Here is a 57671-nt window from a genome sequence, read left to right as displayed (position 1 = left end):
GCAACGCTCGGCCGCGGCCTCGGGGTAGAACACGTGGGCGGTGCCGTGGGAGGTGGAGAACGCCTGCGCCTTCCCGGGATGCTTGTGCAGGAGGAAGCCCAGGTCGGTGGCGGGTCGTTCGGGGGAGCCGGTGGTGGAGATCGTCAGGAACACACGGCCGATTGTTGCTGGTCACGCGCCCTGGATGCGCCCTATTTTCCGGCGGCCAGATCCGCGATCCGGTCGGGGCCGATGCGGCAGCAGCCGCCGATGAGGCGGGCGCCCGCGCGGTACCAGGCGCCGGTGGGCCAGGGGACGGGAGTCCGGGGGGACTGCCAGGTGCGGGTGGCTGCGTCCCAGACCGAGCCGTCGTTGGGGTAGGCCAGGAGCGGCTTGCCGGTGGTGGCGGCCGCCGCTTCGAGGGCGGGCAGGACCTCCGCCGGGTCGCAGCAGTTGACGCCGACCGCGATGACCTGCGGCGCCGCGGCCGCGAGGGCGAAGGCCTCGCGGAGGGAATCCCCGGAGCGGGTCCGGCCGCCGGCGACGGTGTAGCTCAGCCAGGCCTCGGCGTCCGTCTCCGCGAGGACCGTGATCAGGGCTTCGGCCTCGGCCGGGTCGGGGAGGGTTTCCAGGGCGAGGACGTCGGGGCCCGCGGCGAGCAGGGCCTCGACGCGGGGGCGGTGGAAGGCGGCGAGCTCGCGCACGCTCAGGCCGTACCGGCCGCGGTATTCGGAGCCGTCCGCGAGGACCGCTCCGTACGGGCCGACGGAGGCGGCCACCCACACCTCGTGGTCGGCGGCTCCGGCGGCTCGGGCGGCGAGGTCCACGCTGCGGCGGAGCAGGTCGGTGGCCCGGGGGTGGCCGGGGCCGATCTGGTAGCTCGCGGTGATCAGCACCTCGGCACCGGCCCGCGCGTACGCCGTGTGGGCGGCCTCGACCTGGTCGGGCCGCTCGGCGAGCACCCGGCCCGTCCAGAGGCCGCCGGACAGGTCGCAGCCCTGGGCGGCGAGCTGGTTGCTCAGCCCGCCGTCCAGAAACACGGTCCGGCGGGCCAGGACTTCGGCGAGCGGGCCGGACGCACGTGGCATGGCCTTGCCTTTCCTTGCCCTACGCGACCTCTCAGGGGGCCTTGGGCGTATTCGAGCATCCGCTCGATGTCGGGGCGGAAGACTTCAGGGTCGTCACCGGAGCGGCCTGCGTCCCCGTAGTGGCCCGTGTGTCCCCACCCGGTCCACGCCTCCATCCTGCCCTTCTTCCCACCCGCACCGCCCCTGCAAGGTGAATCGCGTCAACCGGTCGTGTCCGCCCCCTGCCCGGTCAGTGACCGGCCCGGACGGGGATCGTTTGCCCGGACGGAGCCGGACCGCCCGGCCCGCGCGCCGACGGCCTTTCGCCGGTGCGTCCACCGCCCCCTTCCGCTGCGGAAGGGCGAGGGCCGAGGAGGCCGCCATGTCCCACGAGGCCGTACCGGAGACCCGCCGACAGAACGGACGGACCGGGCAGGCTGCACACGACGATGCACGCCAGGACCCCACCGCGCCCGCCCAGGACGGCGCGCCGAACGGCCCGCTGCAGCAGATGGAAGAGCTGATGGCGGCCCTGAACGCCGACCTCTCGCAGCTCGACGCCGACCTCCAGTCCTCCACGGACCGCACCCCCGGCAGCCGCGCCCCCGAGAGCGAGCGCCCCTCCGACCGGTCGCACTGACCGTGCGGGTCCCGTCACGCACGGCGGGACCCCACTCGTTTCTCCCCGCTCAGGCCACTCCCGACGCGGACCCCCGCTCGCGAACCGCCATGCGGCGCAGGAGCGCCCGCACCCGGTCGCTCGACTCGTCAGCCGCGTCGATCGACTCTATGCACTGCCAGTACAGGGCCTCGTCATCCGTCGCGCAGGCGACGCCGACCAGCGCTATGCCCACTTCGCCCAGCAGCGCCTGGAGTCCGAGCAGCGCTTGGCGGACATCCGACACCTGCGTCAACTGCGCGGCCCGCGGCGGATGGTCGGGTGTGCTGACCTCGCCGCGCAGGGCCGCCCGGTCGATCACCCCGCAGCCTCTGCTTCCCGCTTCCCCCAGTCCCCGTGCCTCCGCTCTCATCTCCGGCGGCCCGGTGACCGCCAGATATCCTCCTACGCCCTGCGTGAGCGCCTGGGCCTGCCAGGCCTCGCCCACGATGTCCCACGCAGCCCCACTCTGTGCCAGCGCGTGCCGGCCGGCCGCGATGAGCCGTACCGCATCCATATGCCGTCCCCCGTCCGCACGACATCCCACCATTCCTCACCACTACCCAGAGTGAGGGCAATGGGCCAGTAAAGCCAGGGGTATTCGGAAAATGTGGACACAAATGTGATTGTGATGGAGTCCATCACTCCGAAGAGTGACGATGTGGGGTCGTACCGCCCGGCACCGGGAAGCGGAGCTCGTTCCTCTCGATCTTCGCGGCGAGCGCATCCAGCACATCCACCCCGAGGACCTCACAGAACTGCAGCAGGTACGCGAGCACGTCAGCCACCTCGTCGGCCACGCGGTGGGCGGTTTCCGGCTTCTCCATGACCTTCGCCGACTGTTCCGGCGTCAGCCACTGGAAGATCTCGACCAGTTCCGAGGCCTCCACGCTCAACGCCACCGCCAGGTTCTTGGGCGTGTGGTAGGGCTCCCAGCCGCGCGCCGCCGCGAAGTCGACGAGCCTGCGCCGGAGTCGGTCCAGCCTGTCACCGGGAGCATCCGGGGTCTCGGCCCCGCCGCGACCGCCGCCCGTGTCATCCGTGTCGTTCATGGGGTCAGGTCTACCACCGTGACCCCGGGAAGGCGGCGGGCGGCCGCCGCGGTCTCCTCCCCCACCGCCGCCGCCAGCCGGATGTGGCCGCGCCCGCAGGCCAGCAGGGCCAGCCGCAGCAGTTCGGCGCTCTGGGCCCGGTCCAGGCCCCGGTCGAAACCGTCGGCCAGCACCGTCAGCGCCTGCCGCGCGGACAGCAGTTCGGCGGCCGGGTCCATCGCGAGCACCCCGGGCCCGGTCAGCAGGACCAGCGCCAGTGCGAGGAATCGCAATTCCCCCGCGCCCAGCCGGGCCAGCTCGGTGGCGGGCCGGGCGGGGCCGCGGTCGAGCACCGCCGTGACGGGGCCGTCCGCGGGGGCCCGTACGTCGAGCCCGGCGACCTCTCCCGCGCAACCGGTGCGGGCCGCCTCGGCGAGCAGCGCGTGCCGGGTGCCGCATTCGTGGCGGGTCCGGCGCAGTACGTCGGCCAGGTTGGCGCAGTCGCCCAGCAGCCTGCCCTCCCCCGGCGGGACGGGGGCGCGCATCCGCTCGGGGCGGGGGTCGCAGGGGAACACCGAGCGCAGGGCCACCACGACCTGCTCGGCGGAGGCCAGGACCTGGCGCTGGCCGGCCGTGGCACCGGCCACGCGGAGCGGGAGCAGGGCGGTGCCGAGCCGGTCGTCGGGCAGCGGGGCCCGGGTGACACCGACGGCGCCGCCGGTCAGCCAGGCGGCCTGTACGGAGCGCCGGCCGGGGTCGCGCAGGGCGGTGGCCAGCAGGATCCGCCCGTCCTGCGAAAGCCGTTCGCCGACGATGCGCACGGTGGGCTCGGCCTGCACGGCGAGGTCGAGCCGGACCGGACCGACGGGGCCGTCGACCGTGCACCCGAGGCGGAAGCCGCGCCGCCGCTCGGCGTCGGGGACGGCCAGATCGGGGATCCGGGCACCGGGATCGGGGAAGGCCTCCTCCAGGGTGGCCCCGGAACCCAGCGCGGCGAGGGCCTCGTACGCGGCCAGCGCCTGGGACTTGCCACTGCCGCTCGGCCCGGCGAAGAGGGTGACGGGCCCGAGCCGGAAGGCCGCGCCGCGGTGCGGCCCGAAGGCGGAGAGCCGCAGTGCGGTCACGACGGGCCGCGGCTGGGCGCGGCCCGCCTGCGCGGGAACGGCGGGAGTGGCCGCAACGGCGGGAGTGGCGGGGACCCCGGCAACATCGGGGTCGTTGGCGGCGTCGGCTAACGCGACTGCGGCGGGGGCGAGGCCCGTCGGCGCGTCCAGGGAGGCGTCCATGCGCGGGACGGTACGGGCCGCCGGACCCCCCGGGGTCCCGGCGAACCGTTCCGTCGCGGCGACCTTCCTACGATCGGGGGACGGCGGCGGCCGCGATCCCCTCGACCTCGGTCCCGACGGGTGCCAGCAGGAAGACGTTCCGGTCGACCCGGTGCATCCCGCTGCCGAGCCCGAAGACGACACCACTGCTGAAGTCCAGGATCCGCTTGGCCACTTCGCTGTCCGCGCCGGTGAGGTCGAGCAGTACCGGGATCTGCGCGATCAGATACTCCGCCACCTCCCGCGCGTCCGCGAAGATCTGAACCCGGATCACCACGAAGCGCCGCTGCTCCGCCGCCGACGCCCCGGGCGTCGTGGGGATGGTGCGGTGGTCCACCCGGGAGGGCCATTCGTTGCGACTGCGCAGGGGGACCACCTGCGCGAGCCCCTCCCACTGTTCGTCGGTGACGTCGTACCTGCTCACCGGGCCGCCTCGGCCGCGCGCTTCTTGTGCATCCCCCCATCCTCTCGTGTTTCACCCGTTCAGCCCAACACCGACACGAACCACCCCGGCCACTCCCCGCGAACGCAGTAGGTTAGGTTAGGCATACCTAACTACCTCGCGACGATGGAGAGGAACCAGATGCGCATGTCCGGTGCCCCCGCCCGCCCGGCCGACCGTCCCACCGATGCCGAGCGGGTCCGGTCGATCCTGGCCGCAGCCCACTCCATGACCGTGGTCACCGACGGACTGCGCACCGAGGTCCGCCACCTCGACGGCACGGACCCGATGGGCCGGCTGCACCTGCACCCCGCCGAGCCCGGCGGCGACGCCGGACTCCGGCCCGCGGTCCGGCTGGAGTTCACCGACGTCGCCCCCACCCCCGTACGCGACCGGGTGCGTGCCCGGGTGACCGTCCTGGGCCGCCTGCTCACCCCTTACTCCGACGAGCGGGACGGCCCGGGCGGCCCGGGCGGCCCGGGCGGCCCGGGCGGCCCGGGCGGCCCGGGCGCGAGCGCCGGTTCCACCTGCGTGAAGTTCGGCCAGGCCGTCCTGGAAACGGCGGACGGCTTCTCGTACATCGGACTCCACGAGCTGGACGCCGCCCGCCCCGACCCGCTGGCCCCGTACGAGGCGGGCATGCTCACGCACCTCTTCGACGACCACTCCGACCTGGTCACCCTGCTGCTGCGCCTGGTCCAGCCGCTGCCCACCGCCGCCCTGGTCCGCGTGCTGCCGGCCGCGATGGACCGGTACGGGATCACCCTGCGGCTGGAGGAACGGCGCGGCCACCGCGACGTACGGCTGCCCTTCCCCTCGCCGCTCGACGACGTGGACCAGTCGGGCGCCCAGATCCGGGCCCTCTTCAGCGCCGCCAAGCGGCGCTCGCACCGCAGCACCCTGCCCGCCTGAGCCCGGCCGCCGGGAACAGCGGGCCGCCGTGCCCGCTCACGAGGTGGCGGGTCGCGTACGGGCGTACCGGTTGGCGGGGCGCGGCAGGCCGTAGTTCTCGCGCAGCGTGCGGCCGCTGTACTCGGTGCGGAAGAGCCCGCGCCGCTGGAGGACCGGCACGACGTGGTCGACGAAGTCGGTCAGGCCGGTGGGCAGGACGGGCGCCATGATGTTGAAGCCGTCGGCCGCTCCTCGGGTGAACCACTCCTCCAGCTGGTCGGCGATCTGCTCGGGGGTGCCGGCGAAGACCCGGTGGCCGCGGCCGGCGCCGAGGCGGGCGATCAGCTCGCGCAGGGTGAGGGCTTCGCGGCGCGCCAGTTCGGCGACGAGGGTGAACCGGCTCTTGTTGCCGTTGATGTCCCGCTCCTCCGGGAGATCGGGCAGTGTGCCGTCGAGGGGGTGGCCGGTGAGGTCGACGCCGAGCATGTGGGAGAGCTGGGCGAGGCCGTACTCCGGCACCTGGAGGTCGGTGAGCTGCTGCTCCAGGGCCTTGGCCTCGGCCTCGGTGGAGCCGATGACGGGTGCGATGCCGGGCAGGACGAGCAGGTCGCTCTCGGCACGGCCGTACTTCGCCAGACGGGACTTGAGGTCCTTGTAGAAGGTCTGGCCGTCGGCGAGGGTCTGCTGGGCGGTGAAGACGGCCTCCGCGTACTGGGCGGCGAACTCCTTGCCGTCCTCGGAGGATCCGGCCTGCACCAGGAGCGGGTGGCCCTGCGGGGAGCGCGGCACGTTGAGCGGTCCGGCCACGCCGAAGTGCTCGCCGCGGTGCGCGGCCGGGTGGAGCTTGTCGGTGTCGGCGTAGATGCCGCGCTCCTTGTCGAGGACGATCGCGTCGTCCTCCCAGCTGTCCCAGAGCTTCGTGGCGACGTCGAGGAACTCCCGGGCCCGGTCGTAGCGCAGGCCGTGCTCCAGGTGCTCGTCCCGGTTGAAGTTGCGGGCCTCGTCGACGCTGCCGGAGGTGACGATGTTCCAGCCGGCGCGGCCGCCGCTGATGTGGTCGAGGGAGGCGAACTTCCGGGCCGTGTGGAAGGGCTCGTTGAAGGTGGTGGAGACGGTGGCGATCAGCCCGATGTGCTCGGTGACGGCGGCGATCGCGGAGAGCAGGGTGAGCGGCTCGAACCCGCCGACGGCGTTGTAGCGGGCCTTGCCCCAGAGGGCGACCCCGTCGGCGAAGAAGATGGAGTCGAGCCGTCCGCGCTCGGCGGTGCGGGCCAGTTCCTGGAAGTACCGCAGGTCGGTGACGCGTTCGGGGGTGCTGTCCGGATGGCGCCAGGCGGCGTCGTGGTGTCCGGCGTTCATGAGGAAGGCGTTGAGGTGCAGGGTCCGGGGTGCGGTCATGGCTGTTCCTTGTGTTCGGAGTCGGGGGCCGGGGACGGGCCGGGGCCTGGCCGGAGCCGGGGCCTGAGCGGGAACCGCACCGGTCAGGCGGGGACGCGCCAGACGCTGAGGCGGCGTTCGACCGCGACGAGCAGCTGGTTGAAGGCCACGCCGATGGCGGAGATGGTGACGATGCCCGCGTACATCTGCGGGATCGCGAAGTTGAACTGCGAGGCGTTGATCAGGTAGCCGAGGCCCGCCTTCGCGCCGATCATCTCGGCGGCCACGAGGACGAGGATGGAGACGGCTCCGGCGAGGCGGATGCCGGTGAAGACGGCCGGGACCGAGGACGGCAGGATCACCTTCTGGAAGAGCCTGAGCGTCGACAGGTCCATCGAGCGGGCGAGCCTGACGAGGGTGGGGTCGGCGTTCCCGACCGCGCTGATGGTGTTCAGCAGGATCGGCCACACGCAGGCGTAGACGACGATCGAGACCTTCGACGTCTCCCCGATGCCGAGCAGGAGCACGAAGACCGGCAACAGGGCGAGCGCGGCGGTGTTGCGGAACACCTCCAGCAGCGGACCGAGCAGCGCGGCGAGCGGCCGGTACCAGCCGATGAGCAGACCGAGCGGGACGGCGACGGCGACGGCGATCCCGAAGCCGCCGAAGGAACGGACGAGGCTGGCCGAGGCGTGCGTGCCGAGCTGGCCGTTGCCCAGGAGTTCCCACCAGGCCACGGCGACCTGGCTGACCGGTGGCAGGAAGGTGGCGTCGACCAGGCCGAGCCTGGGCGCCGTCTCCCAGACGGCGAGCAGGGCGAGGACGGCCGCCGACCGCAGTGCGGCGGCGCGCAGCCACCGCACCAGTGCCCTGGCGGGCTGCCGGGCGGGGGCCGGGGCCTTGGCCGGAGCCGGGGCCAGGGCCGGAGCCAGGGCCGGGGCCTTCGCCAGGGCCGGAGCCGGGGCCGGAGCCTTCGCCTGGGCAGGGGCCTCGGGCAGGGTCGGAACCTTGGTCGATGGCGGGGTCGGGCCTTGGCCGGTGCTGGTGGGGGCGGGTGGCGCGGAGTCCCGTACCGCGGCTGCGGAGGCGGGAGCCGCCGGGCGTGCGGACGCCCTTGCCGCTGCGGCGGCGGGGAAGACCCCTACCGCCTCCGGAGCGGCCGGGCCGCGGGCGTCCTCCTCCTGGCCGGCCAGGGCGGTCGCGGCGGCGGCGGCGGCGGCGGGGGTGGTGTCGGTGGTCATACGGTGGCCTCCTCCTTCTCCAGTTGCTGAGCGCGGGCCACTTCGTCGTGGAGCAGGGTCCAGATCTCGTGGCGGTAGCGGGCGAACTCCGGGCTGGAGCGCAGGTCCTCGCCCTGCAGGCCGGGGCCGCGCTCGCCGAGGGTGACGGGGACGACCTCCTTGATCCGTCCCGGACGGGAGGTCATGACGGCCACCTTCTGGCCGAGGTAGACGGCTTCCTCGATGCCGTGGGTGATGAAGACGACGGTCTTGCCCGTGCGCTGCCAGATGCGGCGCAGCTCGTCCTGCAGGGACTCGCGGGTCTGCGCGTCGAGCGCGGCGAACGGCTCGTCCATCAGCAGCACGTCCGGGTCGTAGGCCAGCGCGCGGGCGATCGCCACGCGCTGGCGCATGCCGCCGGAGAGTTCGTGGGGGTGCCGGTCCTCGAAACCGGCGAGCCCGACGATGTCCAGGAACTCCCTGGCCCGGTCCGTTCGTTGACGCCTCGGTACGCCGGTGGCCTCCAGGCCGAATGCGACATTGCCCAGCGCCGTGCGCCACGGGAGCAGCGCGTACTGCTGGAAGACGGTGCCCCGGTCCAGGCCGGGGCCGGTGACGGGCTCGCCGTCGAGCAGGATCCGCCCCGCCGTCGGCCGGGACAGTCCGCCGAGCAGGTCCAGGAGGGTCGATTTGCCGCAGCCGCTGGGGCCGACGACGACCACGAACTCCCCTGCCCCGATCTCCAGGTCGATTCCGTCGAGGGCGGTGAACTCCCCCTTGTCCGGGCCCTTGTCCCGGCCCTTGTTCTTGGCCGGGAAGGTCTTGCCCACTCCCTCGAACACGATCTTCGCCATGTCCGGTCAGTCCTTTCCGTAGCCGTTGAACTCGTTGGTGTAGAGGTCGGACGGCTTGACCTGGCCCTTCTTGATCTCGCCGCGCTCGCCGAGCCAGTCGATCCAGAGCTGGAAGGACTGGTCCGGTATCCGGCCGCCCGTCTCGGCGATCCCGAACGAGCGCCAGTACTGCAGGGCGGCGGTGTCCTCGCCCCGCCCGCGCTTCCTGACGATCTCCGTCATGCGCGCGACGGCCTCCTCGCGCGGGGTGGCACGGGACCATTCGATGGCCTTGGCCACACCGGTCGTGAAGGTCCGTACGGTGTCCGGGTTCTGCTTGATGAAGCGCTCGGTCATGATGTAGGTGCCGGCGCTGAAGGGCCCGAGCAGCTCGACATCGGTGAACAGCGGACGGATGCCGCCGTTCGCGAGGGCCTTGTCGCGGAGGATCCCGGTGAGCACGCCGACCTCGATCTGCTTCTGGCGCAGCGCCTGCTCGGTGTTGACGGGCGGCACCACCAGGGCCTCGACCCCGGCCGCGTCCGCCTTGGACAGGCCGTTGCGGCTCAGGTAGAGGTCGAGAAGGGCCTGGTAGTGGGCGCCCAGGGTGTTCATACCGACCTTCTTTCCGATCAGGTCCCGGGCGGAGCGGATCGGGCTGTCCTCCAGGACGAAGTAGCCGCCGTAGGAGTACTGGTCGGAGCCGTAGGAGGAGATGACGGCCTTGATCGGGGCGTTGCCGGCGGCGAGCTTGATGACCGCGCCGTTGAAAGCGCTGCCGAAGTGGGTCTGGCCGGTGGCCGCGGACTGGATGTCCTGCGGGCCGCTGATGGTGTTGCCGACCCATTCGAGCGTCACGTCCTCGAAGTAGCCGAGATCGGCGGCGAGTTCGGGGAGGGTGACCGCGCCGACCGCTCCCTGGTACTTCAGGGTCTTGATCTGCGAGCCGGAGCCGGAGCCGCCGGCGGTGGCCGTGCCACAGCTCACCGCGGCCGCCGAGATGCCGAGCAGGGTCAGGAACTGGCGCCGGGAGGTGGAGGTCGAGGTGAAGGCTGCGGGCATGGCGGGTCCTTGTCGGTGCGGAGGTCGCGTGGTGGCGGGGCGTTACGGGGCGGCGGTGAGCGCGGTGCGGTGTGCGGCGCGCAGGGCGTCGGCGAACTCGTCGACGGCCTGGAAGAGATCGAGTTCCGCCTCGGGCCGCAGCCGGTCGGGGCCGGAACCGCGCTCGACGGAGGAGTCGAGGACGAACCGGCCGGCGGTGACGTGCCGGGCGCCGAGGGCGGCGAGCACGGGGCGCAGGGCGTAGTCGATGGTCAGGACGTGGGCGAGGCTGCCGCCGGTGACCAGCGGCAGAACCGTTTTGCCGGCCAGGCCGTCCTGCGGCAGCAGATCGAGGAAGGCCTTGAGCAGACCGGTGTACGAGGCCTTGTAGACCGGGGTCGCGATGACGATCCCGTCCGCCTCGGCGACGGCTTCGAGTGCCCGGCGGATCTCCGGCTCGCCGCGCCGGGCGGAGAGCAGGTCGGCGGCGGGGAGGTCGCGGACGGCGAGGTGCGCGGTCTCGAACCCCGAGTGGGCGAGGCGGCGCAGCACGTGGTCGGCGACGACCTCGGTACGGGAGTGGAGGGACGGACTGCCGGTGAGGGCGAGCAGCTGGGGCACGGGGGCTCCTTGGATGCCGTACGGGAGCGGGACGGTCAGGTGGTGGAGGCGCCGGAGGCGATGCCGAAGGCGGGGTCCGGGACGGCCTCGGGGCTGATCAGCCGGGAGGGCTCGCCGTCGGGGCCGACCGGGATGTCGCCGTCGACGGTGACGCGGCGCAGGGTGCGCTCGTGGTCGTCGGAGTCGTCCACGCCGTAGTGCTGGGTGGCGCGGTTGTCCCAGATGGCGACGTCACCGGCCCGCCACTGCCAGCGGACGGTGTTCTCGGGGCTCTCGATGTGGGACTGGAACAGGTCCTGCAGGACACGGGAGTCGCGGCCGGTGAGGCCGCTGATGCGCTGGACGAAGTTGCCGAGGAGCAGGGTGCGTTCCCCGGTCTCGGGGTGGACGCGGACCACCGGGTGCTCGGTGAGGAACGTGGTGGAGGTGAAGACCTCGCGGTACTGGGCCAGCGCCTCGGGCAGGGCGTCGGGCCGGAGGGCGGCGTAGTCGTACTCGTTGGAGTGGACGGCGCGGAGGCTGTCGGCGAGCGCGCGGAGCGGTGCGGGAAGGGTGCTGTAGGCGGTGGCGGTGTTGGCCCACAGGGTGTTGCCGCCGTACGGGGGGATGGTGACGGCCCGGAGGACGGAGAAGGCCGGGTAGGCGGGGGCGAAGGTGACGTCGGTGTGCCACTGGTTGGCGCGGGCGCCGTGGTGGGAGTCGACGCCGAGGGCGTAACGGCCGTCGGCCGAGGGGACGGTGGGGTGCGCGACGGGCGCGCCGAGCAGCTGGGCGAAGGCCTCGTGGCCGGCCTCGTCGAGGTGGTCCTGGCCGCGGAAGAAGACGACCTTGTGGGCGAGGAGCGTGGCGCGGATCTCGGCGACGGTGGCGGCGGGCAGGTCGCCGCCGAGCCGTACGCCGCCGATCTCGGCGCCGATGCGGCCGCCGACCTTCGTGACGGTGGCGGAGGTGAGCGCAGTGGACATGGGAACTCCCTGGGGTTGTTTCCGCAACGGAAGGAACAGGGGTACGGGCAGCCCGGCGGGCAGGAGGCCGTGCGGGGACGCGGGTGAGGCGGAATTGCCTACCGCACGGGCCGACCGCCCGGGCGGTGGGCGGCTACGGACTTACCGGGGGGCCTGACCGCCGGGGCGTGCCGTGGACCGACGGGGCGGTCCATGTCGCCGGTGCGGTGGACCGCCGGGGCCGTGGACCGCCGGGGCCGGGTGTTTCGGAGCGGCCGGGCTCAGGCGCGGCGCGGGGCCGGACAGCGGCCCGGACACTCACCCGGCGCGGTACACGGGCCGGTGGTGTGGAGCCGCGGGACGAGGAGTTCGTTCGCGGACATGGCCCGGAGCGTGTCAGCGGGCCCGTCGCCGGTCAACCCTGGTGCCGACCGCCACCGGGCCCGTCGCACAGGGCCCGTACACCGCCTGCGAGCTGGCTTTTCGTGGTTCCGTGAGGGGTACGCCGCCCGGTCCCCGACGGCCGAAAACCGTGGCCGGATTTCATGGCCCCGCAACGCGCCCGCCACGCGCCCACCCGGATCGGATCGCGGCGGTCCTCGAAGACCCGGGGCTCCGCCCCGGACCCGGTGCCGACCGGCAACCACGCCCGAGCCGTCGCGCGGGCCCGAAAGACCCGGGCCGTCGCCCGGGCCGTGATCCTGTTCGGCTGCCCGGAGGCCCGCCGCAACCCGGTGCACCCGTTCATCGACAACGTCGTCGACGCCGCCTTCGGCACCGGTGGAACCGTGCGCAGGGCCCGGGCCCGGCCGCCGGCGACGTGACCCGCCTGCCGCCGCCCCGGCCGCGGGCCCGCCGCGCGTGCCGCGCGTGCCGTGCGTGCCGTGCGGACGTGCCGGCTGCCTGCGGGCGACCGTCTCCGACACCGCGCCGGGCGCCGAGGCGGTCCGCCGCGGCATCGTGCCGGACCCGTTCGCCACCGGCGACAGCTGCGAGGGCGAGCGGCGCACCGCGGTCGCCGCCCGGCTGCGCGCGGCCGACCAGGCGATGCCGGTACTTCGCGCCGGCGGCGGCCTTCGCACCTACCTGCCCGGCGCCTCGCGATCCGCCCACCGGGCCGCCGGGTTCCGTGGCCGTCGGGACCTCGCGTACGGCCACCGGCGGGGCGTACGCCGGCGCCGCACCCAGCGGCCCCCGCCCCAGGTGGCCGTCGGTGAGCAGGGAATCCCCGGTGGCCCGGCAGCGAACGTACCGGTGACTGCGCCCGACGGGTCGACCGTGCCGCTGCGCGACCTGCTGGGACAGGGACGGCTGCGCGGGTCGGCCGGCTGCTGCGCGAGCGCGCCCGCGCCGTGGGCCGCGCGGCGGCCCTTCTGTCGGATGTCTTCAATCCCGCGATCATGGTCGTGACGGAGCTGTCGAGCGTTCCGCACGAGGGGCGTCCGGAGGAGATCCGGGGCGCCGCGGAGGAGATGCCGCACGTCCGCAGCGAACCCGCGCGGATCGTGGTACCGCACACGGGCCCGGCCCTACTCCCTCAGGCGGCGACAACGGTGCTGCTCAGCCGGGCTGTCCAGGATCCGCTCGGCACGCTGTGAGAGTGCGAGATCACACCCGTCGGTATGGTGCCACCTGAGCGCCCTCCCCTACATTCGAGCCATGACGGTCCTGCCTGACGACGGGCTCTCCCTGGCCGCCGAGTTCCCTGACGCGACGCATGAGCAGTGGCAGCGCCTTGTAGAGGGCGTACTGCGCAAGTCGGGCAAGGAAGCCTCCGGCGAGGCCGCTGAAGAAGCGTTGTCCACCCCACTCGAGGACGGGCTCACCACCCGCCCGCTGTACACCGCGCCGCCCGACGGGACGGCTCCCGACACCGGTTTCCCCGGCTTCGCCCCCTTTGTACGGGGCGGCAGGCCGGAAGGCACCACCGCGAACGGCTGGGACGTGCGCCAGCGCCTCGCGGGCACCGACCCGGCACGCCTGAACGAGGCGGTCCTCGCCGACCTGGAGAACGGGGTCACCTCGCTCTGGCTGACCGTCGGCCGCAGCGGCATCCCCGTCGACGGCCTCGCCCGGGCACTGGACGGGGTCTACCTGGATCTCGCCCCGGTGTCCCTGGACGCCGGAGCCGATTACGCTCAGGCCGCGCGGGCGTTCCTCGCCCTGTGCGCCGATCGCGGGACCGGCCCGACGGAGGTTCGGGCGAGCCTCGGCGCCGACCCCCTGGGCCACGAGGCCCGCACGGGCGAAGCGCTGGACATGGCCGACGCCGTGTCCCTGGCCCGGGAGGCCTCCTCCGGTTACCCCGGGGTGCGCGCCCTGACCGTGGACGCCCTGCCGTACCACGAGGCCGGCGGCAGCGCCGCCGAGGAGCTGGGCCTGTCCCTGGCCACCGGCGTCGCCTACCTGCGCGCCCTCACCGGGGCCGGCCTGAGCACCGCGGCGGCCCTCGGCCAGCTGGAGTTCCGCTACGCGGCCACCGCCGACCAGTTCCTCACGATCGCCAAGCTGCGCGCCGCGCGCCGCCTGTGGGCCCGTGTCGCCGGGGCCTCGGGGGCCCCGGAGGCGGGTGCCCAGCTCCAGCACGCGGTGACCTCGCCGGTGATGATGACGCGCCGCGACCCGTGGGTGAACATGCTGCGCACCACCGTGGCCTGCATGGCCGCGGGTGTGGGCGGCGCGGACTCGGTCACCGTGCTCCCCTTCGACAACGAGCTCGGCCTGCCGGACGCCTTCGCGCGCCGGATCGCCCGCAACACCTCCACGATCCTGCTGGAGGAGTCACACCTGGCCCGCGTCATCGACCCGGCCGGCGGCTCGTACTACGTCGAGCGGCTCACCGACGAACTCGCCCACGCGGCCTGGGCGTTCTTCCAGACCCTGGAGAAGGCCGGCGGCCAGGCCGCCGCCCTGCGCTCCGGTCTGGTCGCCGAACGGCTCGCCGCCACCTGGGCCGAGCGCTCGAAGAAGCTGGCCAAGCGCCGCGAACCGATCACCGGCGTCAGCGAGTTCCCGCTGCTGTCGGAGAAGCCGGTCGTACGGGAGAGCGCGCCGCCCGCGCCCACCGGGGGGCTCCCCCGCGTACGGCGCGACGAGGCGTACGAGGTACTGCGCGCCCGCAGCGACGCCCACCTGGCGGCGACCGGCGCCCGGCCCAGGATCTTCCTGGCCGCGCTGGGCCCGGCGGCCGCGCACACCGCGCGGGCCACCTTCGCCTCCAACCTGTTCCAGGCGGGCGGCATCGAACCGGTGCACGACCCGGTGTCCGTGGACCCGGAGACGGCCGCCGAGGCGTACGCGGCGAGCGGCGCCGACGGCATGGCCGTGCTGTGCTCCAGCGACGCGCTGTACGAGGAGCAGGCCGGGGCGGTGGCCGGGGCGCTGCGCGCCGCGGGCGCCACGACCGTGTTCCTCGCGGGCAAGCCGGGTACCGCAGGGGCTTCCGTGGACGAGTACGTCTTCGCCGGCTGTGACGCCGTCGCCGTGCTGTCCTCCGTACTCGACCGGATGGGAGTGCCGTCTTGAGCATCCCCGATTTCTCCGAGCTGGCGCTCGGCTCCTCCTCCGCCGGAGCATCCGAGGACCAGTGGCGCTCCGCGGTGAAGGAGTCCGCCGGCACCGCGGCCTCCGACCTGCTGTGGGAGACCCCCGAGGGCATCGGCGTCAAGCCGCTGTACACGGGACGGGACCTGGAGGGCCTGGACTTCCTTCAGACGTACCCGGGCGTGGCCCCGTACCTGCGCGGCCCGTACCCGACGATGTACGTCAACCAGCCCTGGACGATCCGCCAGTACGCCGGCTTCTCCACGGCCGAGGAGTCGAACGCCTTCTACCGGCGCAACCTGGCCGCCGGCCAGAAGGGCCTGTCGGTCGCCTTCGACCTGCCGACGCACCGCGGCTACGACAGCGACCACCCGCGCGTGACCGGCGACGTCGGCATGGCCGGCGTGGCCATCGACTCGATCTACGACATGCGGCAGCTGTTCGACGGGATCCCGCTGGACAAGATGTCGGTGTCGATGACGATGAACGGCGCGGTGCTGCCCGTCCTCGCCCTGTACATCGTGGCGGCGGAGGAGCAGGGCGTCTCCGCCGACAAGCTCGCCGGGACCATCCAGAACGACATCCTCAAGGAGTTCATGGTCCGCAACACCTACATCTATCCGCCGAAACCCTCGATGCGGATCATCTCCGACATCTTCTCCTTCACCTCGCAGAAGATGCCGCGGTACAACTCGATCTCCATCTCCGGCTACCACATCCAGGAAGCGGGGGCGACGGCCGACCTGGAGCTGGCCTACACCCTCGCCGACGGCGTGGAGTACCTGCGCGCCGGCCAGGCCGTCGGGCTGAACGTGGACGCGTTCGCGCCGCGACTGTCCTTCTTCTGGGCGATCGGCATGAACTTCTTCATGGAGGTCGCGAAGCTGCGCGCCGCGCGCCTGCTGTGGGCGCGCCTGGTCAAGCAGTTCGACCCGCAGAACGCCAAGTCGCTGTCGCTGCGCACCCATTCGCAGACCTCGGGCTGGTCGCTGACCGCGCAGGACGTCTTCAACAACGTCACGCGTACGTGCATCGAGGCGATGGCGGCGACCCAGGGACACACCCAGTCGCTGCACACCAACGCCCTCGACGAGGCGCTCGCGCTGCCGACGGACTTCTCGGCGCGCATCGCCCGCAACACCCAGCTGCTGCTCCAGCAGGAGTCGGGGACCTGCCGGTCGATCGACCCCTGGGGCGGCAGCGCGTACGTCGAGAAGCTCACGTACGACCTGGCCCGGCGCGCCTGGCAGCACATCGAGGAGGTCGAGGCGGCCGGCGGCATGGCGCAGGCCATCGACGCGGGCATCCCGAAGCTGCGCGTGGAGGAGGCCGCGGCGCGTACGCAGGCACGGATCGACTCGGGCCGGCAGCCGGTGATCGGCGTCAACAAGTACCGCGTGGAGAACGACGAGGCGATCGACGTCCTGAAGGTCGACAACTCCTCGGTGCGCTCCCAGCAGATCGCCAAGCTGCGGCGGCTGCGCGAAGAGCGCGACGAGGCGGTCACGCAGGACACCCTGCGGGCGCTGACGAACGCCGCGGAGCGCGGCGACGGCAACCTGCTGGCCCTGGCGGTGGACGCGGCGCGCGCCAAGGCGACGGTGGGTGAGATCTCGGACGCACTGGAGAAGGTGTACGGGCGGCACGCGAGCCAGATCCGTACGATCTCGGGTGTGTACCGCACCGAAGCAGGCGAGTCCCCCTCCGTGGAGCGCACCCGCGCCCTGGTCGACCGGTTCGAGGAGGCCGAGGGCCGCCGTCCTCGCATCCTCGTCGCCAAGATGGGCCAGGACGGCCACGACCGCGGCCAGAAGGTGATCGCGACCGCCTTCGCCGACCTGGGCTTCGACGTGGACGTCGGCCCGCTGTTCCAGACCCCGGCGGAGGTGGCCCGCCAGGCCGTCGAGGCGGACGTCCACGTGGTGGGCGTCTCGTCGCTGGCGGCCGGCCACCTGACCCTCGTACCGGCGCTGCGCGAGCAGTTGGCGGAGGAGGGCCGCGAGGACATCATGATCGTCGTGGGCGGGGTCATCCCGCCGGCCGATGTCCCCACGCTGCTGGAGATGGGCGCCACGGCGGTGTTCCCGCCCGGAACGGTGATCCCGGACGCCGCCCACGACCTGGTGACGCGGCTCGCCGCGGACCTGGGCCACGAGCTGTAGGCGGGCGCCGGTGCCGAAGATCGACATCGAGGCCTACGCGAAGGGGGTGCTCGACGGGAAGCGCGCGTTCATCGCGCGCGCGATCACGCTCGTCGAGTCCACCCTGCCCGCTCACCGGGTGCTGGCGCAGGGGCTGTTGACGGAACTGCTGCCGCACTCGGGCCGGGCCCGGCGGATCGGCATCAGCGGGGTGCCGGGGGTGGGCAAGTCCACCTTCATCGACGCGTTCGGCACGATGCTGACCGGCCTGGGCCACAAGGTCGCGGTCCTCGCGGTCGACCCGTCGTCGAAGCGCACGGGCGGCTCCATCCTCGGCGACAAGACGCGGATGGAGCGGCTGTCGGTCGACCCGGCGGCCTTCGTGCGGCCTTCACCCTCGGCGGGGACGCTGGGCGGGGTCGCCAAGGCCACCCGCGAGTCGATGATCGTGATGGAGGCGGCGGGCTACGGCGTCGTCCTCGTCGAGACGGTCGGCGTGGGCCAGTCGGAGACCACGGTGGCGGGGATGGTCGACTCCTTCCTGCTGCTCTCCCTGGCCCGGACGGGCGACCAGCTGCAGGGCATCAAGAAGGGCGTCCTGGAGCTGGCGGACGTCCTGGCGGTCAACAAGGCGGACGGCCCGCACGAGCGGGACGCGAAGGCGGCCGCCCGCGAACTGTCGGGCGCGCTGCGGCTGATGCACCCGGCCGACGCGGCGTGGACCCCGCCGGTCCTGACGTGCAGCGCCCGCGAGTCGGCGGGCCTGGACGAGGTGTGGAACCGCCTCGAACAGCACCGCACCCTGCTGGAGGCGGGCGGCCGGCTGACGGCGAAGCGGGCGGCGCAGCAGGTGGAGTGGACCTGGTCGATGGTCCGCGAGGAGCTGCTGGAACGGCTGCGTTCGGATCCGGCGGTACGGGAGCTCGCGCCGGAGCTGGAGGCGGCGGTCCGGGCGGGCTCGGTCACCCCGACCTCGGCGGCGGACCGCATCCTGTCGGCGTTCGGGAACTGACGGCGGGACGGCGCCCGGTGGGCGCCGTCCGGTCATTCACACTGCAGCCGCACCGACGGCGGCAGCAGATCGGCGCCCCGAATGCGGTCGCCGCCGACACGGATGTGCACCGTCCGCAATTGCGGGAGGGCGGCCAGCGGAGCGATGTCGATGTCTCCCTCCGCGGTGAAGTCCCCGATGAACCGGCACTCCATCAGCCCGGTAAAGGCATGCGGCAGTCGCCGGACCGCCGCCTGCACGGCCCTCTCCCCTCCGTTGCCGACGACGGTCAGCGCGACGACTCCCGGCAGCACCGCGTCCGGCGGAAGGGTCTCGAACGCCGAGGCGGACACCCGGAGGCGGGCGAGGGAGGCCAGCTCCTGGACCTCCCGCCAGTCGGCCTCCGAGGCCGGGCTGGACGCGCCGTTGAGCAACAGCTCCCTGAGTGGCAGCGCACCGAGCCCTTCCAGCCCCTGCGCGGGACGCGCGTGGCCGGACACCGCCAGTACGTCCAGCGGGGCGCCGGAGGGCAGGCCCTGCGCGCACCAGGTCGTCCCGGCGGGCCCGCTGATCACCAACAGTTCCAGGTCCCCGAGCTGTGCGACGGCGCGCAGGTCGAGGTCCGGACGGCTGGTGTTGATGCGCAGGTGCCGGATCGGCAGGCCGCCGAGCGCGGAGAGGTCCGTCAGCTCCGGGCAGGAGACGATCTCGAGGAGCTCCAGCGCTGCCTGCCCCCGCAGGAAACCCAGATCGGACACCGTGGGGTGGTCGATCGTCAGTTGCGTGAAGCCGTGCCGGCCCGCGTACGCGACCAGGCCTTCGAGGGACACCCCGCTCCTGATGTCCAGACGCTCGGGCCTCAGTCCGAGACGCTGCAGTTGGTGCAGCTGCTCATCGGAGCGGATGCTGTACTCCAGCGAGGACGGATCCACATGCGCGATCACCTCCTCGGCGTAGTCGGCGCAGTCGAAGCGTGACCAGGCCCAGATGAGCTGGCTTCGGACCGGGAGCCAGGGGTGCGTGGCGAACTGCGCGAGGAAGGGCGTGGCGGCGTCCGACGCGACGTGCGAGGCCGCGATCACCACGTGGTAGGCCTCCTCGTCGTCAAGCTTCGCGGGTCCGGGAAGCAGACCGAGGATCAGCGGGCCGACCTCCGCGAGCGCGCGGGCCTCCTCCGCGTTCGACGGCGGGATGAGGGTGGCGGTCCGTACTTCCACGGCCTCGCGGGTCTCGGGGTCGAGGGTGGTGGCGTGCTCCAGACAGGCCGCCGCGAGCAGGTAGACACGGGCCCGGGTGCGCTCGTCCGCGGCGCCGTCTCCCCGGACCAGGAGTTCTCGGAGGATCGTGACGCGCTCGGCGGGCCGGGCGAGGGCGACCGCCATCCGGATGACGTCCTCCCACTGGTCGTCGGCGGCATGGGAGGTGAGCAGGCCGAAGTCGCCCTCCTCCACCGCGGCCCGCGCGCCGAGGAAGTCCTGGAAGGTGCGGTGGATGAAGTCCGTCGTGTCCGGCGCCGGCTCCCTCAGGAGTCCGCTGCGCTGGAGGAAGTGCTCGAAGACCGCGGGGGCTCCGCCCAGGGCGGCCGCCTCCGGGACCGAGGGCAGGGCCCTCGCGATGATGTCCTCGGCCCGGGAACGGTCCATCACCGTGCGGCCGTTCTTGATCAGCCAGTACGCGAGGCGTTGCAGCAGGTCGAGCTGGGGCTCCTCGCGGAGATCGGGGACCTTCATGTCCCGCTCCCGATCGCGGCGGCTCAGCAGCATGGACAGCGCGGCCTCGTAGAGGTCCTTGCGGCCGTGGGGGAGGTATCCGCGCCGGTCCCGGTGGAGGGCGCAGATCAGTCCGCACATCAAGGGGTTGGTCGCGAGGATCCCGAGGTCGGCCTTGGTCCGCACGGCGGTGAGCAGCTCGTTCTCGTACGTCCGCAGGTCCGCGTCCTCGTCCCCGCCGTCGCGGGCCGCCGCGTGCCACCGCTTGATGAAGGTGGTGATGTCCGCCGGGCCCATGGGAGACAGGGTCAGCTCGGTGAAGTCCTCCTCCCCCAGCCAGTCCGCTCCCACGGCGGAAGGGCGCGAGGTGATGAGCCAGCGGTTGTCACCCCCGTAGGCGTCCATCAGGTCGCGCAGCCAGCCGCGGGTCCGTTCCCGTTCGGCGTCGGGGATCTCGTCGATGCCGTCGATGAGGACCAGGCCCCGGCCCGCGGTCAGGACGCGGTGCGCCCAGCCGTCGGGTTGCGCGGCCCCGAGCGGACAGCTGCCCGCGGCCAGGAAGTCCGCAGGGGCGGGCAGCCGTTCGCCGTGACGGGTCAGGGTGCGCAGGGGCAGGACGAAGGGGATGCGGTCGTAGAGGTGGTCCATCTGCGGGGTCAGGTCCTGGCGGGCGGCCGTGACGGCCAGCCACTGCACGAGCGTGGTCTTGCCGGAGCCGGCTTCGCCCCGGAGCAGGACGCGGGGGCTCTCGGCCAGGGCCCGGTCGGCGGGTTTCCCTGCGAGCGCCTGGAGGAACGGCGTCCAGTTGATGCCCCCGCCTCCGGCTTCCGGGGCGACCCAGGAGCTCGCGTAACGACCCGGGTCGGACGAGGAGGACGGTGAGGCGTCGTCGGGGAAGGCGGCCGCGATCCCCACAGCGGCGGCGGAATCGCGGTCGTGTGCCTGCGACAAGCCGGTCCGGCGCTGGTGTGCGCGCCACAACCGCCCCGGGAGCGAGGTCGCTTCCAGGCTCAGGTACGCCATGTCCAGCGGCCACCGCGTCGGTGAGTTGCTGAGGTCGAGCCCGTAGATCGTCAGCTTGCCGTGCCGCTTGGCCACGTACGGCAGGTACGTCTGCTCGAAGGCGGCGTCCTCGGCGCCCGGCAGCGGTGCGCGGCGGATCAGTTCGTCGACCTTGGCCGTCAGCTCGGCGATCCCGCGGGTCTGCTGTACCAGGGCGTGGGCGACGAAGGTCGAGCGCTGCGTGAAGAAGTGGAGGATGTGGAGGCAGGCGGCTTCGAGCAGCCGCTCGTAGAAGTACGTCGCGTCGGCGCCCAGTTGGGCCTCGGGCCGGCCGCTGACGCGGCGCAGTTCCCGCGCGAGGGCTTCGGAGCCGAGCCGGACCGCGTCCAGATCGGTGTGCGTGAGGTCGCCCAGCGCGTGCAGGGTGGCGGCCAGGGCGTCTGCCACCGCGTGCTGCTCGTCGGCCGGGATCGGGCGCTCGCCCGTACGGAGGGCCTGTTTGACCAACTTGGCCGCCAGGTCGCGGACATCGGATTGCGTGAGCGAGCGTTTCTCGCCCCTGAACGACACGTAACCCGAGATGCGGACCGGTTTGTCGACCAGACCGGCGCCGGGGCCTTCGGTGACGAAGAGTTTCCTGACGAGCGGGGCGATGGCCGCCGAGGCGAGTCGGATGCCGATGGTCCCGGGTTCCATGCGTCCCCCCGTGGCGCGATGACCGATGCCCCGGATCTTACGGCGCATCGGTCACACCGCGCTGAGGAACGCTGCGGGACAGCCCTCAGGCGCCGACCAGGACCGGGTCCTCGCAGGAGAGGGTCTCGCGCAGGACGCGGTTCTGCTCCGCTCCGTCGGCGGAGGCGAGCAGTGCGCTGAGCACCGCGATGCGGGCCTGACCCGCGCGCAGGGTGCCCGTCGGTACGGCACCGGCCGCGACCAGGTCCACGGCGCCGCCGTGGGTGTAGATCTCGGTGACCGGCCCGGCCATCACGCGCGTGGTGAGCGCGACCAGCACGCCGCGCCCGATGGCGGCCTTGACGGCGTCCACGATCTCCGGGGTCGCGTTGCCCGCGCCCGTCCCGACGAGCACGATGCCCCGGGCGCCCGCCGCGACGGCGGCGTTCAGCAGCACCGCGTCGCCGTCGGCGTGGTGCACCACCACGTCGACGCGCGGCGGGAGTTCGGGCATCGCGGGCAGCGGGAGCGGGGCGGGACGCTGGGGCGTGCGCAGGATCGCGACCTTGCCGAAGCCGACCTTGCCGAGGAGTTCCTTCGAGGGGTCGGCGAACGCGTCCAGCGCCACGGCCTGGCTCTTCACCGTGCCGCGCGCGGCGTGCACCCGGCCGGCGAAGGAGATCAGCACGCCCAGTCCGCGCGTGGTGGCGGCGGTGAGCAGCGCGTCGTAGAGGTTCTCCGGTCCGTCGCCGTCGGCGGTGCCCATGGGCAGCTGCGCGCCGGTGAACACCACGGAGCGCGGGTCGTGGTGGTGCAGGTCGACGAGGAACGCCGATTCCTCGAGGGTGTCGGTGCCGTGCGTGACGACGATGCCGTCCACGCCGGGGTCGGCGAGCACCTCGTGCACGGTGCGCAGCAGGGTGAGCTGGTGGGCGGTGGTGAGGCGCGGGCTGTTCACGCTGAACAGGTCCACGAGCTCGACGGTGATGCCCTCGGGCAGCGGCGCGGTGGCCATGACCTCGCTGCCGTCGGCGTCCGCCGCGAAACCCGAGCCCTGCCAGCGGCTGGCTATCGTCCCGCCGGTACTGATGACGACGATCCGTCCCATGGCCGTGGCCGCCCTCTCCTCGTATGCCTCGTCACTCGCACGGGTGAACTCGCACATGCGTACTGAAACGGCAATCATAGAGAGATCTGCGCGCAATGTGATTGCTTCTTTGACCCCTCCTGTAACACAGCGTGGGTGATAATTGCGCCATGGACGCCATCGACCGAGATATCTTGCGCGAGCTCCAGGCGGACGGCCGTCTCAGCAACCAGGAGCTCGCCCAACGCGTGGGACTGACCCCCTCCCCCTGCATGCGCCGGGTGCGACAGCTCGAACAGGACGGGGTGATCCAGGGCTACCGCGCCGTGATCTCCCCCGAGGCGGTGGGCCGCGGTTTCGAGGTGCTCGTCTCCGTGGAGGTGCGCCGCGACCGCGAGGCGGTCGAGGCCTTCGAGGCGGCCCTGCAGGACATCCCCGACGTCATCGAGGCGTACCGCCTGTTCGGCAGTCCCGGCTGCCTGCTGCGGATCGCCGTCGCGGACCTGCGCGCGTACGAGCGCCTGTGGATCGAGAAGCTGACGGCGCTCGTAGGGGTCACCGAGGTCAACTCGCAGATCATCATGAAGCGCATCAAGGAGCCGACCGGCCTGCCCGTCGAACGCTGAACGCGGCCGGGGACGCGCAACGGGGCGGCAGCGACCCCCCGGCCGCTGCCGCCCCGTCCTCACGTCCCGTGGCCGCCGCCGGGCTACCTGCCCAGGCGGCCGCGGTACGCGCGCATCGACAGCGGGAAGAACACCAGGACGAAGCCCGCCATCCAGGCCAGGCCGCCCAGCAGCGGCCCCGTCAGCGAGCCCTCGCCGAGCAGCAGCGAGCGGTTGACGTCGGTCATCAGGGTGACCGGGTTGATGTTCACCCAGGCCTGCAGCCAGCCCGGCATGGTCTCCGTGGGCGCGAAGACGTTGCTGCCGAAGCTGAGCGGCATGACCGCGCCGATCAGGACGCCGGGGACGGCCGCCGGGGTGCGGACCAGGATGCCGGCCAGGATCGACATCCAGCACACGGACAGGCCGAAGGCGATCATGAGGACGACCGCCAGCAGCACGGCGAGCGGGTTGGTCTGGACCCGGAAGCCCATCAGCGTGCCCACGCCGAGGACCACGGCGACCGACAGGAAGTAGCGGGCCACGTCCCCGATCACGATGCCCGCCAGCGGCGCGGAACGGGCGATGGGGAGACTGCGCAGGCGGTCGAAGAAGCCCTTGGAGATGTCCGTGCACAGGGCGACGCCGGTGCCGATGGTGACGAACAGCGGGCTGAACACGAGCAGGCCCGGGACGAGTTGCTGGAGGTAGCCGTCGCGGTCGCCCCCGGCGATGGCACCGCTGAACAGGAACGTGAACATGAACAGCATCAGCAGCGGCTGGAGCGTCACGTCGACCAGGGCGTCAGGGTTCTTCCTGAGCTTGGTGACGTTGCGGGAGGCCAGGGACAGCGCGTTCCCGACGGCTTCCAGCGGGCCGATGCGGCGGCGCGCCGCACGGGTGGGGGTCGTCATCGAAGCTTCTCTTCCGTGAGGGGGGCCCGTACGCCGCCCGGGCTGGTGATCGCGAGGAACGCCTCGTCCATGGTGGGCAGGCGCAGCCCGAGCTCGTCGAAGGCCACGTCGGCCGCGTCGAGCCTGTGGACCAGGGCGGAGAGGATCATCGGGTCCTGTACCGGCACGGTGAGCCGGCCGGTGTCCTCGTCGCGGGCGGGCAGCTGGCCGGTGAGGCCGAGCATGATCTGGGCGACGGTGTCCACCTGGTCGCGCCGGGCGGCCCGGACCTCGAGGGTCTGGCCGCCCGCCATCCGCTTGAGTTCGTCCGGGCGGCCCTCGGCGACGACCGTGCCGTGGTTGAAGACGGTGATGCGGTCGGCGAGCTGGTCGGCCTCTTCGAGGTACTGCGTGGTGAGCAGGACGGTGACCCCGCCCGCGACGAGGTTGCGCACGGTGTCCCAGACCTCGTTGCGGCTGTGCGGGTCGAGACCGGTGGTCGGCTCGTCCAGGTAGAGCACCGACGGCCGGCCGACCAGGCTGGCCGCGAGGTCGGCGCGGCGGCGCATGCCGCCCGAGTACGTCTTCACCGGACGGCCCTGCGCCTCGGTGAGGCCGAAGTCGGCGAGGAGTTCACGGGCGCGGGCCCGGGCGTCGGCGGCCGGCAGCCGCAGCAGCCGGCCGATGAGCGTGAGGTTCTCGACGGCGCTCAGCTCCTCGTCGAGCGCCGCGTACTGGCCGGTCAGACCGATCACGCCGCGCACCCCGACCGGGTCTCGGATCAGGTCGTACCCGCCGACCGTGGCCCGGCCGGCGTCCGGGGTGAGCAGGGTCGCGAGGATGCGTACGGCGGTCGTCTTCCCGGCCCCGTTGGGGCCGAGGACGCCGTGGACGGTGCCGGCCGGCACCGCGAGGTCGACGTCCCGCAGGGCCGTCGTCTCCCGGTACCGTTTGACCAGTCCCTCGGCCTCGATCGCGAGCGGCATGGGAGTTTCCCTTTCGGTAGGCTGGCGTGCGAGATGTTTCCACCCGCCTGATCGGCGTCACAAGGTTCTTAAGGCCTCGCCTAATCGCCCCGCTCAGACGGAATGCTGCGAGCGCAGCAAGTCGCCTACGCGGAAGGCGAGTTCGATGGACTGCACGGCATTGAGCCGCGGGTCGCAGGCCGTCTCGTAACGCGTGCCGAGCTGCCCGTCGAGAATCTCCTCCAGATCACCGCCGAGGCATTCGGTGACGTCGTCACCGGTGAGTTCGAGGTGAATTCCCCCGGGGTGAGTTCCCTCTTCGCGGTGCACGGCGAAGAATTCGGCGACTTCGGCGGTGACATCGGACAGCCGGCGGGTTTTGTAGCCGCTGTCGGAGACGAAGGTGTTGCCGTGCATCGGGTCGCAGGCCCACACCGGGGCGTGTCCGGCGGAGCGTACGGCGCGCAGCAGCGGCGGCAGCAGGTCGCCGGACCTTCCCGCGCCGAGGCGGGTGATCAGGACCAGCCTGCCGGGCTCCCGGGCCGGGTCCAGCCGTTCGCACAGGTCGCGCAGGCCCTGCGGGGTGGTGCCGGGTCCGACCTTGACGCCGACCGGGTTGCCGAGCCCGGACAGCAGCTCCACGTGGGCGCCGTCGGGGTCGCGGGTGCGGTCGCCGATCCAGAGCATGTGGGCGCTGGTGCCGAACCAGGTGCGGCGGCGCTCGTCGTAGCGGGTCAGGGCCTCCTCGTACGGCGGCAGCAGCGCCTCGTGGGAGGTGTAGAGCTGGATCTGCTGCAGGGCGGCCTGGGCACGGGCGTCCACCCCGCAGGCGGTCATGAAGCGCAGGGCCCGGCTGATGTCGTCGGCGGCCGATTCGTAACGCCGCCCGGCGGCGCTGCGCCGGACGAACTCCTGGTTCCACGCGTGCGCCTGACCGAGGTCGGCGTACCCGCCGAGGGTGAGCGCGCGCAGCACGTTGAGGGCCGCCGAGGAGTGCTGGTACGCCCGCAGCAGCCGGTCCGCGTCGGGACGGCGGGCCTCGGCGGTGAACTCGGGCGCGTTGACGATGTCGCCGCGGTAGACGGGCAGTTCGACCCCGTCTACGGTCTCGGTGGGACGGCTGCGCGGTTTGCCGAACTGGCCGGCGATCCGGCCGACCTTCACCACCGGCAGACCGGATCCGTACGTGAGCACGACGGCCACCTGGAGGATCACGCGCAGCTTGCTCCGTATGCCGTCCTCGGTGCAGGAGGCGAACCGCTCCGCGCAGTCCCCGGCCTGGAGCAGGAAGCCCTCGCCCGCCGCCACGCCCGCGAGCGCGCCGCGCAGGCCCATGATCTCGTCGGGCAGGACCAGCGGGGGCTGGAAGGCGAGGGTGCTCTGCACTCTCCGCAGGGCCTCGGGCTCGGGCCATTCGGGCTGCTGGGCGGCGGTCCGCGTACGCCAGGAGCCGGGGCTCCAGGCGCCGGTGGCTCCCGGCCCGGCCGCGGTCGCGGCAGCGGTGGCCGTGGTGGTGGCGGTCATCCGATCAGCTCCTTGATCACGGCACCGGGGTGCGCGGCTCGCATGAGGAGTTCACCGACGAGGACGGCGTCCACCCCGGCCCGTTCGAGTGCGCGGGCGTCCTGCGCGCCACGCACTCCGCTCTCGCCGACCATGACCCGGCCGGGGCCGACCCGCTCGCGCAGCCGGGCGGAGAGCGTGCGGTCGATGGCGAAGTCCCGCAGATCGCGGTGGTTGACCCCGATGACGGTGGCGTCCGCGGCGAGCGCGGCGTCCACCTCGGCCTCGTCGTGCACCTCGACGAGCGGTTCCATGCCGAGCCGACGGGTGGCGGTGACCAGTTCGGCCAGGCGCGGCCCGCTCAGCGCGGCGGCGATGAGCAGCAGCGCGTCGGCGCCCAGTGCCCGGGCCTCCAGGACCTGGTACTCGTCGACGATGAAGTCCTTGCGCAGGAGGGGGAGGTCCACCTCGGGGCGCACCGCGGCCAGGTCCTCCGGGCTGCCGCCGAAGCCGGCCTCGTGGGTGAGGACGGAAAGGGCGGCGGCCCCGCCGGCGGCGTAGGCGCGGGCCAGTTCGACGGGCCGGTAGTCCCGGGTGAGGGGCCCCTTGGAGGGGCTGCGGGGTTTGAGCTCCGCGATGACGCCGAGGCCGGGGGCCCGCAGGGCGGCCGCGAAGTCGCGGGGCTCGGGCGCGGCGGCGGCGCGTACGGCCAGTTCCGCCGCGGGGCAGGCGGCGCGGCGGCGTTCGGTCTGCTGCCGGGCCTCGTCCACCAGGGTTCCCAGGACGCCGGACGGAACCCCGGTCAGGGCCCCGGTCGGCTGTACGGCGCTCACGCGGACACCTCCAGCTCGGCTCCGGCGAGCTGCCGGGAGACCGTGGCCCACCGGTCCAGCAGGGTCGCGGCGGCTCCGGTGTCGAGGGCCGTGCGGGCCGCGGCGAGGGCCTCGTGCCAGGTGCCTGCCGCGTCCGCGACGCGCAGTGCGGCGGCCGCGCCCAGCAGGACGGCCTCGCGGGCGGGGCCGCGCCGCCCGGCCAGGACGCTGCGGATGATGGCCGCGTTGACGGTACGGTCACCGCCGGCCAGGTCGGCGGGGGTGTAGGCGCGCAGGCCGAGCCCCGCCGGGTCGAAGCGGTACGCCGTACGGGTGCCGTCGGGCAGCAGCTCGACGACGCGGGCGGGGGCTCCGGTGCTGAGTTCGTCCATGCCGTCCTCGCTGTGGAAGACCATCGCGCGCCGGGTGCCCAGCCGCGCCAGTACCTCGGCCATCGGCTCGACCAGGTCGGCGCTGGGCACGCCGAGGGTGCGCAGTCCCGCCCCGGAGGGGTGGCAGAGCGGGCCGAGCAGGTTGAACACGGTCCGGGTGCCCAGCTCGCGGCGGGGCGCGGCGGTGTGCCGGAACGCCGGGTGGAACCGGGGGGCGTACAGGAAGGTGATGCCGGTGGCGGCCAGGCAGTCCGCGGCCTCGACGGGGCCCAGGTCGATGCGGACCCCGAGCTCCTCCAGCACGTCGGCGCTGCCGCAGGCCGAGGAGGCGCTGCGGTTGCCGTGCTTGGCGACGCGGACACCGCACGCGGCGGCGACGATCGCGGAGGCGGTGGACACGTTGAAGGTGTTCAGGCCGTCGCCCCCGGTGCCGCAGGTGTCCAGCACGTCCGAGCCGAACGGCACGGGCGTCGCGAACTCCTGGGCGGCGCGGGCCATTCCGACGAGGTCGTCGACGGAGGCCCCGCGCACGGTGACGGCGAGGGCGAAGCCCGCGATCTGGGCGGTCGTGGCCTCGCCGCGCATGATCGTACGCATCGCGGAGGCGGCCTCCGCCTCGGTGAGGGACCGTCGGACGACGGTCTTCAGCAGGTCAATCAAGGCTGCACTCCAGGAAGTTGGCGATCAGCTGTTTGCCGTCGGGGGTGAGTACCGACTCGGGGTGGAACTGCACGCCGAAGGTGGGGTGGTCGCGGTGGCGCAGGCCCATGAGGGTGCCGTCGGCGGTGCGGGCGTTGCCGGCGAGTTCGGCCGGCAGGCTGTCCGGGTCGACAACGAGCGAGTGGTAGCGGGTGGCGGTGAACGGGTCGGGCAGACCGGCCAGGACGCCGCTGCCGTCGTGGTGGACCGGGGAGGTCTTGCCGTGGACCGGGGCGCCGCGGACCACCCTCGCCCCGAAGGCCTCGGCGATGGCCTGGTGGCCGAGGCAGACGCCGAGGATGGGCAGCCGGCCGCTGAGCGCGCGCACGGCCTCGACGCAGATGCCGGCGCCGGCCGGGCTGCCCGGTCCGGGCGACAGCAGCAGCAGGTCGTACGCGGCGAGTTCACCGACGGTGGTGGCGTCGTTGCGGAAGACCTCGGGCGCTCCGCCCATCTCGCCGATGTAGTGCACCAGGTTGTAGGTGAAGGAGTCGTAGTTGTCGAGGACCGCGACGCGGGGTGCGGCGGGCGGGATCGTCACGCGTGGGCCTCCGCCCGTCGTACGGCGGTGATCATGGCGCCCGCCTTGTGCAGGGTCTCCTGGTACTCGGCGCCGGGGTCGGAGTCGGCGACGATGCCCGCCCCGGCCTGTACGTGGACCTGGCCGTCGGCGACGACCATGGTGCGCAGCGCGATGGCGAAGTCGGCCTGGCCGTCGTGGCCGGCGAAGCCGAGCGCGCCGCCGTAGACGCCGCGGCGCTGCGGCTCCAGCTCGGAGATGATCTCCATCGCCCGGATCTTGGGCGCGCCGGAGAGGGTTCCGGCGGGGAACGCGGCGCGCAGGGCGTCCAGCGGGGTGCGGCCGGGCGCCAGCCGCCCGGAGACCGTGGACGACAGGTGCATCACGTGGGAGAACCGCTCGACGCGCATGACCTCGTCGACGGTGACGCTGCCGACCTCGGTGACCCGGCCGAGGTCGTTGCGGCCGAGGTCGACGAGCATGACGTGCTCGGCGCGTTCCTTCTCGTCGGCGAGCAGTTCACGCTCCAGCGCGAGGTCGATGACCGGGTCGGGGTGCCGGGGCCGGGTGCCGGCCAGCGGGCGCGTCCGCACCCGGCGGCCCTCGCTCTTGACGAGCAGTTCGGGCGAGGCCCCGATGACGTGCCGGCCCGCGCCCAGACTCACGTGGTACATGTACGGCGAGGGGTTGGTGGACCGCAGGTGCCGGTACAGGTCGAGGGGTTCGGCCTCCAGCGGCTTGCTCAGGCGCCGTGAGAGCACGATCTGGAAGGCGTCCCCGGCCGCGATGTGGGCCTGGGCCCTGCGCACCCGGTCGCGGAACTCGCCCTCGGTGAGGTTGGCGGTCCAGCCCGCCGTGGGGTCGGCGACCGGGACGGAGGGCAGCAGCGGGCGGCCGGAGATCCGGCCTGCGGGGACGGCCGTGCGCAGCCGCCGGGCCATCGCATCGATCCGGGCGACCGCTTCCTCGTACCGTTCGGCGGCCGGCCGGTGCAGGGTGATGAGCAGGACGCGCTGGGTGGCGTGGTCGAAGACGACCAGGTCGTCGGCGATCAGGAAGGCGGATTCCGGCAGCCCGGGGCCCGGGCCCGCGGCGAGCGGCAGTTCCTCGAAGTGGCGTACGGATTCGTACCCGAGGTAGCCGACGACCCCGCCGTGGAAGGGCGGGAGCCCCGGTACGGGCGCCTCGGACGCCGCGAGCCGGTCCTGGAGGGCGGCCAGTGGGTCGCCGTCGGGGAGCGCGAGCGGTACGGGGCGGTGGCCGACGTACGAGTAGCGGGCGACGCCGCCGGAGACGGGCACGCTCTCCAGCAGGAAACCGGGCTCCTCGGACCCGCAGAGCAGCGCGAAGGCCGCGACCGGGGTGAGGGTGTCGGTCAGGAACTCCTGCCGGACGGGAATCACGTCGTGGGTGCGGGCCAGGGCGGCGGTGGCGGCCCGGTCGGGCACGGTCGCGGGGTCGTCCGCGAGGGCCGTCCCGGTGGCGGCTTCGGTGGGAGCCGGCACAGGTGTCCTCCAAGTGTTTTCCGGTCGATTTCGGTGCTGCGTCGGGGAGGGGGTCCGGCCGGACCGTAACCCCCGGTGACCGGATCGCACCATGACTTTCAATTTCCGCTGAAGTGCCCCTCAAGTGCCCCTCAAGGACCCAGGACACCATCCCTGACCTGCGGAAACGCCACTTCGCCCAGCATGCTTCCGGCCGGTGACTATGAAGAATTCACATTCAACACGAAGAAGAATTCATACCTCGGCATGCGAATTACTCACGTTGCCAAGAAACAAGCCGATGTCTAAAGTGGACGACGCTGCATGGGGGAGGAGGTGCATGCATTTGTACACGATGCACATCGCGGCAAGGGGGAACTATGGAAAATCCGGTTCACAGGCATCTGGCGGACTGGATCATGGGCGACGACTTCTCGTGCCTGGCGGCCAAGGCGGCCGTACGGAGAGGGACCCTGACGCCCGTTCAACTCGGCGACATCGGCAACGCGGACACGACGTCCGACCTGCACACCGCAATTTTCGAATTCACGAAAATGGAATTGTCGCCCACCGAGAACTTCGCCACACTCGTGGCGGTATTCGAGGGGCCGACGGCCCTCACCGAGCCGGAATTCGACGCGCTGATGTGGCAGCAGCTCACCGATCTGCACGCCGTGGACGTGGAGCGGGGGTTCTCCTGGGCCCCGGACGTCTCCCCGGACCCGGCGTCGCCGGACTTCGCGTTCAGCCTGGCCGGCCACCCGTTCTTCGTGGTGGGCATGCACGAGAACGCGTCCCGGATCTCCCGGCGGTACCCGCGCCCCGCCCTCGCCTTCAACTCCAACCACCAGTTCCGGCGGCTGAAGCAGTCCGGCGTCTACTACGGCCTCCAGCGCCGTATCCGGCAGCGCGAGGAACGCCTGCAGCGGTCGATCAACCCCAACCTCGCCGAGTTCGGCGAGGCTTCGGACGCCCGCCAGTACTCCGGAGCTGCCACCGACGAGCAGTGGCGCTGCCCCTTCCACCCCGAGGACGGCACGGCCTCCGGCTCTTGAGCCGCCGACCGGCCCGGTCCCCCTTCTTCGATCACGGAGTGTGCATTCCGTCATGCAACGCGTGCATTTTTCCGGCCAGGACCTGGCGCGCACGGTCGTCAGGGTCGCCGAGCGGCCCCTCGTGGAAACGCTGTTCGCCCTGGACCTGCTGGCCCGCCAGGGGGGCGGCGACGGCTACGCGTCCTGGCGTCAGCGGACCACCAGCCGGCTGGGCCGGCGCTCCTGGTCCCTGATGACGCTGGCCCGTACCCTGCGGCCGATCCCCGACCTGCTGCACATGGCCGAGGACTCGGCGAACCAGGAGCCCGGGGCCGAGCGGCAGAACCTGGCCGGGATGCTGGAGGAGTTCCACAAGACGGCCCTCGCACCGTACTGGGACCGGGTCTCGGCCGCTCTGGAGGCCGACTGCGCCGCCCGGGGGCGGACGGTCCTGGCGGGCGGCATCGAGCAGTTGCTGTCGACGGTGCACCCCTCGGTGCGGTGGAGCGGCGGCGTCCTGGAGATCCCCAGCCACCGCTCGCAGGACGTGGTCCCGGGCGGGGCCGGTCTGCTGCTCGCGCCGTCGATGTTCCTGTACGACCGGCCGGTGCTGATACCCGCGGCCGGCCGGGGCCGGCCGCCGGTGCTCGCGTACCCCGTCGCCGCCGGCTCGGCCGAGACCGTACTGGCCGCGCCGTCGGCCGAGCAGAGCTGCGCCGACGCCCTCGGCCCGCTCGTCGGACGCACCCGGGCGGCCATCATGAAGACCCTGACCGACAGCTGCACCACCACCGAACTCGGCCGCCGCATGGGCATCTCGGCGGCCTCCGCCAGCCAGCACACCTCCGTGCTGCGCAGCGCCGGGCTGATCACCACCCAGCGGCGGCTCAACACGGCGCGCCACTCGCTCACCCCGCTCGGCGCCGCCCTGCTGGACGGCTACCACCACCGGGACCTGGCGCGCGTGAATCCCTGACGGTGAAGCCCTGACGGTTCACGGGCGCGGTGCGGTGAGCTGTGCCAGGCGCGCGTCGATCTGCGCGGCCGTGACGTCGCACATGACGTCGGCGAGCCGGCCCTCCACCAGGAACAGCACGACATCGGCGGCGGCCGCCACGGCCGCCGCCGATGTCGTGACGAGCACCGTACGGGCCTCGTCCTCGAGGCCCATCACCGTGTGCAGGCTCCCGGCGTCCGCCAGGTCGTCGGCGACGAGCAGCTCGGGCCGGGCGGGGTCGGCGGCCGGCAGCCGCTCCCAGCAGGACGGGTCGGGGGTGACGATCCGGTCGTGCCGGCCCACCCACCCCGCGCTCGGTGCCCGGCGGCCGGTCGCACACGCCAGCAGGGTGCTCTTGCCGGCTCCCGGGGGGCCGATGACGGCGGTCACCCCGCCGCGCACGAGGCCGATCGTCACCTCGCTCAGGGCCTGCGCCGCACCGTAGTTCTTCGAGACGGCGTCCATTTCCAAGGCATACGGCGAAATTTCCAGGGAGTCACAACTCCCGGCTGATTCCTCGGTGTTCATTTGCGTGGACCTCCAGTGCATCGAGCGATATGAAGAAGCTACCGACCGGGCGACGGGCCGGGTAAGCACGTGAGGTGCACTTCCGACAGTGGAGCAGGCTCCACCAATGGACGGGGGGCAGAGGGTAATGCCCCCCGTCCATTCCCTGCCTAGTCTTCTCTTCGAGAACAAAAGGGCTCCCCGGCCCGCAGCGCTCAATCCCCCGCGAGCGCCTGCGGGCCGGGGTTTTTCACGGCCGCGGCGTGACGCTGCCGGCGAGGTCGTGGAGCAGGTCGCCGAGCCGGGCCGTGAGCCGCTCGATGTCAGCGCGTTCGTGGACGGCCGTCGCGTACGAGATGCCGACCGTCAGCCGCTCGCCCTGGACCCCGCACACCACGTCCAGGAGGTGTGCGCGCACCCCGGCCCCGCCCTGCGCGGCGGAGGTGTCCTCCAGCAGGCTCCCGTAGAAGCCGGGGTCGAAGCCGTCCGACCTGCCGACGTAGTTGAAGCTGACGTCGGGCAGCGGGCGGTCCAGCGGGACGTCCGCGCGCAGGTGGCGCAGGACGCCGTAGCCCAGGCCCTTGTGCGGGACCGCGCGCAGCCGGCGCTTGACGGCGGCGACGTACGGCCGCCAGTCCTCGCCTCCCGGCACGTCCCAGGCGAAGGGGAACAGCGTCGTGAACCAGCCGACCGTGCGCGACAGGTCGGCGCCCTCGACGAGTTCCTCCTCGCGGCCGTGACCCTCCAGGGCGACCGCCACCCGGTCCTGGCCGCTCCACCCGGCCAGGGCCCGGCCGAGCGCGGCGAGCAGCACTTCGTTGACCCGCGCCCGGTGGGCACCGGGGACGGTCTGCAGCAGCGCGCGGGTGGTCTGCGCGTCCAGCCGCAGCGAGACGGTGTCCTCGCGGTCCGCGGTGTTGGCCGGGGAGCCGGACCCGGGCAGGCGCGGGACCCGCTCGGCCTCCTGCCAGTAGGGGATCTCCTCGTCGAAGCGGCCGGCGGCGGCGAGTCCGGTGAGTTTCGCGGACCACTCCTGGAAGGAGGTGGTGCGCTCGCCCGGCTCCGGCCGCTCCCCCACGGCGATCAGCCCGTAGCTGCGGGCCAGGTCCGCGAGCAGGACGCCCCAGGACACGACGTCGGTGACCAGGTGGTGGGCGACCAGGGCCAGCCGTACCGGCCGGCCCGCCCCCTGGTCGAAGACCAGTGCCCTGAGCAGCGGTCCCGCGCAGATGTCCAGGCCTTCGTGCGCGGCGGCGAGGTGCCGGGCCATCTCGGCCTCCCGCTCGGCCGGATCCTCCTGGAACAGGTCGTACCAGGTGAACCAGTTGCCTTCCTCCCGCTCGACAACGGTCTGCTCCCAGCGGCCGTCGCCGTCGCGGGTGTACCGCGAGCGCAGGCCGTCGTGGTGGTCGTACAGGGCGGCGACGGCCGCCCGCAGGGTGGCGCGGTCGGGCCGCTCGGTGAGTTCGGCGTAGGCGGACATCGTGAAGCGGTCGTGGGAGCCGCGTTCGCCGTCCAGGAACCAGCGCTGGATCGGGGTCAGCGGTACGGATCCGGTGACGGGTCCGGTGTCGGCGGACCCGCCCGCCGCGCCGGGCGAGCCGGCCAGTTCGGCCAGGCCCGCCACGGTCGGCGCGGCGAAGAGCTGCCTGGTGGAGAGGGCCAGCCCGGCGGCGCGGGCCCGTGCGACGACCTGGATGCTCAGGATGGAGTCACCGCCGAGCTCGAAGAAGTTGTCGTGGACGCCGACCTCTTCGAGGCCGAGCACCGCCTTCCACACCTCCGCCAGGGCGACCTCGCGTTCCGTGCGCGGGGCGGTGTACGAGGCCGCGCGCGCCGGGAGTCCGGGCGCGGGCAGCGCCCGCCGGTCCACCTTGCCGTTGGCGGTGAGCGGGAGCGCGTCGAGCGTCACCCAGGCCGCCGGGACCATGTACGACGGCAGCGAGCGGGCGGTGTGCTCGCGCAGCGTGTCGTGGTCGGGGACGGTGGCGGGGTCGTCCCCCACGACGTAGGCGACGAGCCGCTTCACGCCCGGCTGGTCCTCGCGGACCTGGACCAGGGCCTGGCGCACGCCCGGGTGGGCCGCGAGCACGCTCCCGATCTCGCCGGGCTCGATACGGAACCCGCGCAGTTTGACCTGGTCGTCGGCGCGGCCGGTGAACTCCAGCTGCCCGTCGGGCAGCCATCGCACCAGGTCGCCGGTGCGGTACAGCCGCTCCCCCGGTGCGAACGGCGAGGCGAGGAAGCGGCTCGCGGTGAGCGCGGACCGGCCCAGGTAGCCCCGGGCCACGCCCGCGCCGGCGACGTACAGCTCGCCGGGCACGCCGGCCGGTACGGGGCGCAGCCGGGCGTCGAGGACGTAGACGCGCGCGTCCCGGTTGGGGCGGCCGATGGGCACGGTGGTGCCGGGCTCGAGGCGGTCGCTGATGGTGGCGGAGATGGTGATCTCGGTGGGGCCGTACGCGTTGAACATCGCGCGGCCGGGCGCCCGGGCGGCGACCAGCTCGGGCGGGCAGGCCTCGCCGCCCACCACCAGGGTCCGCAGGTGCGGCAGAGGGGCCGCACCGGTCCCGGCCAGCGCGGCGGGGGGGATCATGGCATGCGTGACCCGCTGCCGGTCGAGGACCTCGGCGAGGTCCTCGCCGAGGACCCGGCCGGGGGCGGGCAGGACCAGGGCCGCGCCCGCGGACCAGGCCATCAGGATCTCCATGACCGAGGCGTCGAAGTTCGCGGACGCGGCCTGCAGCACCCGGGAATCGGCGGTGATCGCGAAGCGGTCCGCCTGGGTGGCGGCGAAGGCGGCCACGCCGCGGTGGGTGACCAGGACGCCCTTGGGCACTCCGGTGGAGCCGGAGGTGTAGATCAGGTAGGCGCCCGCGTCCGGCAGGAACGGGCCGGCCGGGTCCGGCGCGGTGTCGTTCCCGGTGGCGGTGTCGTTCCCGGTGGCGGGGGCGTCGACCAGGAGCGTGGGCACCGCCGGCGCGTCGAGCAGTGCGGCGTGGTCCGCGTCCGTGACCACCAGCGCGGCGCCGGAGTCGGTGAGCATGAACGCCCTGCGGTCGGCGGGGTAGTCGGGGTCGAGCGGCAGGTAGACCGCGCCCGCCTTCAGCACGCCGAGCAGGGCCGTGATCCACTCGGCGCCGCGCGGCAGGCAGACCCCGACGACGGTCTCGGCGGCCACGCCCGCGGACCGCAGCCGCCGGGCCAGGGCCGCGGCGCCGGCGTCGATCTGCGCGTAGGTCCACCGCGCGGTGTCGGTGACGACGGCCGCCCCGTCGGGCCGCAGCGCCGCCTGTCGTTCGAACAGCGCGTGCAGGGCGGCCGGTTCGATGCCCGAGTCGGTGGCGTTGCGCTCCACGGTCAGGGTGCGACGTTCGGCGGCGGACAGCAGGTCCAGGTCGCGGAGGGCGCGTGCCGGGTCGTCGGCGAGGGCGGCCAGGACGGTGACCAGGTGGTCCGCCATCCGGCGGATGGTGGCCGCGTCGAACAGGTCGGTGTTGTAGACGAGGTGGGCGTGCAGTTCCCCGTCGGCCTCGCCGAAGTCGAAGGTGAGGTCGAAGGGGGAGGTCCAGGACCGGAGCGGGTGCTCGGCCCACGTGACCGCGCCGCCGCCGTCCCCGCCGGCCGCCGCCGCCGGGCTCTCGTAGCTGATCACCGCCTGGACGAGCGGGCTGCGGCTGGGGTCGCGTTCGGTGACGACCGCGTCCACGACCCGGTCGAAGGGCGTCTCGGCGTGTGCGAAGGCGTCCAGGACCGTGCGGCGTACGGAGGCCAGCAGCCCGGCGCCGGTCGCCTGCTCGTCGATCCGGGTGCGCAGGGCGAGGGTGTTGACGAAGAAACCGACGACGTCTTCCAGTTCGGCCCGGTCGCGGCCGGAAGTGACGGTGCCGAGGACCATGTCGGGCCGGCCGCTGTAGCGGGCCAGCAGCAGCTGGGTCGCCGCGGTCAGGCCCATGAACAGGGTGGCGCCCTGCGCCTGGCAGAGGTCGGCGAAGCGGGCCAGGACCTCCGCCGGCACGGCCACGTGCTCGCTCGCGCCGCGCGTGGTGCGCTCGGCGGGGCGGGGCCGGTCGGTGGGCAGTTCCAGCACGGGTGCGTCGGCGAGCTGCTCGCGCCAGTAGCCGAGGCCCGCCTCCAGGGCCGGCGGTGTCAGCCGTTCGCGCTGCCAGCGGGCGAAGTCGGCGTACTGCACCGGTGGGGCGGCCGGGGTGCGGCCCGCGTACAGTTCGGCCAGCTCCCGGGTGATCACGTTCAGGGACCAGCCGTCGGTGACGATGTGGTGCATCGACAGGACCAGGATGTGGTCCTCGCCGCTGAGCCGGACGAGGGTGGGCCGCAGCAGCGGCCTCCGGCACAGGTCGAAGACCTCGTCGAACAGGGAGCGGACGAGGGCGTCGACATCGTCGGGGGCGCACTCGGCCACCGGCAGGGGGACGGGGGCGGCCGGGTGGACCACCTGGACGCCGTGGCCGTCGGCCGCGGCGAAGGTGGTGCGCAGCGACTCGTGGCGGGCGACGAGGGCGTCGAGCGCCCGGCGCAGCGCGGCCACGTCCAGCGGGCCGGTCAGCCGCAGGGCGGTGCCGGAGTTGTACTCGGTGCTCTGCGGGTCGAGGTCGGCCGCGAACCACATGCGGGCCTGCGCGTACGACAGGGGCAGGGCGCCGTCGCGGGCGGTGGGCACGACCGGGTCCACGGGCTGGGCCGCGGCCCCGGCGAGTGCGGCGAGCCCGGCGACGGTGGGCGCGTTGAACAGCTCGCGCACGCTGGTGTCGTAGCCGGCGGCGCGCATGCGGGAGACGGCGCGGGTGCTGAGGATGGAGTCGCCGCCGAGTTCGAAGAAGTTGTCGTGGATCCCGATGCGTTCGGCGCCCAGCACCTCTGCCCAGACGGCGGCGATGGCCGTCTCGGCCTCCGTGCGGGGGGCGGTGTAGGCGTCGGTGAGCGCGGCCGGGTCGGGCGCGGGCAGGGCGCGCCGGTCGACCTTGCCGCTCTGGTTGAGCGGGAAGGCGTCGAGGGGCGTCCAGGCCGTCGGGACCATGTAGTCGGGCAGTGCGTCGGCCGCGTAGGCGCGCAGCCGCGCCGGGTCGAGGCCGGCGCCGCCGACGACGTAGGCGACGAGCCGCTTGACGCCGGGGCGGTCCTCGCGGGCGACCACGACGGCCTGGGTGACCTCGGGGTGGCGGGCCAGGACGGTCTCGATCTCGCCGAGTTCGATGCGGAAGCCGCGGACCTTGACCTGGTCGTCGTGCCGTCCGAGGAACTCCACCGTGCCCTCGCGGGTCCAGCGGACCAGGTCGCCGGTGCGGTACATGCGGGTCCCGGTGAAGGGGCAGGCCACGAAACGGCCGGCGGTCAGGCCGGGCTTGCCGACGTAGCCGCGGGCGAGGCCCGCGCCCTCGATGTACAGCTCACCGACGACTCCGGCGGGGACCGGGCGCAGGGCCTGGTCGAGGACGAAGGCGCGCGCGTTGTCGACCGGGCGGCCGATCAGGGGCCGGTCGCTGCCCTGGGCGGTCCAGGTCAGGGAGTCGCAGGTGCATTCGGTGGGGCCGTAGAAGTTGTACGCGGCGACCTCGGGGTGGGCGCGCAGGGTGTCCCAGATCTGTCCGTCGACGGCCTCGCCGCCGAAGACGATCACGCTGGGCACGTGGACCGGATCCTCCAGGAGGCCGTCGGCGATCAGCTCGCGCAGGTACGTGGGCGCCTCGTCGATGACGTCGACGCGCCGCTCGCGCAGGTAGTCGCGGAAGGCCCGCAGGTCGATGTGGGTGTCGTGGTCGACGGTGTGCAGCTGGTGGCCGCCGACCAGCCAGAGCAGGGCGACGCAGGAGGCGTCGAAGGAGATCGACGCGGTCTGCGCCATCCGCAGCTGGCGGCCTCGGGAGGCGGGCTCGAACATGTGGCGGCGGTGGTGCGCGAAGAGGTTACGGAAGGCGCCGTGCCGGATGAGCGTGCCCTTGGGCAGGCCGGTGGAGCCGGAGGTGTAGATGACGTAGGCGAGGTGGTCGGCGCTCAGCGGCGGTACGGGGCCGGGCGCCTCGGGGGCGAGGTCCTCCTCCGCTCCGCGGTCCAGGGTCAGCACGGTGCCGCCGTAGTCGGCGAACCGCTGCGCGAGGTGCTCCTGGACGAGGACGGTCGCCGCGCCGGAGTCGGCCAGCATGTGCCGTACCCGCTCGGCCGGGTAGGCGGGGTCGATGGGCAGGCAGGCGGCCCCGGCCTTCAGGATGCCGAGCAGGGCGACGACCACGTCCGCCCCGCGTTCGGCGCAGACGCCGACGACCGTGTCGGGCCCGGCGCCCCGGGCGCGCAGGCGGTGGGCGAGTCGCCCGGCGGCGCGGTCGAGCGCGGCGAAGGTGAGCCGCTCCTGCGCGTCGACGAGCGCGACCGCGTCCGGGGTGCGGGCTGCCTGGGCGGCGAACAGCTCGGGCAGCAGCGGCTCCGGCAGCGGGGCGGCGGTGTCGTTCCAGCCGTGCGTGAGGGTGTGTTCCTCCTCGGCGCCCAGCATCCGGACCGCGGACAGGGGCTTGTCCGGGTCGGTCATCTCGCCCAGTACGCGGACCAGGTGGGCGCCGAGCCGGTGGACGGTGGCGGCGTCGAAGAGGCCCGTGTTGTAGTTGATCACCATGGCCAGGGAGCCGTCGCGGTCGGCGAAGTCGACGGCCAGCTCGAACTGCGCGGTGTCCACCTCGAAGGGCTGGTCCCGCCAGGTCAGGCCGGCGCCGCTGGCGGGCCGCGGGGCGGTCTCCATGCTGACCAGTGCCTGCACGAGGGGGCTGCGGCTGGGGTCGCGCTCGGTGACGACCGCGTCCACGACCCGGTCGAAGGGGATCTCGTCGTGGGCGAAGGCGTCCAGGACGGTCTCGCGGACGTCGTCCAGCAGCGCGGCGACGCTGCGCCGCTCGTCGATGCGGGTGCGCAGGGCGACGGTGTTGACGAAGAAGCCGATCAGGCCCTCCAGCTCGGCGCGGGAGCGGCCGGAGGTGACGGTGCCGACGACGACGTCCTGCTGGCCGCTGTAGCGGGACAGGACCAGCTGCACCGCCGCGACCAGCCCCATGAACAGGGTCACGCCGCGCGCCTTGCACACCGCGGCGAAGCGGTCCACGACCTCGGCCGGGACCTCGACGTCCGCCAGTGCCCCGGCCCAGGTCCGCTCGGCGGGGCGCGGCCGGTCCGTCGGCAGTTCCAGTACGGGTGCGCCGGCCAGCCGCTCGCTCCAGTGCGCGACTCCCGCGGCCAACGCCTCCGGGGTCAGGTTGGCGCGCTGCCAGGCCACGAAGTCGGCGTACTGGACGGCCGGTTCGGGCAGTGCGGCGCCCTGGTAGAGCTGGTCGAGTTCGCGGACGGCCACGCCCATCGACCAGCCGTCGGTGATCATGTGGTGCATCGCGAGCACCAGGACGTGCTCCTCCTCCGCGATCCGCAGCAGGCGGGCCCGCAGCAGGGGTCCCGTGCGCAGGTCGAAGACCCGGCCCAGTGCGGCGCGGATCCGCCCGGGCAGCTCGGCGGGGGTGCAGGCGGCCACCGGCAGGTCGACGGGGGCGGGCGGGTGGACGACCTGCACGGCCTCGCCGTCGGCTTCCGCGAAGGTGGTGCGCAGCGATTCGTGGCGGGCGACGAGGGCGTCGAGCGCCCGGCGCAGCGCGGCCACGTCCAGCGGACCGGTCAGCCGAAGGGCGCCGCCCGAGTTGTACTCGGTGCTCTCCGGGTCGAGTTCGGCCGCGAACCACAGGCGGGCCTGGGCGAAGGACACGGGCAGGACGCCGTCGCGGGCGACCGGTACGACCGGGCCGCCGGTGTCCGGGATGCCGGCGCCGGTCTCGATCCGGGCGGCCAGGGCGGCGACGGTGGGGTGGTCGAAGAGGGTACGGACGGCGGCCGCGTAGCCGGCCCGGCGCAGCCGGGAGACGGCCTGGATGCTGAGCAGCGAATCGCCGCCGAGGTCGAAGAAGTCGTCGTCCGCGCCGATCCGGCCGGCACCGAGCACCTCGGCGAACACGGCGGCGACCTCCCGTTCGGCCTCGGTCGCGGGCGCCACGTACTCCCGTACGAGAGCGGACAGGTCGGGGGCGGGCAGGGCCGCCCGGTCGACCTTGCCGTTGGCGTTGAGCGGGAAGGCGTCGAGGACCACGCAGACGGCGGGGACCATGTATTCGGGCAGTGAGCGGCCTGCGAACTCCCTGAGCTCGGCGGGGTGGACGCCGTCGGCGACGGCGTAGCCGACGAGCCGGCGGCTGCCGGGCCGGTCCTCGCGGACCACGGCCACGGCCTGGGACACGCCCGGGTGGCGGGTCAGCGCGGCCTCGACCTCGCCGGGCTCGATGCGGTGGCCGCGCACCTTGACCTGGTGGTCGGTGCGGCCGAGGAAGGCCAGCTGGCCGTCGGCGGCCCGGCGGACCAGGTCGCCGGTGCGGTACATGCGCCCGCCCGTGAACGGGTTCGCCACGAAGGCGGCGGCGGTCAGGCCGGGCCGGCCCGTGTAGCCCCGCGCCACTCCGGGCCCGGCGAGGTACAGCTCGCCGGCGGTGCCGTCGGGTACCGGCCGCAGCCAGGCGTCGAGGACGAAGGTGCGGGCGCCGTCGACGGCGCGGCCGATGGGCGGGGTGGCGGTGGCCGGGTCGAGGGGGTCGCTGAGGGTGGCGGCGACCGTGGTCTCGGTGGGCCCGTAGGCGTTGACCAGGATCCGGCCCGGCGCCCAGCGGGCGGGGATCTCGGCCGGCATCGCCTCGCCGCCGGAGACGAGGGCGCGCAGGTGCGGCAGCGGTACCTCGGGCAGGGTGGAGATCGCGGCCAGCGGCAGCATGGCGTGGGTGATCCGCTGCTCGTCGAGGAGCCGGGCGAGGGGCTCGCCGACCGTGTGCTCGGGTCCGGCGAGGACCAGGGCGGCGCCCGCCGTCCAGGCGTTGACGAGGTCGCCCATGGCGACGTCGAAGCCGGGCGAGACGCTCTGCAGGATGCGCGAGTCGCCGTCGAGGTCCAGGGCGCGGACGTGGGAGGTCCCGAGGTCGCGCAGGCCCCGGTGGGAAACGGCGACGCCCTTGGGGGTGCCGGTGGAGCCCGAGGTGTAGATGATGTAGGCGGCCGCGTCGGGGTGGTCGGGGCGGGCCGGGGGCACCGGGCTGACGGGCACGCCGAGCGCGAGGAAGTCCGTGGCGTTCAGGACGGGCGCGGTGGCGGCGTTGCCCAGGATCAGGCCGGCGCCCGCGTCGGCGGCCATGAAGGCGAGCCGCTCGGCGGGGTGGGCCGGATCGAGGGGCAGGTACACGGCGCCCGTCTTGGCGACGGCCAGGAGACAGACCAGCCAGTCCGCTCCGCGCGGCAGGCTGACGCCGATCACCGTCTCGGGGCCCGCGCCGAGGTCGGCGAGCCAGTGGGCCAGTCCGTTGGCGCGGGCGTCCAGCTCTCCGTACGACAGCTCGGTGCCGTCGCACACGACGGCGAGCGCCTCGGGGCGGCGGGCGGCCTGGGCCTCGAACAGGCCCGGCAGGGTCATGGTCTCCCGCGGCCCGGTGGCGTCGGCCGCCGCCGCGGCGAACCGGTCCCGCTCGGCCTCGGTCAGCAGCGGGACACGGGCCAGCAGTTCCTCGTCCAGCAGGGCGCGGACCAGCGCGGCGAGACGGCCGGCCAGCCCCCGCGCGGAGGCGTCGCCGAAGACCCGCGGGTCGTAGGACAGGCGCAGGGCGACGCCCTGGGCGTCGCCGCCGACGAGCTGACGGCCGGTGAAGGCGGTCAGGGAGAGCGGGTAGTCGCCGCCCTGGACGGCGGCTTCCGCTTCGGTGACGGCGAGGCCGTGGCGGGCGGCGAGGTCGTCGGCGACGGGGTAGTTCTCGAAGACGAGGACGCTTTCGAAGAGCCGGGTACCGGCCGGCAGGTCGGCGAGCGCGGTCAGCTCGGGCAGGGAGAGGTACTCGTGCGCCCGGGACTGCCACTGCTCGGCCTGGAGCTGCTGGAGCCAGTCGACCACCGGCGTGGCCGGGTCGAGGACCGTGCGGACCGGCACGGTGTTGATGAACAGGCCCAGCGTGCCGTCCGCGTCGGGCAGTTCGGCGGGGCGGCCGGAGGTGGTGGCGCCGAAGACGATGTCCCGCCGGCCGGAGCAGGCGGACAGGAGCAGCGCCCAGGCGCCCTGGATCACCGCGTTGACGGTGAGGCGGTGGCGGCGGGCGAACGTGCCGACATCGGTGGCGAGCGTGCCGGGCAGGTCGACGTCGAGGTGGCGGATGCCCTGGGCCGGTCCGGCGTCGGGTGCGGCGTCGGGTGCGGCCGGGAGGGTCAGGGCGGTGTCGTACCCGCGCAGGACGGAGCGCCAGTGCGCCCGGTCGGCGGCGGTGTCGCGGGAGCCGAGCCAGGCCAGGTAGTCCCGGTAGGGGGCGCGGTCCTGCGGGCGGCCGCCGGCGTAGCGGGTGAAGACGTCGTCGAGCAGCTGGGGGGTGCTCCAGCCGTCGAGGAGGAGGTGGTGGAAGGTCCACACGAGCTGGACGCGGGCGCCGCCGAGATCGGCGAGGGACAGGCGTGTCAGCGGTGCCTCGCCGAGCCTGATGCCGTGGAAGTCGGCGGTCCGGCGGTGCCGGAGGCGTTCGGCGCGTGCGGCGGCTCCGAGCCCCGTCCAGTCCTCGGTGTGGACGGGGACCTCGACGCGGTGGTGCACGAGCGCGGCCGGTTCGTCGGCCTGCTCCCAGACGACGGACACGCGCAGGGCGTCGGAGGCGTTGACGGCCTCCTGCCAGGCGGCGGCGAGCCGGTCGATGTCGTGCACGCCTTCGAGGACGAAGGACATCTGCTCGACGTAGGCCGTCCCGGAGGGGTCTTCCAGGGAGTGGAAGAGCAGGCCCTGCTGCATCGGTGAGAGCGGGTGGACGTCGGCGATGCCGTGCCCGGTGCCGATCACCCGGTCGACGGTGGCCTGGTCCCAGGCGACGAGCGGGAAGTCGGACGGTGTGCGACCGCCGACGCCCTCGCTCAGGCAGTACGCCACCGCCTCGCGCAGGGTGTCGCGGTAGTGCGCGGCGAATGCCCGGGCTCGGGAGGGGCCGTCGCCGTGGCCGGAGGCCGGGTGGTACAGGTCGATGCGCAGGCGGCCGTCCTCGACCCGGCCGACGACGTCCCAGACGTGGGGGCGCTCTTCGGCGGGGGCGTGGTCGTTCTCGGCGGGGAGCATGCCGGCGAAGACGTCGGGGTGGCCGTCGGCGTCGTAGCGGCCGAGGTAGTTGAAGCTGACCTGGGCGGGGTCGCTCAGGCCGGCGCCGTGCAGGTGGCGCAGGGCGCCGAAGCCGATGCCCCGGTCCGGGATCGCGCGGAGCATCTCCTTCGTCGACCGGATCTGCTCGGCCCAGTCGCCGCTCGCACCGAGCGCGACGGGGTAGATCGAGGTGAACCAGCCGACCGTACGGGACACATCCGCCCCGATCACCGACTCCTCACGGCCGTGACCCTCCACGTCCACCAGGACCCGCTCACGCCCGGTCCAGGAGCCCAGGGCGCGGCCCAGCGCGGCCAGGAGGATGTCGTTGACCTGGGTCCGGAAGACCGCGGGGACCTTGTTGAGGAGGGCCTCGGTCTCTTCCCGGGACAGGGTGACGGTTTCGATGGCGGACGCGGCCACGGTGTTGGCGCCGGCCGGGAGGTCGAAGAGCGGCTCGACGCCCTCGACGACCGAGGCCCAGTAGTCCTGCTGACCGGAGAAGTCGTGCGCGGCGAGCTTCGCCGTCCACGCCGGGAACGACACCGACGTCGCATCCAGCTCCACCTCCCGGCCCGCGGCCAGCTCCCGATAGGCCAGCGCGATGTCCTCCAGCAGGATCCGCCACGAGACACCGTCCACCACCATGTGATGCACCGCGATCAACAGCCGGTCCCCGTTCAGAACCGCCCGCACCAGCGGACCGCCCTCCAACCGGAACGACTCCTGAACCACCCCGTCCACATCCCGCTCGACGACCACCACACCCGGCTCACCCACCGACTGCCGCCAGCCCTCAGCCGTCCGCGAAAACCGGACCCACAGACCCTCGTGATGCGACAGCACCGCCGACACCGCAGCACACAGCACACCGGCGTCGACCCCCTCGGCGAGCTTCACATGCATCGACATGCCGAAGTGATCGGGCGCCACCGGATGCGTCTGCAGGAACCACTCCTGCACCGGCGACAACACCACCGGACCGGACACAGCCTCCACCGCATCCACCGCATCCACGGCAGACGCCTCACCCGCCGCAGCGGCCACACCCGCCACCGTCTGACGGACCAGCACATCCTGCGGGGACACCACCAGACCCGCCCGCCGCAGCCGCGACACCACCTGAATGCTCAGGATCGAATCGCCGCCCAGCTCGAAGAAGTTGTCCCGCACACCCACCCGCTCGACGCCCAGCACCTGCGCCCACACCCCGGCCACCACCCGCTCCACCTCGGAACGCGGAGCGACATACCCCTTCGACGCAGCGGCACTCAGGTCGGGCTCCGGCAACGCACGCCGGTCCACCTTCCCGTTCGCCGTCAGCGGGAACGTACCCACGACCACGAACGCCGTCGGAACCATGTAGTCCGGCAGCGACTTGGCCACGAACTCACGCATCCCCGCCTGGTCCAGGCCGTCCCCGACGACGTACCCCACCAGCCGCTTGGCCCCGTTGCGCGTCTCGCGCACCGTCACCACGGCCTGCGTGACGTCCGGGTGCGCGGCCAGCGCCGACTCGATCTCACCGATCTCGATCCGGAAACCACGCACCTTGACCTGATGGTCGGCCCGCCCCACGAACTCCAGCTGCCCGTCAGCCAGCCACCGCACCACATCACCGGTCCGGTACATCCGCTCCCCGGGCGCGAAGGGCGAGGCCACGAAGCGGCCCGCGCTCAGCCCGGGGTGCCCCACGTAGCCGCGCGTCAGGCCCTCGCCCGCGATGTAGAGCTCCCCCGCGACCCCGGCAGGCACCGGCCGCAGCCAGGAGTCGAGCACGTAGGCGCCGGTGCGCCCGATCGGCGAGCCGATCGGCACGGACGCACCCACGGAGGCCGCGTCGACGGGGTGGACCGCCGCGAAGACGGTGGTCTCGGTGGGCCCGTAGCCGTTCACCAGCCGTACGTGCGGGAGCCGTTCGAGTACGGTGCGGCAGTGCTGCGGGGCCAGCGCGTCACCGCCCGCCATCAGCAGCCGGAGCCCGGCGAGCATCGTCACGTCGGTGTCGACCACCTCGTGGAACAGGCCGGCGGTCAGCCAGGCGACCGTCACCCCGTGGTGGCGCAGCAGCGCGCCGAGTTCCTCGACCGACAGCACACGGGCGGCGGACACCACGAGCGCGGCGCCGTTGGCGAAGGCGCTCCAGATCTCCAGGGCGCTCGCGTCGAAGGACAGCGTCGCGAACTGGCCGACGACGTCCGCCGCCGTGGTGCCCAGACGCGGGTCGCGGGCCACGCGCAGCACACCGGCGTGCGGCAGCACGATGCCCTTGGGCCGGCCGGTGGAGCCGGAGGTGTAGAAGACGTAGGCGCCGTTCTGCGGGGTGAGCGCGACCTGCGGCGGTCCCTGGACGCGGATGGAGCAGACGGCAGCTCGCTCCTCCAACTCGTCGAAGAGCAGCACCGGCGCCTCGGTGCCGGGGATCGCGTCACGGGTCGAACCGTCGGCCAGCAGCAGTTCGACCCCGGCGTCCCGCACCATGTACGCGAGGCGCTCGGCCGGGTAGCCGGTGTCGAGGGGTACGAAGATCCCGCCCGCCTTCAGCACGGCCAGCAGCGCCACGATCGGCTCGGCGCCGCGCGGCAGGCAGACCCCGACCCGGGTCTCCGGGCCCACGCCGTGCTCGCGCAGCGCGTGGGCCAGGCGACTCGTGCGGACGTCCAGTTCGCCGTACGTGAGCCGCTCCTCGCCGCACACCAGCGCGACGGCCTGCGGGGCGCGGGCCACCTGCTCGGCGAAGACGTCCGTGAGTACGGCGCCGGCCGGTCCGTCGGCGCCCTCGGCCCAGTCGCCGAGGATCACGGCGCGCTCGGGCGCGGAGAGCCGGGGTATGCGGGAGAGCGGCTGCTCCGGCTGGTCCGCGAGGGCGCCGAGGACGGTGGCCAGGTGGTCGGCCATGCGGTGGACGGTGCCGGCGTCGAACAGGTCGGTGTTGTAGTTGAGGGACAGCCGCATGCCGTCGGCCTGCTCCCAGAACTCCAGGGTCAGCTCGAACTGCGCGTCCTGGCGGGGGAGGTCGGCCGCCTCGAAGCCCACGCCCCGGACTCCGTCCGCCTGCCAAGGGCGCTTCTGGAGCACCATCATGGCCTGGACGAGGGGGGTGCGGGAGGGGTCCCGCTCGGTGACGACGGCGTCGACCACGCGGTCGAAGGGGACGGCCGCGTGCGCGAAGGCGTCGAGGACGGTCTCCCGTACGGACGCCAGCAGCTGTGTGCCGGTCGAGGCCTCGTCGATCCGGGTGCGCAGGGCGAGGGTGTTGACGAAGAAGCCGAGCACGTCCTCCAGTTCGGGCCGGTCGCGGCCGATGGTGGCCGTGCCGAGGACCACGTCCCGCTGGCCGCTGGTGCGCGCCAGCATCAGCTGGACGGCGGCGGTCAGGCCCATGAAGAGGGTGGCGCCGCGCGTCCGGCAGACCTCTGCCAGCCGGTCGATCAGGGCGGCGGGCAGGTCGAGGTCGTACGTGCTGCCGGCGCGGGTGCGGACGGCGGGGCGGGGGCGGTCGGTGGGGAGGTCGAGGACGGGCGCGTCGGCGAGCTGCTCGCGCCAATAAGCCAGGCCGCCCTCGTCCAGGGCCCGGGGAGTCAGCGTGGCGCGCTGCCAGACGGCGTAGTCGGCGTACTGGACCGGCAGTTCGGGCAGGGGCTCACCGGCGTACAGGGCGGCGAGTTCCCGGGCCAGGACGTTCACCGACCAGCCGTCGGTGACGATGTGGTGCATCGAGAGGATCAGGAGGTGCTCGTCGGGGGCGGTCCGCAGCAGGGTGGGGCGCAGCAGCGGTCCGGTGCCGAGGTCGAACGGGGTCCGCAGTTCGGCGTCCATCACGGCGGCGGCCTCGGCGGCGGTGGCCTCGCGGAAGGGCAGGGCGACGGGCGCGGCGGGGTGGACGATCTGGACGCCCTGGCCGTCGACGGTGGCGAAGGTGGTGCGCAGGGACTCGTGACGGGCGACGAGCTCGCCGAGGGCGGCTTCGAGGGCGGGGACGTCGAGGTCACCGCGCAGGCGCACGGCGCCGCCGGTGTTGTACTCGGTGCCCTCCGGGTCGATCTCGGCGGCGAACCACATCCGGGCCTGCGCGAACGACAGCGGCAGTGCGCCGCCGCGGGGGGCCTGCGCCGGTCCGCCCGCGGCGTGCCCGGTGTCGGCCTGTGCGACGGCGGCGAGCGCGGCAGTGGTGGGACGGTCGAACAGGTCGCGGACGCCGATGTCCACTCCGGTGCGGCGCAGTCGTGAGGCGGCCTGGACGGCGCGGATGGAGTCACCACCCAGCCGGAAGAAATGATCGTGGACACCCACCCGCTCCAGCCCCAGAACCTCCGCGAAGACCCCGGCCACGACCTCCTCACGCGCATCACGCGGAGCGACATACACCTCCGCGAGATCAGACAGATCCGGCTCCGGCAACGCCTTGCGATCCACCTTCCCGTTCGCCGTCAACGGCAGCACGTCCACCACCACACACACCGCCGGAACCATGAACTCCGGCAACGAGGCGGCCAGGAACTCCCGCAGCTCCCCCGCCCCCACACCCTCACCGACCGCATACGCGACCAGCCGCTTCACACCCCGCGCATCCGCCCGCACCACCGCAACCGCCCGCGACACCGAAGGATGCGCCGCCAACGCCTCCTCCACCTCACCCAACTCCACCCGGAATCCACGCACCTTGACCTGGTCATCCGCCCGGCCCACGAACTCCAGCACACCCTCGGACACCCACCGCACCACATCACCCGTGCGGTACATGCGCTCACCCGAACCACCCGGCGCAGCCACGAACCGGCCCGCCGTCAGACCGGCCCGCCCCCCATACCCGTGCGCCAGACCAATACCCGACACATACAACTCACCCTCAACACCCACACCCACCGGCCGCAGCCCACCATCCAGCACCCGAAGCCGCGTATCCGGCGCCGGACCACCCAACAGCACCGGACCGTCAATGACATGCGAAGACGCCGTGACCGACACCTCCGTCGGCCCGTACGCATTCACCAGCCGCACACCCGGAACCCCGTCCAGCACCCTGCGGCAATGCCCCGGCGACAGCGCGTCACCACCCGACATCACCACCCGCACACCCGAGAACACCGACACATCCGCATCCACGACCTCGTGGAACAACCCCGCCGTCAGCCACAGCACACTCACCCCGTGCGCCCGCACGAACGCACCCAGCTCATCCACCGACAGCATCCGCTCAACGGAAACAGCCAGCACCGCACCATTCAGCAGCGCATTCCACATCTCCAACGCACCCGCATCAAAAGACAACGTGCTCAGCTGCGAAACCACATCATCCGGACCCAACCCGAAATTCGGATCACGCACCACCCGCACAAAACCCTCATGCGGCAGCACCACACCCTTCGGACGCCCCGTCGAACCCGACGTATAGAACACATACGCCACGCTCTGCGGAAACACCCCCACCACCGGCGCCGTCCCCGGCCGGTCCTGGGCATCGGTGACCGCGAGCAGGCCGGGCGCGCCCGCCCGGCGCATCACGTCCGTCGTGGAGGTGTCGACCAGCACGGCCGACAGGCCGGCGTCCGCAACCATGAACTCCAGCCGCTCGACGGGGTATTCGGGGTCCAGCGGCACGGCCGCCGCGCCGGCCTTCAGGACGGCGAGCACCGCCACGACCGGCTCCACACCACGCGGCAGGCAGACACCCACCCGGGATCCGGGCACGACGCCCCGCCCGAGCAACGCGTGCGCGAGCCGGTTCGCCCGGGCGTCGAGCTCCGCATAGGACACCCGCTCGCCGGCACATACCACGGCGGGCGCCTCAGGCGTCCGCGCCACCCATTCCGCGAAGATCTCGGTAATCACCACTCCACCGAAACCGGACACCCGGACCACTCCCCCACGCATAGAAAACCCAATCGATCAGCAATCGAGCACACCATCAACAAGGTGCCCGGCACAACGAACTAAAGGCACAGCCAAATTCGTTCTTCAGCGGAGGCTGAAATACCCCCGGAAACGCGCGCGGGAGGGGAATGGGCATTGCCCTTCCCCTCCCGCGCGGCCGGCCGGGATCAGCCGGGACCGGCTCCGGAACCGGCGGGGGTCATCCGGCGTCGACGATCTCCCTCAGCCCGGCGACGAAGTGCTCCGCGAGCGCGGTCACCGTCTCGGGGCGGTAGGTGTCCGTCGCGTACATCACCTGGACCTCCAGCCGGCCCTCGGAGACGATCGCCACGACGTCCAGCAGGTGGTGGCGTTCCTCCGTGGCCGGTGCCGTCGGCGCCTCGTACGGGACGGGCGCCCCGTAGAAGCCGTCCGCGGCGTCGGCGGTGTCGTACTGGCCGAGGTAGTTGAAGCTGACCTCGGGCGCGGGCCCCTCGGCGAGGGTGCCGCGGAGGTGGCGCAGCAGCCCGTACCCGATGCCGCGCTGCGGCACGGCCCGCAGCAGGCGCTTGACCTGGTTGATCTGCGGGCGCCAGGCCGCCCCGGCCGGGGCGGGCAGGCGGACCGGGAACTGCGTGGTGAACCAGCCGACCGTGCGCGAGAGGTCCACCCCGTCGAGGATCTCCTCGCGGCCGTGGCCCTCCAGGGTGACCAGCACGCTGTCGGCGCCGGACCACCCGGTGAGCGTCCGGCCGAGGGCCGACAGCAGCACGTCGTTGATCTGCGTGCGGTAGCGGCCGGGGACCTCCTGCAGGAGCCGCCTGGTGGTTTGCGCGTCGAGCGTGGTGCGGACGACGGCGCGGTGCCGGTCCAGATTCCCGCCGTCCAGGTCGACCGGCAGTCGGCCGGTCCCGCCCTCGGCGAGCGCGGTCCAGTACGGAACCTCGTCGTCCACCGCGCCCGCCTCGGTGTGCGCGACGAGGGCTCGCGTCCAGTCCCGGAACGAGGTGGTCTTCGCTCCGAGGTCGACGGGCCTTCCGGCGCGCGCCTGCTCGTAGGCGGTGGCCAGGTCCGACAGCAGGATGCGCCAGGACACGCCGTCGACGACCAGGTGGTGGACGGTGACGAAGAGCCGGGGGCGCCGGTCCCCGCCGTATTCGAAGAGGACGGCCTTCACCAGCGGTCCGCCGACCGGGCTCAGGCTGCCCTGCGCCGCGGCGACGGCCCGTGCGGTCTCCGCCTCCGGATCGTCCGCGTCCGACAGGTCGTGCCAGGTCAGGACGGAGCCGCGGGCGGAGGCCTGGTTGTACTGGCGCCAGCCGGACGCGCCGCCCGCACCCGCACCCGCGCTCTCGTCCTCACGGGTGTACCGCATGCGCAGGGCGTCGTGGTGGTGGAACAGTCCGGCGAGGGCCGCCTCCAGGGCCGGGCGGTCCACGTCCGTGAAGCCGAGCTCGACGAAGGTCGCCATGGTCAGGTGCTCGGGCGCGGTGAAGCTGTCGAAGAACCAGCGCTGGATGGGGCTCAGCGGCACCTCGCCGCTGACCGGCACCTGGGCGGACCCGGCCGCCCCGGCGGCCCCGGCGGCCCCGGCCGGCGCTCCGGCATCGGTGACCAGCTCGGCGAGCCCGGCCACGGTCGGCGCCTTGAACAGCTGCTTCGGAGAGATGGCCAGTCCCGCTTCGCGGGCCCGCGACACCACCTGGATGGTGAGGATGGAGTCGCCGCCGAGCTCGAAGAAGTTGTCGTGGACGCCGACCCGCGGCAGGCCCAGCACGGCCGCCCACACGTCGGCGAGGATCCGCTCCCGCTCGGTCTGCGGGGCGGTGTACTCGGTGCTCGCCGCCGCCTCCGGGTCGGGTGCGGGCAGCGCCTTGCGGTCCACCTTGCCGTTGGCGTTGAGCGGCAGCGCGTCCAGGACGACGAAGGCCGTCGGCATCATGTAGTCCGGCAACGCCCCGGCCGCGAAGGCCCGCAGGCCCGCCTGGTCCAGGCCGGTGCCGGCCGCGTAGGCGACGAGCCGCTTGGTGCCGGGCCGGATCTCGCGGACGGCCACGACCACCTGGGCGACGTCCGGGTGGGAGGCCAGCGCGATCTCGACCTCACCGAGCTCGATCCGGAAGCCGCGGATCTTGACCTGGTTGTCGGCCCGGCCCACGAAGTCCAGCTGCCCGTCCGGCAGCCAGCGGACCACGTCACCGGTGCGGTACATCCGGCCCGCGGAGTACGGGCTGGCCACGTAGCGGCCCGCGGTGAGCGCGGGATGCCCGGCGTAGCCGCGGGTCACGCACTCGCCCGCGAGGTACAGCTCGCCCGCGACGCCGACGGGGACCGGCCGCAGCCAGGCGTCGAGGACGTACGCCCGGGTCTGGCCGAGCGGGGTGCCGATGGGCACCGACGGCTTCTGCGCCTCCCAGTCGACCAGGTGGACGGTGGCGAAGATGGTCGTCTCGGTGGGTCCGTACGCGGCCACCAGCTGGACGCCGGGGGCCTGGTCGACGACCGTCCGGAAGTGCCTCGGCGAGAGCACGTCGCCGCCGGTCATCACCATGCGCAGGTCGCGCAGCATCGCCACGTCGGCGTCGACGACCTCGTGGAAGAGGCCGGTCGTCACCCACAGGACGCTCACGCCGTGCGTCCGCACCAGCGCGCCGAGTTCCTCGACGGACAGCACCCGTGCCGTGGAGACGGCGAGGGCGGCGCCGTTGGCGAAGGCGCTCCAGATCTCCAGCGCGCTCGCGTCGAAGGACAGCGTCGCGGTCTGGCTGACCACGTCGTCGGCCGTGAAGGCCAGCCGGGGGTCGCGGGCCACCCGCAGGACGCCCGCGTGCGGGACGACGATGCCCTTGGGGCGTCCGGTGGAACCGGAGGTGTAGAACACGTACGCGGCGTTCTGCGGAGTCAGGGCCGTCGCGGGCGGTCCCGCGGGGGCCGCGGCGGCCGTACGCTCCAGCTCCTCCAGGAGGAGTACGGGAACCTCCGCGTCCGCGACGGCCTCACGGGTGGATGCGGTGGCCAGCAGAAGCCGCAGCCCCGAGTCGCCCATCATGAACGCGAGCCGGTCCGCCGGGTATTCGGGATCGAGCGGCACGAAGACCCCGCCCGCCTTGAACACGGCGAGCAGCGTCACGATCGGGGCGGTGCCGCGCGGCAGGCAGACCCCGACCCGGACCTCGGGGCCGACCCCGTGCGCCCGCAGGGCGTGGGCGAGGCCGTCGGCCCGCGCGTCGAGTTCCCCGTACGTGAGCCGCTCGCCCTCGCACACCACCGCGACGGCGTCCGGTGTGCGGGCCACCTGGTCGGCGAAGACCTCGCTCAGCACCGCGCCGACGGGGCCTTCGGCACCGTCGGACCAGCGGCCGAGGATCTCGGCGTGCTCGGCGCCGGTCAGCCGGGGCGTGGCGCGCAGGGGGCGGTCGGGGCCGTCGGCCATGGCGGTGATGAGGTCGAGCAGGTGCGCGGAGAGCCGGCGCACGGTGCTCTCGTCGAACAGGTCGGTGTTGTAGACGATGTTGCTGAGCAGGGCTCCGTCGACCTCGCCGAAGTCGAGGGTGAGGTCGAACTGGGAGCTGCCGGCCTTCAGCGCGTAGTCCTGCCAGCTCAGCTCTCCCGTGCCCGGCCGTGCGGGGGCGCCGGACAGCTTCTCGTAGCTGATCGCCACCTGGACCAGGGGGCTGCGGCTGGGGTCGCGTTCGGTGACGACGGCGTCGACGACCCGGTCGAAGGGCACCTCGGCGTGTGCGAAGGCGTCCAGGACCGTGCCGCGTACGGAGGCGAGCAGTTCGGCGGTGGTGGCGCGTTCGTCGATCCGGCTGCGCAGCGCGAGGGTGTTGATGAAGAAGCCGACGGCGTCCTCGAGCCGGCCGTGGTCGCGGCCGGAGGTCACGGTGGCGACGACCACGTCCTGCTGCCCGCTGTAGCGGGACAGCAGGACCTGGCCTGCGGCTGTCAGGCCCATGAACAGGGTGGCGCCCTGGGTCTGGCAGACCTCCGTGAAGCGGTGGAGCAGTGCGGACGGGATCACCGTCTGGAAGCTCGCGCCGCGCGTGGTGCGCTCGGCGGGGCGCGGCCGGTCGGTGGGCAGCTCCAGTACCGGGGCGTCGGCGAGTTGTGCCCGCCAGTAGCCCAGACCCTCCTCCAGCCGCTGCGGGGTCAGCCGCGCGCGCTGCCAGAGGGTGTAGTCGGCGTACTGCACCGGAGGTTCGGCCGGGGTACGGCCCGCGTAGAGCTCGCCGAGCTCACGCTGGATCACTCCGAGGGACCAGCCGTCCATGACGATGTGGTGCATCGACAGGACGAGTACGTGCTCCTCGTCGGTGACCCGGATCAGGGTGGGCCGCAGGAGCGGCCCGGTGCGCAGGTCGAAGGGCTCCGCGAGCAGGGCGTGCACGAGCGCGTCGAGGCCGTCCCCGGCGGGGCGGTCGAGCACCGGCAGCGGGACGCGGGCGGGCGGGTGGATCACCTGGACGCCCTGGCCGTCGACGGTGTCGAAGGTGGTGCGCAGGGATTCGTGCCGCGCGACCAGTGCCTGGAGTGCCGCGCGCAGCGCCTCGACGTCGAGGCGGCCGCCGAGCCGGACGACCCGGCCCGAGTTGTACTCGCCGCTGGTGGTGTCGTGTTCGGCGGCGAACCACATGCGCGCCTGTGCGGAGGACAGCGGCAGGGCGCCGTCGCGGGGGGCCCGCGGGATGACGTCCTGCCGCGCGCCCGCGGCGGGCAGGCGGGGCGCGAGCGAAGCGGCCGTCGGGTGGTCGAACAGCTCCCTGACGGAGACGTCCGCCCCGGCCCGGCGCAGCCGCGACACCACCTGGATGCTCATGATGGAGTCGCCGCCGAGCGCGAAGAAGTCGTCCAGGGCACCGACCCGGTCCAGGCCGAGCACCGCGCCGAACACCTCGGCGATCAGCTGCTCGCCCGGCGTGCGCGGGGCGGCGTACCCCTCGCCGAGGGCCGACAGGTCCGGTGCGGGCAGCGCCCTGCGGTCCAGTTTCCCGTTGGCGTTCAGTGGCAGCGCGTCCAGCACGGTCAGGGTCGCGGGGACCATGTACTCGGGCAGTACGGCGGCCAGCGCGGCCCGCAGCGCGCCCGGGTCCGGGGCTCCGGAGCCGGAACCGGAGCCGGGGCCGGGGCCGGGGCGGGCGGCGGGGACGGCGTAGCCGGCCAGCCGCTTGACGCCGGGCGTGTCCTCGCGGGCCACGACCGCGGCCTGGGCGACCTCGGGCAGGTCCGTCAGCGCCGCCTCGATCTCGGAGAGCTCGATGCGGAAGCCGCGGATCTTGACCTGGTCGTCGCTGCGGCCGGCGTACTCCAGCACGCCGTCGGACCGCCAGCGCACGACGTCGCCGGTGCGGTAGAGCCGCGCGCCGGGGGTGGCCGGGTCGGCGACGAACCGTTCGGCGGTCAGCGCGGACCGGCCCAGGTAGCCGCGGGCCACGCCCTGGCCGCCGATGTACAGCTCGCCCCACACCCCGGCCGGCACGGATCGCAGCCACGGGTCGAGTACCCGCAGGGTCTTGCCCGCGACCGGGCGGCCGATGGGCACCGAGCCGCTGTCGGGGGCCCGTTCGGCGTCGGAGAACCAGCCGGTCGCGTACACCGTGGCTTCGGTGGGGCCGTAGATGTTCCCGATGACCGCGTCCGGCGCGACCTCGCGGATCCGTTCGTACAGTGCGGCGGGGAACGCCTCGCCGGCGAGCACCACGTGACCGGCGGAGATGCCGGCCCCGTCCTCGGCCAGTACGGCCCCGAGCGCGGACGGGACCGCCGAGATCAGACTGCCCGACCAGCCCCGAGGCCGCTCCGCCAGCTCCAGGACGTCGCGCATCACGTGGACGGAGCCGCCTGCGGCGAGGGTGCCGAAGAGCTCGAAGACCGAGACGTCGAAGTTGAGCGACGTGGAGAAGCAGGTCGTGGCGAAGACGTCCGCACCGAGGGACACCGCCCACTGGACGAGGGAGGCCATGGCCTCGTGGGAGACCACGACGCCCTTCGGCCGGCCGGTGGAGCCGGAGGTGTAGATGACGTACGCCGCGGCGGCGAGCGGCGGCCGGGGCAGCACGGCGGGAGCCGCGGCCGGCTCCAGCGGGCCGTCCACCGCGAGGAGTTCGGCCTCCCCGGCGAACGGGAGTTCCCCGGCGAGGGCGCGCTCGGTCAGCACCAGCCGGATGCCGGAGTCGGCGGCCATGTAGCGCAGCCGGTCGGCGGGGTAGTGCGGGTCCAGCGGTACGTACGCGCTGCCGGCCCGGAGCACCGCCAGGACGGCCACGACCAGGTCCGCGGAGCGGGACATCGAGACGCCGATCGGGGTCTCGGGGCCTGCGCCGCGAGCGATCAGCACGGCAGCCAGCCGGTCCGCGCGCTCGGCCAGGGCGGCGTACGTGAGCACCTGTCCGCCGTGTACGACGGCGGGGGCATCGGGCCGGGCGGCGACCCGCGCCTCGAACAGGTCCTGGAAGGTGAGGTCCGGGGCCGTGGGCAGAGCCGCGGACCAGGACGCGAGCCGGGTCCGCTCGACCTGCGTCAGCCGGGGCAGAGCGGACAGCGGGCGGTCCGGGGACTCGGTGAGGGCGGCCAGGGTGGCGGCCAGGTGGGTGGCCAGGACCTGGACGGTCACCTCGTCGAACAGTTCGGGCCGGTAGGTGATCCGGAGGGCGACCTCGGCGGCGGTGCCGCCCATCGCGACGAGGTGCCGGCCGGTGTACGCGCTCAGGGTGAGCGGATAGTTGGTGGCGAGGCCGCCCTGGGTGTCGGTGACGGTGAGCCCGTGCCGGGCGGCGAGGCCGTCGTCGACCGGGTAGTTCTCGAAGACGAGGAGAGTGTCGAACAGGCCGGTTCCGGCGGGGACTTCGGTGACGGTGTTGATCTGGCTGAGGGACAGGTACTCGTGGGCGCGGGAGTCCCACTGTTCCGCCTGGAGCCGCTGGAGCCACTCGACCACCGGTGTGTCCGGTTCGAGGACGGTACGGACGGGGACGGTGTTGATGAACAGCCCGATGACGGAATCCGCGTCGGCGAGGTCGGCCGGGCGGCCGGAGGTGGTGGCGCCGAAGACGATGTCCCGCTGGCCGGAGTAGGCCGACAGGAGCAGTGCCCAGGCGCCCTGGATCACCGCGTTCACGGTCAGCCGGTGGCGGCGCGCGAAGTCGCCGACGCGCGCGCCCACTTCGGGGTCGATGAGCACGTCGTGACCGCGCGCCTCCCACGTCTGCGCCGTGACCGACCGGTCGGCGGGCAGGGGTACGGGGGTGTCGAAGCCCGCGAGTACGGCACGCCAGTGGTCGAGGCCCGCCGCGGTGTCGCGGGAGCCGAGCCATTCCAGGTAGTCCCGGTAGGGGCGGCGCACCTCGGGGGTCCCGCCCGCGTACCGGGTGAAGACGTCCTCCAGCAGGCGCGGGGTGCTCCAGCCGTCCAGGAGCAGGTGGTGGAAGGTCCACACGACCTGGATCCGGGAGCCGCCGAGGTCGGCGAGGGAGACCCGGAGGAGGGGGGCCGTATCGAGGGTGATGCCGGCCCGGTCGGCGGTCCGGCGCTCGTCCAGGGCCGCCGTGTGCTGGGCTGCGTCCAGACCGGTCCAGTCGGCGGTGTGGACGGGAACGTCGACGCGGTGGTGCACGAGCGCGACGGGTTCGTCGACCGCTTCCCAGGCGACGGA

34 protein-coding genes and 1 pseudogene (1 of these 35 running past the window's edge) are annotated in these 57671 nt (G+C 73.3%); 11 read left to right on the top strand and 24 right to left on the bottom strand.

Features of this window, described 5'->3' with window-relative positions:
* Together ACFCZ1_RS05940 and mmuM are read right to left on the bottom strand one after the other, a co-directional pair.
* A protein-coding gene (locus ACFCZ1_RS05940; RefSeq protein WP_376677142.1) for a 3' terminal RNA ribose 2'-O-methyltransferase Hen1 crosses the window boundary here: on the bottom strand, positions 1-153 show its beginning. 1371 nt of this gene lie to the left of the window's left edge; the window shows 153 of its 1524 coding nt (coding positions 1-153); it begins with the start codon at positions 151-153; its stop codon lies off the left edge, out of view.
* A gap of 38 nt (positions 154-191) precedes the next feature.
* Complete coding sequence (mmuM, locus tag ACFCZ1_RS05935; protein ID WP_376677141.1) at positions 192-1067, bottom strand: homocysteine S-methyltransferase; 876 nt, start codon at positions 1065-1067, stop codon at positions 192-194.
* 361 nt (positions 1068-1428) lie between these two features.
* Between mmuM and ACFCZ1_RS05930 the strand changes: the two genes are divergently transcribed.
* The gene (locus ACFCZ1_RS05930) at positions 1429-1686 is read left to right on the top strand and encodes a hypothetical protein (RefSeq protein ID WP_376677140.1); all 258 of its coding nucleotides are present in this window, start codon (positions 1429-1431) and stop codon (positions 1684-1686) included.
* 49 nt (positions 1687-1735) lie between these two features.
* Here the strand turns inward: ACFCZ1_RS05930 and ACFCZ1_RS05925 are convergent, their stop codons facing one another.
* The 4 genes from ACFCZ1_RS05925 to ACFCZ1_RS05910 all read right to left on the bottom strand — a co-directional run bounded on the left by ACFCZ1_RS05925 (position 1736) and on the right by ACFCZ1_RS05910 (position 4484).
* Positions 1736-2221 (bottom strand): DUF6099 family protein, encoded by a 486-nt coding sequence (locus ACFCZ1_RS05925; protein WP_376677139.1) that lies wholly within the window; start codon positions 2219-2221, stop codon positions 1736-1738.
* A gap of 124 nt (positions 2222-2345) precedes the next feature.
* Positions 2346-2756 (bottom strand): nucleotide pyrophosphohydrolase, encoded by a 411-nt coding sequence (locus ACFCZ1_RS05920; protein WP_376677138.1) that lies wholly within the window; start codon positions 2754-2756, stop codon positions 2346-2348.
* Complete coding sequence (locus tag ACFCZ1_RS05915; RefSeq protein WP_376677137.1) at positions 2753-4021, bottom strand: ATP-binding protein; 1269 nt, start codon at positions 4019-4021, stop codon at positions 2753-2755. Before ACFCZ1_RS05915 ends, ACFCZ1_RS05920 begins: the two co-directional genes overlap by 4 nt.
* A 67-nt stretch (positions 4022-4088) precedes the next feature.
* Positions 4089-4484: a cell division protein SepF gene (locus ACFCZ1_RS05910; protein ID WP_214941072.1), complete on the bottom strand. Its 396-nt coding sequence runs from the start codon at positions 4482-4484 to the stop codon at positions 4089-4091.
* Positions 4485-4643: 159 nt separating this feature from the next.
* On the opposite strand from ACFCZ1_RS05910, the gene ACFCZ1_RS05905 reads away from it, so the two are divergent.
* Positions 4644-5414 (top strand): DUF2470 domain-containing protein, encoded by a 771-nt coding sequence (locus ACFCZ1_RS05905; protein WP_376677393.1) that lies wholly within the window; start codon positions 4644-4646, stop codon positions 5412-5414.
* A gap of 36 nt (positions 5415-5450) precedes the next feature.
* On the opposite strand, the gene ACFCZ1_RS05900 is transcribed toward ACFCZ1_RS05905, so the two are convergent.
* The 6 genes from ACFCZ1_RS05900 to ACFCZ1_RS05875 form a co-directional block, all read right to left on the bottom strand.
* Positions 5451-6791 carry an LLM class flavin-dependent oxidoreductase gene (locus ACFCZ1_RS05900; RefSeq protein WP_376677136.1) on the bottom strand — a complete coding sequence of 447 codons (1341 nt, stop codon included), beginning with the start codon at positions 6789-6791 and terminating at the stop codon, positions 5451-5453.
* An 83-nt stretch (positions 6792-6874) separates the two neighbouring features.
* Complete coding sequence (locus ACFCZ1_RS05895) at positions 6875-8011, bottom strand: ABC transporter permease (protein ID WP_376677135.1); 1137 nt, start codon at positions 8009-8011, stop codon at positions 6875-6877.
* Positions 8008-8844 (bottom strand): ABC transporter ATP-binding protein, encoded by an 837-nt coding sequence (locus ACFCZ1_RS05890; RefSeq protein WP_376677134.1) that lies wholly within the window; start codon positions 8842-8844, stop codon positions 8008-8010. The genes ACFCZ1_RS05895 and ACFCZ1_RS05890 overlap by 4 nt, the downstream gene beginning before the upstream one ends.
* 6 nt (positions 8845-8850) lie before the next feature.
* Positions 8851-9885, bottom strand: coding sequence for an ABC transporter substrate-binding protein (locus tag ACFCZ1_RS05885; protein ID WP_376677133.1), 1035 nt, complete (start codon positions 9883-9885; stop codon positions 8851-8853).
* Between the two features lie 42 nt (positions 9886-9927).
* Entirely contained in the window at positions 9928-10485 is a 558-nt protein-coding gene (ssuE, locus tag ACFCZ1_RS05880) for an NADPH-dependent FMN reductase (protein ID WP_376677132.1), read from the bottom strand.
* 35 nt (positions 10486-10520) lie between these two features.
* A complete protein-coding gene (locus ACFCZ1_RS05875) occupies positions 10521-11450 on the bottom strand; it encodes a TauD/TfdA dioxygenase family protein (protein ID WP_376677131.1) in 930 nt (309 codons plus the stop codon).
* Between the two features lie 524 nt (positions 11451-11974).
* Here ACFCZ1_RS05875 and ACFCZ1_RS05870 point away from each other — a divergent pair.
* The 6 genes and pseudogenes from ACFCZ1_RS05870 to meaB all read left to right on the top strand — a co-directional run bounded on the left by ACFCZ1_RS05870 (position 11975) and on the right by meaB (position 18125).
* Positions 11975-12253 carry a hypothetical protein gene (locus ACFCZ1_RS05870; protein WP_376677130.1) on the top strand — a complete coding sequence of 93 codons (279 nt, stop codon included), beginning with the start codon at positions 11975-11977 and terminating at the stop codon, positions 12251-12253.
* 160 nt (positions 12254-12413) lie between these two features.
* A pseudogene (locus ACFCZ1_RS05865) lies at positions 12414-12737 on the top strand (monooxygenase); the annotation flags it as partial.
* Between the two features lie 98 nt (positions 12738-12835).
* Entirely contained in the window at positions 12836-13027 is a 192-nt protein-coding gene (locus ACFCZ1_RS05860) for a hypothetical protein (protein ID WP_376677129.1), read from the top strand.
* Positions 13028-13088: 61 nt separating this feature from the next.
* Positions 13089-14954: a methylmalonyl-CoA mutase family protein gene (locus ACFCZ1_RS05855; protein WP_376677128.1), complete on the top strand. Its 1866-nt coding sequence runs from the start codon at positions 13089-13091 to the stop codon at positions 14952-14954.
* Positions 14951-17134 (top strand): methylmalonyl-CoA mutase, encoded by a 2184-nt coding sequence (gene scpA / locus ACFCZ1_RS05850; protein WP_376677127.1) that lies wholly within the window; start codon positions 14951-14953, stop codon positions 17132-17134. The genes ACFCZ1_RS05855 and scpA overlap by 4 nt, the downstream gene beginning before the upstream one ends.
* A gap of 10 nt (positions 17135-17144) precedes the next feature.
* Entirely contained in the window at positions 17145-18125 is a 981-nt protein-coding gene (meaB, locus tag ACFCZ1_RS05845) for a methylmalonyl Co-A mutase-associated GTPase MeaB (protein WP_376677126.1), read from the top strand.
* Between the two features lie 32 nt (positions 18126-18157).
* Here the strand turns inward: meaB and ACFCZ1_RS05840 are convergent, their stop codons facing one another.
* Entirely contained in the window at positions 18158-21511 is a 3354-nt protein-coding gene (locus ACFCZ1_RS05840; RefSeq protein ID WP_376677125.1) for an NACHT domain-containing protein, read from the bottom strand.
* Between the two features lie 85 nt (positions 21512-21596).
* Entirely contained in the window at positions 21597-22598 is a 1002-nt protein-coding gene (locus tag ACFCZ1_RS05835; protein WP_376677392.1) for an asparaginase, read from the bottom strand.
* A 149-nt stretch (positions 22599-22747) separates the two neighbouring features.
* On the opposite strand from ACFCZ1_RS05835, the gene ACFCZ1_RS05830 reads away from it, so the two are divergent.
* Positions 22748-23203: an Lrp/AsnC family transcriptional regulator gene (locus tag ACFCZ1_RS05830; RefSeq protein WP_376677124.1), complete on the top strand. Its 456-nt coding sequence runs from the start codon at positions 22748-22750 to the stop codon at positions 23201-23203.
* Between the two features lie 83 nt (positions 23204-23286).
* Here the strand turns inward: ACFCZ1_RS05830 and ACFCZ1_RS05825 are convergent, their stop codons facing one another.
* From ACFCZ1_RS05825 to ACFCZ1_RS05795, 7 genes are all read right to left on the bottom strand, one after another.
* On the bottom strand, positions 23287-24096 hold the full coding sequence (locus ACFCZ1_RS05825) for an ABC transporter permease (protein WP_376677123.1): 810 nt from the start codon (positions 24094-24096) through the stop codon (positions 23287-23289).
* A complete protein-coding gene (locus tag ACFCZ1_RS05820; RefSeq protein ID WP_376677122.1) occupies positions 24093-25061 on the bottom strand; it encodes an ATP-binding cassette domain-containing protein in 969 nt (322 codons plus the stop codon). Before ACFCZ1_RS05820 ends, ACFCZ1_RS05825 begins: the two co-directional genes overlap by 4 nt.
* Before the next feature lie 93 nt (positions 25062-25154).
* The gene (locus tag ACFCZ1_RS05815) at positions 25155-26564 is read right to left on the bottom strand and encodes a class II 3-deoxy-7-phosphoheptulonate synthase (RefSeq protein ID WP_376677121.1); all 1410 of its coding nucleotides are present in this window, start codon (positions 26562-26564) and stop codon (positions 25155-25157) included.
* Positions 26561-27376: an indole-3-glycerol phosphate synthase TrpC gene (gene trpC / locus ACFCZ1_RS05810; protein ID WP_376677120.1), complete on the bottom strand. Its 816-nt coding sequence runs from the start codon at positions 27374-27376 to the stop codon at positions 26561-26563. Before trpC ends, ACFCZ1_RS05815 begins: the two co-directional genes overlap by 4 nt.
* A complete protein-coding gene (gene trpD / locus ACFCZ1_RS05805; RefSeq protein WP_376677119.1) occupies positions 27373-28407 on the bottom strand; it encodes an anthranilate phosphoribosyltransferase in 1035 nt (344 codons plus the stop codon). Before trpD ends, trpC begins: the two co-directional genes overlap by 4 nt.
* Positions 28400-28987, bottom strand: coding sequence for an anthranilate synthase component II (locus ACFCZ1_RS05800; RefSeq protein WP_376677118.1), 588 nt, complete (start codon positions 28985-28987; stop codon positions 28400-28402). The genes trpD and ACFCZ1_RS05800 overlap by 8 nt, the downstream gene beginning before the upstream one ends.
* Positions 28984-30471, bottom strand: coding sequence for an anthranilate synthase component I family protein (locus ACFCZ1_RS05795; protein ID WP_376677117.1), 1488 nt, complete (start codon positions 30469-30471; stop codon positions 28984-28986). Before ACFCZ1_RS05795 ends, ACFCZ1_RS05800 begins: the two co-directional genes overlap by 4 nt.
* A 209-nt stretch (positions 30472-30680) precedes the next feature.
* Here ACFCZ1_RS05795 and gntA point away from each other — a divergent pair, with 209 nt between their 5' ends.
* Both gntA and ACFCZ1_RS05785 read left to right on the top strand, forming a co-directional pair.
* Positions 30681-31505: a guanitoxin biosynthesis heme-dependent pre-guanitoxin N-hydroxylase GntA gene (gene gntA / locus ACFCZ1_RS05790; protein WP_376677391.1), complete on the top strand. Its 825-nt coding sequence runs from the start codon at positions 30681-30683 to the stop codon at positions 31503-31505.
* Positions 31506-31557: 52 nt separating this feature from the next.
* Positions 31558-32460: a DUF5937 family protein gene (locus tag ACFCZ1_RS05785; protein WP_376677116.1), complete on the top strand. Its 903-nt coding sequence runs from the start codon at positions 31558-31560 to the stop codon at positions 32458-32460.
* Between the two features lie 18 nt (positions 32461-32478).
* On the opposite strand, the gene ACFCZ1_RS05780 is transcribed toward ACFCZ1_RS05785, so the two are convergent.
* From ACFCZ1_RS05780 to ACFCZ1_RS05770, 3 genes are all read right to left on the bottom strand, one after another.
* Entirely contained in the window at positions 32479-32946 is a 468-nt protein-coding gene (locus tag ACFCZ1_RS05780) for an ATP-binding cassette domain-containing protein (RefSeq protein ID WP_376677115.1), read from the bottom strand.
* A gap of 292 nt (positions 32947-33238) precedes the next feature.
* Positions 33239-49999, bottom strand: coding sequence for a non-ribosomal peptide synthase/polyketide synthase (locus tag ACFCZ1_RS05775; protein WP_376677114.1), 16761 nt, complete (start codon positions 49997-49999; stop codon positions 33239-33241).
* 241 nt (positions 50000-50240) lie between these two features.
* On the bottom strand, positions 50241-57671 hold a 7431-nt coding region (locus ACFCZ1_RS05770), incomplete at its 5' end, for an amino acid adenylation domain-containing protein (protein ID WP_376677113.1).

This window comes from Streptomyces sp. NPDC056224 (genome assembly GCF_042267665.1).
In the GTDB taxonomy this organism is placed as follows: Bacteria; Actinomycetota; Actinomycetes; order Streptomycetales; family Streptomycetaceae; genus Streptomyces.
The sequence above is the reverse complement of the archived record's forward strand: the minus strand, read 5'-3'. Positions and strand labels throughout refer to the sequence as shown.

Coding starts and splice junctions, on each gene's coding strand:
- mmuM (WP_376677141.1), bottom strand. CDS start 1,067: ATGCCACGTGCGTCCGGCCCGCTCGCCGAAGTCCTGGCCCGCCGGACC.
- ACFCZ1_RS05920 (WP_376677138.1), bottom strand. CDS start 2,756: ATGAACGACACGGATGACACGGGCGGCGGTCGCGGCGGGGCCGAGACC.
- ACFCZ1_RS05875 (WP_376677131.1), bottom strand. CDS start 11,450: ATGTCCACTGCGCTCACCTCCGCCACCGTCACGAAGGTCGGCGGCCGC.
- ACFCZ1_RS05895 (WP_376677135.1), bottom strand. CDS start 8,011: ATGACCACCGACACCACCCCCGCCGCCGCCGCCGCCGCCGCGACCGCC.
- ACFCZ1_RS05840 (WP_376677125.1), bottom strand. CDS start 21,511: ATGGAACCCGGGACCATCGGCATCCGACTCGCCTCGGCGGCCATCGCC.
- ACFCZ1_RS05915 (WP_376677137.1), bottom strand. CDS start 4,021: ATGGACGCCTCCCTGGACGCGCCGACGGGCCTCGCCCCCGCCGCAGTC.
- ACFCZ1_RS05835 (WP_376677392.1), bottom strand. CDS start 22,598: ATGGGACGGATCGTCGTCATCAGTACCGGCGGGACGATAGCCAGCCGC.
- ACFCZ1_RS05830 (WP_376677124.1), top strand. CDS start 22,748: ATGGACGCCATCGACCGAGATATCTTGCGCGAGCTCCAGGCGGACGGC.
- ACFCZ1_RS05780 (WP_376677115.1), bottom strand. CDS start 32,946: ATGGACGCCGTCTCGAAGAACTACGGTGCGGCGCAGGCCCTGAGCGAG.
- ACFCZ1_RS05825 (WP_376677123.1), bottom strand. CDS start 24,096: ATGACGACCCCCACCCGTGCGGCGCGCCGCCGCATCGGCCCGCTGGAA.
- ACFCZ1_RS05785 (WP_376677116.1), top strand. CDS start 31,558: ATGCAACGCGTGCATTTTTCCGGCCAGGACCTGGCGCGCACGGTCGTC.
- ACFCZ1_RS05930 (WP_376677140.1), top strand. CDS start 1,429: ATGTCCCACGAGGCCGTACCGGAGACCCGCCGACAGAACGGACGGACC.
- ACFCZ1_RS05820 (WP_376677122.1), bottom strand. CDS start 25,061: ATGCCGCTCGCGATCGAGGCCGAGGGACTGGTCAAACGGTACCGGGAG.
- ACFCZ1_RS05855 (WP_376677128.1), top strand. CDS start 13,089: ATGACGGTCCTGCCTGACGACGGGCTCTCCCTGGCCGCCGAGTTCCCT.
- ACFCZ1_RS05885 (WP_376677133.1), bottom strand. CDS start 9,885: ATGCCCGCAGCCTTCACCTCGACCTCCACCTCCCGGCGCCAGTTCCTG.
- ACFCZ1_RS05905 (WP_376677393.1), top strand. CDS start 4,644: ATGCGCATGTCCGGTGCCCCCGCCCGCCCGGCCGACCGTCCCACCGAT.
- ACFCZ1_RS05870 (WP_376677130.1), top strand. CDS start 11,975: ATGGCCCCGCAACGCGCCCGCCACGCGCCCACCCGGATCGGATCGCGG.
- ACFCZ1_RS05900 (WP_376677136.1), bottom strand. CDS start 6,791: ATGACCGCACCCCGGACCCTGCACCTCAACGCCTTCCTCATGAACGCC.
- ACFCZ1_RS05925 (WP_376677139.1), bottom strand. CDS start 2,221: ATGGATGCGGTACGGCTCATCGCGGCCGGCCGGCACGCGCTGGCACAG.
- ACFCZ1_RS05815 (WP_376677121.1), bottom strand. CDS start 26,564: ATGACCGCCACCACCACGGCCACCGCTGCCGCGACCGCGGCCGGGCCG.
- ACFCZ1_RS05890 (WP_376677134.1), bottom strand. CDS start 8,844: ATGGCGAAGATCGTGTTCGAGGGAGTGGGCAAGACCTTCCCGGCCAAG.